Here is a 55,920-nt window from a genome sequence, read left to right on the forward strand (position 1 = left end):
CCCACGTGCCGATCCGCGGCACGTGGGCGCGGGCCGCCGCGAAGGGGGGTCAGGCGAGCAGCGCCCGCAGGCCCGCCGCCGAGCGGGCCTGCCGCTCCAGCGTGTCGAGGGCCTCGGTGGCCCGCGCCGCCGCCTCCGGGTCCCGCTCCGCCAGGCCGCTGTCCGCGAACTCGTCCTCGTCCAGGCGGATCACCCGCGACCCGTCCGCCGAGACCCACAGGTCGAGGTCGAGGTCCTCCACCACGACCTCCCCGTCGCGGACCACCGCGGGCCGGGTGATGTCGCAGTACCAGCCCTTGAGGACGCCCGCCCCGCTGCGGACCTCCTTGACGGCGTACCAGCGGTCCCGCCAGAAGTGCTCCGTGAACACGTCGCCCGGCTCGAAGCGGACGAAGCCGAAGTCGCGGACGCCCGGGGCCGCCCACGGGGCGCGTACGGACACCCGGGTGCCGGTGTCGGCGAGCAGGTCGGCGGGATAGCGGATCTTGGTCACACCGGCCTTGACCAGGGTCACCGTGAGCGTCCTCGGCTGGACCCGCGCCCCGTCGGGCTCCGGCGCGGACAGCCGCTTCGCGTAGCGGACCTCGGAGGCGCAGATCTCGTAGCCGAAGCCCTTGTTGACCGCGAGCATCGGCGCGTTCTCGGTGTCGTTGCCCGTGAACGCCCGGGTGTAGCCCGCCGCCCGGGCCCGGTGCAGGGAAGCGGCCTTGGCCAGCTTGGCCAGCCCCCGGCCGCGGAAGGCGCGCCGGGTGCCGGTCATCGCCGAGGCGTAGCGGGTGGCTCCGTCGGTGTGGGCCGCGGTGAAGGCCGCCACCGCGCCGTCGACGAGGACGACCGTGCTCAGCTCCCGGTCCAGGGCGGGCGCGCGCCAGATGTGCCGCAGCCAGTCCTCGTAGTCGTCCATGTCCGTGGGCACGTCCCCCGGTTCGTCCGACGAGGCCTCGGCGTCGGCCTCGAACAGCGGTCGCGGATCGGCCTCGAAGGCTGAGGCCGGGCGCAGCTCGACCCCGGCGGGCAGGGTGGCGGGCAGCTCGGGCAGGGCGGCGGTGGTGAGGTCCAGGCGCAGGAAGTGGGCGGAGCGACTGGCCCGGTACCCGCGCCGCTCGGCGAAGGACCGGTGGGCGGGCTCGTCCAGGACCCATGCGAACACGTCGGTGGCGCCCAGCTCCGCGAGGTGCCGCTCCGCCGCGCGCACGAGCGGGCCGCCCGCTCCCAGACCCCGGTGCGCGGGGTCGACGTACGCGTTCAAGAAGGCCTGACCCGGCTCGGGGCTGTCGTGCGCGATCCCCACCTGGGCGCTGCCCACCACCGTGCCGTCGGGCGTCTCGGCGACCAGCAGGCGGTAGTGCCGGTCGGGGTGGGAGGAGGCGAGTTCGAAGGCGACGCCCTCGGCAGTCGTGATCATGTAGGGGAGCGCGGCCCGGCGGACGCGGACGACGGCTTCGGCATCCGCAGCGTCGCCGGGGCGCAGGTCACGAATCAGAACGGTCATGCTCCGACGCTACGTTCGCCCGCGCGGCGCCCGCCTCCGAATTTCCCGCCGATGGCCCGGGAACGGCCGGGGGATGGGCGACAATCGGGCCCGTGACCTCGACGAACCTGAAGCTCGCCCTTGACGGCTCGGCCGGTGCGGCCGCCCCCTACGAACAGTTGCGCGCGCAGATCTCCGGGCAGGCGCGCTCGGGACGGCTGCCGGCCGGCTTCAAGCTGCCGACGGTGCGCGGGCTGGCGGAGGAGCTGGGCCTGGCCGCGAACACGGTGGCCAAGGCCTACCGGGCGCTGGAGGCGGACGGGGTGATCGAGACCCGCGGCCGCAACGGCACCTTCATCGCCGCCGAGGGCGGCGCGGCCGACCGCGAGGCCGCGACGGCCGCCCAGGCCTACGCGGAGCGCGCCCACCGGCTGGGCCTGACCCGCGAGGCGGCCGAAGCCGCCGCCGCGGCGGCCCTGCGGGCGCGCTACGGAGCCTGACCGACCGGGGGCCCCTTCTTCAGAGGTACAGCCCCGCGTCCGCCCCGTGGCCCTGGGGCGGCAGCAGGGACGCCGGGCCCGTGCCGCGACGGAGCGCGAACAGCTCGGCCAGGGTCGCCCCCTCGCGCGGCACCCCCTCGTCGGTGCCGAGCCACTCCACGGCCTCGCGGTGGGTCAGCCGGTCGACCTCGATCCGGGCCAGGCACCGCCCGGGCCGGACCACGGCGGGGTGCAGCCGCTCCAGGTCCTCGTTGGTGGTGACGCCGACCAGGACGTTGCGGCCCTGGCCCAGCAGACCGTCCGTCAGGTTGAGCAGCCGTGACAGCGCCTGCCCGGCGGTGTGCCGGGCCTCGCCGCGGATCAGCTCGTCGCAGTCCTCCAGCAGCAGCAGCCGCCAGCGGCCCTTGGCCGTGCCCTCGTCCTCGCCGATGGCGATGTCCATCAGGTAGCCGACGTCGTTGAACAGCCGCTCGGGGTCGAGGACGCAGTCCACCTGGCACCAGTCGCGCCAGGACCGGGCGAGCGTGCGCAGCGCGGAGGTCTTGCCGGTCCCGGGCGGCCCGTGGAGCAGCAGCAGCCGCCCCGCGATGTCGTCCGGGGTCACCTTCATCAGCCGGTCGAGCGCACCGGCCACGGGCGCGGTGTAGTTGGGCCGCACCTCGGGCCAGGTGCCGGCGGCGATCTGGCGGGTCGTCCGGTACGGGCCGCGGCGCGGGGAGACGTACCAGAACCCCATGGTGACGTTCTCGGGCTGCGGCTCGGGCTCGTCCTGGACGCCCTCGGTGGCCTCGCCGAGCACGCTGGAGGCCAGTTCGTCGCTGACCGCCGTCACGGTGACGTCCGCGCCCCGGCTCCAGCGCGAGACGAGCATGGTCCACCCCTCGCCCTCGGCGAGGGTGGCGCTCCGGTCGGAGTCGCGGGCCGAGCGCAGCACGGTGGCGGCGGGCGGGACCAGGGTGGCCCCCGCCTTCACCCGCTCGATGGAAACGCTGTGCGAGTACGGCTGCTCGCCCGACGCGAACCGGCCGAGGAACAGTGCGTCGACGACGTCCGACGGGGAGTCGCTGTCGTCGACGTTGAGCCGGATCGGCAGCGCGTCATGAGGGTTGGCTGGCATGGCGCCCATGATCCGGCACGAAGTGGCCCCGTGCACCCGTGTTTCGCCGGAACGGGTGCGCGGGTTCCCTCTTCAAACGCACCCGGAGTGAAGATTCAGGCCGGAACTCCACCCCGAACATTCTTGGCATGAACACTTCCAGACAGGCCCCGCTCCTTGTACCACGGAACCGAGACGAAACCCCCACAAGGAGCCGTACATGAGATTGTCACGGTTTGCCGCATTAACCTCCTCGCTCCTCCTCGCCGCGGGCGCCGCGCTGTTCGGCGCCGGACAGGCCTCCGCCGCCCAGGCGGACTTCGGCTACGTCGCCCTCGGCGACTCGTACTCCTCCGGCGTCGGATCCGGGAACTACGACAGCTCCAGCGGCGATTGCAAGCGCACCAGCCGGGCCTACCCAGCCCTCTGGGCCGCCGCGCACGCACCCCAGACCTTCTCCTTCACCGCCTGCTCGGGCGCCCGGACGGACGACGTCCGCGCCAACCAGCTCGCCCCGCTCAACACCGGGACCGACCTCGTCAGCCTCACCGTCGGGGGCAATGACGCCGGCTTCTCCGACGTCATGACCACCTGCGTGCTCCAGTCCGAGTCCAGTTGCGTCAACCGCGTCAACCAGGCCAAGGCGTACGTCGACTCCACCCTGCCCGGCAAACTCGACGCCGTGTACGACGCGGTGGCCTCGCGCGCGCCGAACGCGCGCGTGGTGATCCTCGGCTACCCCCGCTTCTACAAGCTGGGCGGCAGCTGCATCGCGGGCCTGTCCGAGGGCAAGCGCGCCGCGATCGACGGCGCGGCCGACTACCTCAACGCCGCGCTCGCCAAGCGCGCCGCCAACCACGGCTTCCGCTTCGCCTCGGTGACCAGCGCCTTCACCGGGCACGAGATCTGCTCGGGCAGCGAGTGGCTGCACAGCCTCAACTGGGCCAACATCGGCGAGTCCTACCATCCGACCGCGGCCGGACAGTCCGGCGGCTACCTGCCCGTCTTCACCAGCGCGGCCTGAGGACCCGCCGTCATCACGGCGTCGGGCCCGGGCTGGACGACGGGCTCGGCGCTCCGGACGTGGGGCCGCCGGAGGCGCCGGGGGAGGAGGCCCCGCCCGAGGGGCTCTGCGCATCGCACCTGACGGAGAAGTTCACCCAATCGGAGGCGAGCGTGCCCGGGCGCCGCACCTCCAGCCGCACCGCGTCGTCCAGCGTCGCGCCGGGGTGGTGGCTCAACTCGGTGAAGGACAGCTCCCGGACGGTGGGCCCGCCCGCCCCGAAGGTGACGGCCTGCCAGTCCGGCGCGGAACTCACCCCGCTGCGGGTGGTCCAGCGGTACTCCACGACCACCGGCGTACGGACCACCTCCAGGGACGCGGTGAAGGCGGGCGCGGACTCCTCGGGCGGCGGGCAGGAGCCCCGGTACCCGTCGCGCACCGCGCGCACCGACACCGTGACCTTCTGGTCCGGCGTGGCCGAGCCGCTGGGCGACGGGCTGGGCGACGGGGTGGCCGAGGGCGTCGGGGCGGAGCCGTCGGGGGAGGCGCTCAGCGAGCTGCCCGGTCCGCCCGTCGCGCCGCCGGCGCCCGCGGCCCCGTTCGTCCGGTCCTTGAGCAGCAGCCAGCCCAGCACGGCCAGCGCCAGCAGCAGGACCACGATCCCGGCGGTGAGGACCAGACCGGCCCGACCGGTGCGGGGCGAGTCCGCGGCGGGCCCGTAGCCCTGCTGCGGCGCGGTCCCGTAGCCGGAGCCCGGCCGGGGCGGCGTAGGCGCGGGCGCTCCGTACGGCCCCGCGCCCCGGTCGCGGTCCGGGGACCGTCCCGGCCGCCCCTGTCCCGGGCCGTCGCCGTGGTGCGCGATCGTGGTCGGCGCGTCGGGGCCCGACAGCGGTCCGCCCTCCGCCCGTACGACGCCGCCCGCACCCACCACCCGCAGCATTCGCGCCGCCTCCGGTGCGGAGAGGCGCAGGGCCGGATCCTTGCGCAGTAGCCCCTCCAGTACGGGCGCCAACGCCCCGGCGCGGCGCGGCGGCGGCAGTTCCCGGTCCACCACGGCCTGCAGCGTGGCGACCGGGGTGTCCTGGCGGAAGGGGGTGTGCCCCTCGACCGCCGCGTAGAGCATCACGCCCAGCGACCACAGGTCGGAGGCGGGCCCGGGCGCGGTGCCCAGCGCCGCCTCCGGCGCCAGGTACTCGGGGGAGCCGATCACCTCGCCGGTCATCGTGATCGCCGAGGAGCCCTCCAGCCGGGCGATCCCGAAGTCGCTGAGCAGCACCCGGCCGTCGTTGGCGATCAGCACGTTCCCCGGCTTCACGTCACGGTGCAGCACGCCCGCCTCGTGCGCGGAGCGCAGCGCCGACAGCACCTGCTCGCCGATGTGCGCCGCCCGCTGCGGGGGCAGCGGGCCGTCGGCCTCCAGCACCTCCGCGAGCGAGAGCCCGCGCACCAGCTCCATCACGATCCAGGGCCGCCCGCCGTCGGTGGCCACGTCGTAGACGGTGACCACCCCGCGGTGCGTGACCCGGGCCGAGGCCCACGCCTCGCGCTCCAGGCGCGCGTACATCCGCTGCACGTCGGCCTCGTCCAGACCGGCCGGGGCCCGGACCTCCTTCACGGCGACCTCGCGGCCCAGGACCTCGTCCCTGGCCCGCCAGACGATGCCCATGCCGCCCTGGCCCAGCGGGCCCAGCAGCCGGTACCGTCCCGCGACCACGCGTTCGTCGCCGCTCGGCTCTCCGCTCACGCGAGCCCCCTCATCCGGGTAACGGGGTGATCACTCCAAGTTAACCGATCGTCCGCGGTGTGACGCCCGTCGCGCTCCAACTCTCCACATCGCGCTCCCGCGCGGCCGTCGGCTCCGTCGAAGGGCCCCGCGGCAGCCCCGTGACGCCGGGTCACTTCGGAGAGTGACGGTCAACTGCGCTGAGTAATCGTCAACTACCCACCACTACAGGGGTAATTCACGCGACCGGGATACCCGACTGCCACGCGAGGGCGATAGGGTTACCCTGCCCGGGCCGGGTGCCTTCGTACGGGTGGGGAGAGACATGGAACAGATAGCTATGCGCAGCAGGCCGCCCCGCGTGCCTGCCATCACCTGCGGGAGCGGTGCGACCAGTTCGCGCCTCGACCGTCACCTCGCGGTGCTCGGCGGACCCGCCGTGCCGCACGGTGACGCCGCCGAGGCGACGCTGCTGATGCGTGAGCTGACGTCGCGCGACCACACGCACGTACAGCGGAGCCGGAGCGCGCGCGTCTCGCTCTTCGCGCCGCTGCGACGGCTGCGCCGCACGCTCTTCGGCAGCCGGCGCTCGTAACCGGTTCCGGATCCAGGGCCGTTGCGGCGGCACCCGGATCCGCTTCCGCTTCCCTGCCCGGCGTCCGTACCCGCGTCCGTCTCCGCTCCCGAGCGTCTCCCCGAACGCTCCCGTCCCCGGCCTCAGGCGATCACACCGTCCCGGCGCAGTGCCGTGATCTGCGCGTCCGTCATCCCCAGGGCGTGCAGCAAGGCGTCGGTGTGCTCGCCGAGCGCGGGAACCGCACCCATCCGCGGTTCCGCGCCACCCGGCAGCCCGATCGGCGGCAGCAGCGCCCGCAGCGGACCCGCCGGTGAAGCGATCTCCCGCCAGCGGTCCCGCGCCGCCAGTTGGGGGTGCCCGGCCAGCCGGGCCACCGAGTTCAGCCGTGCGCAGGCGATCCCGGCCGCCTCCAGCCGCGCGAGCGCCTCGGTCGCCCCGCACCGGCCCAGCGCCTCGGCGACCAGCGCATCGGTCTTCTCCCGGTTCGCGGTCCGCGCGGCATTCGTCGCGTACGCCGGATCGTCGGCCAACTCGGGCCGTTCCAGCACCTGTTCGGCGAGCCGTCGCCACTCGCGGTCGTTCTGCACCGACAGCAGCACCCGGTCCCCGTCGGCCGTGGCGTAGGCGTCGTACGGCGCGATCACGGCGTGCGCCAGACCGGTCCGGACCGGCTCCTCGCCACCGTGCATGGTCAGGTTCAGGGGATGGCCCATCCACTCGGCGAGCGCGTCCAGCATCGAGACCTCCACCGGGCCGCCGCGCCCGGTCGTGCCGCGCCGCAGCAGGGCCGCGAGGACCCCGGAGAAGGCGTACATGGCCGCCGCGATGTCGGCCGCCGGGATGCCCGCCTTGACCGGCCGGTCGGGGGTGCCGGTGACCGAGACCAGCCCCGCCTCGCACTGCACGAGCATGTCGTACGCCCGCTTGTGCGCGTACGGTCCCCGCGCGCCGTAGCCCGAGACGTCCACGGCGACCAGCCGCGGGTAGCGCGCGCACAGGGCGGCGGCGTCCAGGCCGAGCCGGGCGGCGGCCCCCTGGGCGAGGTTCTGTACGAAGACGTCCGCGTCGGCGAGCAGCCCGTGCAGGGCGTCCAGGCCGCGCGGGTCCTTCAGGTCCAGCGCGATCGACTCCTTGCCGCGGTTGGCCCACACGAAGTGCGAGGCCAGCCCGTGCGCGGCGGTGTCGTAACCGCGGGCGAAGTCCCCGCCGTCGGGCCGCTCCACCTTGATCACGCGGGCCCCGAGGTCGGCGAGCTGCCGGGTGGCGAAGGGGGCGGAGACGGCCTGTTCGACGGCGACGACGGTGATCCCGTCGAGGGGGAGTGGCTGCGGGCTCGAGTTCATTCCCCGGTCCTACCGTCCCGCTCCCGGTCTGTCACCCCCCGAGATCGTCCCGGGCCGGTTCCCGATCTCCGGCCCGGTCTAGAACGGGAGCGCGAACTGGCCGTCCGGCCCCTCCTCCTGGTGGCTCAGGACCGAGGCCGGGCGGCGCGTCCAGCGGGGCGGTGGCAGCACCCCGGCCGCGCGCAGCCGCTCCGCCGGGAGCGCGGGGCCCGGCTCGAAGGCGGCCCGCTCCGGGGCCAGCCCGGCCAGCAGGCTCACGGTGGTCACCAGGGCCAGCAGCTCCGAGGTCCAGGCCTGCGGCCACTCGGCGGGGCCCAGCGCGGCCAGGCCCTGCGCCTGCGGCGCCCGGTGCGCGCAGCGGGCGGCGAACCACCGCTCCAGCACGCGCACGCCGCCCGCCTCGTACGTCCACGCCGCGGCCGGGACGGGCGCGATGCTCCCGGTGCCCAGCAGCAGGCTCTCGCCCTCCTCGTCGTACGCCAGTTCGCCGGGCCACCCCGTCACCGCCGAGCGGACGTACGGGCGGCGCCCGCCCGGCAGCCGGGGCGGCTCGCCCGCGCGGGCCCCGCGCAGCTGGACGGTCAGCAGCCGCTGCCCCAGCTCCAGCCCGGCCCGCCACCGCTGCGCATCGGCGGGGAGCGGGACCTCGTGCCCCCGCGGGCCCGGTCGGGCCGCCGCGAGGACCCAGCACAGGACGTCCTGCGGGGTCACCCAGCCGCGGTAGACCTCGCCCAGCAGCGGCAACAGCCCCGGCGCCAGATTGGGCTCGGCGCCCCCGGGGCGGCGGTGCAGCGGGCGGATCCGGCCGAGCCGCCCCGCCGGGAGGTGTGCGGTGACCAGCGGGGACGCCAGCCCGGGCGGCTCCACGAGGAAGAGCTGGTGCTCGTCCAGGACCCGCCACAGCTCGGGGCGGGCCAGGTCGATCAGCCGCTGGTCGGGCAGCAACCACTGCTCGTCGAAGGGTTCGTACAGCACCCGGACGGGGTCCGGGCAGGCGCCGGGCTCCCGCCCGAACCGTCCCGTGGCCGACCGCTGGCCGGGCAGCGCGGCCGCGCCGGAGGCGGGCCCGCGCGAGCGGCTCGGCCGGAACAGCCGCTCCCGCTCGGCGTCTTCGGCGCCGGTCACCGCCGCCCAACGGGCCCGCAGCGCGCCGGGATCGGGCGCGGCCACCCAGTCCCGCCCGAGCCGCATCGCGCCCACGGACCAGGGGAGCAGCTCGTCCAACAGGGGCGCGTCCTGGGGTGCGGGCGGTGGCGCGGTCGGCGGCGAGGTCGATGGCGCGGTCGGTGGCGCGTCCGACGGCGCGGTCGGTGGCACGGTCGACTGGGGTACGTCTTCGCTCACAGCACCCGATGCTAGGGGGTGTCGGCCCGCTCCACCGTGGGTGTACTCGCCCGGATGTGGGCGGAGTTTTCCCTTCTCGTCCTCTTGACGATATGAAGACGACCCCTTTATCGTCGGACTGACGAAATGAGGGAGTCCGTCATGGCCGACATCACCCGCCGCTTCGGTTGGCGTCATCTGCGCTCCGCGCCCACCGCCCACATCCGCCACCACAAGCGCGGCCGCCTCGCCCACGACGGGCGGGGGCTCAGCTTCTGGTACCGGTCGCTGTCCGCGGCGCTCTCCGAAGTGCCCGTCGACGACCGGGAGTTGGCGATGGCGTTCCACGCCCGGACGTCCGACTTCCAGGACGTCGCCGTGCAGGCCACCGTCACCTACCGGATCAGCGACCCGGCCGAGGCCGCGGACCGGCTCGACTTCTCCGTCGACCCGGACACCGGAAGCTGGCGCGGCGCCCCCCTGGAGCAGATCGCCACCCTCCTGACCGAGACCGCGCAGCAGCACGCGCTGGACGTACTGGCCCGGACCCCGCTGGCCCTCGCCCTGGTGGACGGCGTCGCCTCCGTTCGGGAGCGGGTCGCCACCGGTCTCGCCGCCGAGCCCAGGCTCCCGGCCACCGGCATCGAGGTGGTGGCCGTGCGGGTCGTGGCGATCCGCCCCGAGGCCGAGGTGGAGCGCGCCCTGCGCACCCCGGCCCGCGAGCAGATCCAGCAGGAGGCGGACCGGGCCACCTACGAACGGCGGGCCGTCGCCGTCGAACGCGAGCGGGCCATCGCCGAGAACGAGCTGGCCAGCCAGATCGAACTGGCCCGGCGCGAGGAGCAGCTGATCGACCAGCGCGGCACCAACGCCCGCCGCGAGGCCGAGGAGAAGGCGACGGCCGACGGCATCCGGACCGGAACCGAGGCGGACCGCAAGGTGCGCCTGGCCCGTGCGGAAGCCGAGGCGGCGCGGGAGACGGGCGCGGCGCGCGCCGACGCGCAGGCCGCCTGGCTGCACGTGCACGACGAGGTCAACCCGGGCACGCTGCACGCCCTGGCGGCGACCCGGCTCGCGGAGAACCTGCCGCGGATCGAGAACATCACCCTCTCTCCCGACGTCCTCACCGGGCTCCTCAGCAAGCTCGGACGTCCGGACGGCGGAGCCGAGGCGTGAGCCTGGCCCCGCGGGCGGTGCTCGTGCACCGCAGGACCGAGTACGAGGAGCTGCTCGCCCGGCACGGCACGCACGGCCAGGCCGCGTTCTTCCTCACCAGCCGGGGCCGGTCGATCGACGAGGTGGTCCGCCGCCACGACCGCAACCAGCGGGCGCTGCGGGAGGTGGCGGCGGCGGTGCCGCTCACGTGGCGCGGCTCGCGGGTGGAGCGGGCGGATCTGGACCGGTTCCTCTTCGCGCCGGAGGACGTGGTGGTCGTGGTCGGCCAGGACGGCCTGGTCGCGAACACCGCGAAGTACCTCGGCGGACAGCCGGTCGTGGGCATCGACACCGACCCCGGGCGCAACCCCGGGGTCCTGGTCCGCCACCGCAGCGCCGACACGGCCGCCCTGTTGCGCGCGGCGACCACCGGCGGCGGGCGGACGGACGAGCTGACCATGGTCGAGGCCGTCGCCGACGACACCCAGCGCCTGCGCGCGCTGAACGAGATCTACCTGGGCGCGCCCGGGCACCAGACGGCCCGCTACCGCCTGGGCTCCGGCGGCGGCGAGCCGGGAGCGGTTGAGGGGGAGGGGGAGGGGGAGGCGGAGTCCCAGGCGTCGTCCGGGGTGCTGGTGGGCACCGGCACGGGTGCCACCGGGTGGCTGCGTTCCCTCTGGCTGGACCGCGGCAGCCCGGGGGGATTGCCCGGTCCCGGCGACCCGCGGCTCCTGTGGTTCGTGCGCGAGGCCTGGCCCTCTCCCACGACCGGGACCACGAAGGTGGCCGGTGAGCTGGGGCGGGGGCAGGAGCTCCGGCTGACCGTGGAGTCGGACCGGATCGTGGTCTTCGGCGACGGGATGGAGGCCGACGCCCTGGAGCTGACCTGGGGCCAGAGCGTACGGGTGGGCATCGCGGCAACGTCACTGCACCTGGTGACGTGAGGCCCGGGCACTGAGCCCGGGCCCTGGGCGCTGGGCCCTCGACCATCGGGCATCGGGCATCGGGCATCCACCATCGGCCCCCGAGCGTCGCGGCCGGGATCAGGCTTCGGGATCAGGCTTCGGGATCGGGGAGCCGGCGGAGTTCGAGCAGGACCAGGGCGACCTTCACCGCGGTCGAGATCGTCAGGGCCTGGAGGAACGGCATGCCCGCCAGCCACAGCGCCACCATCATGACCGTGAGCACCAGGAAGGCGGGCAGCAGGTTCGTCCGCCGGATCACGGCCCGCAGCTGCCCGGCCCCGCGGCGCGGCTCCGGCCGAGCGGTGCCCATCAGGCCCACGGTGACGCCGTCCCGCTCGTGCCGCTCCTGCCGCTCGTCCTGCTCTCCCTGCCGCATCGACTGCCGCCCTTCCCGTCGCTCGGGGTCGCCTCCCACCCGATCCTGAGCGCCGTCCCGGCGGACGGCCACCGCTGCCTCCGGCCCCGCCGCCATCCGCCGCACAGGTTCACCCGCCGGTGCCGCCAGTGCCGCCCGTGCCGCTCGCGCCGACCGCCGGGGAGGCGGCCTAGTGCGCGTCCATCGTCACCGTGAACGAGAAGCGGTCACCGCGGTAGCGGATCCGGGCCACGTCCACCACCTGCCCGTCCTCGTCGTAGGTCACCCCGGTGTAGTGCAGGATCGGGCTGAGCAGCGGCACCTGGAGCAGCTCGGCTGTGGCCGGATCCGCGAGCCGGGCCTCGACGGTGTCCGTGATCCGGCTGATCCGCACGCCCACCTGGTCGCGCAGCACCTTGGTCATCGGCCACCGCTCCAGATCGGCCAGGTCCACCGCCTCGGCCAGCTCCGGACGCACCGCGTTCTCGGCCCAGTTCGTCGGCTCGCCGCTCTCCCCGTCGTGCCGCAGCCGGCGGTACGTCACCACTTCCGCGAGGTCGGGGAAGTACTCCCGCAGCTCCCCGGGCACCGGCGTCCGGGTGTGGTCGAGGATCGTCGTGCGCTCGCCCGACTGCTGGGCCACGATCGCGTCGACCGAGCCCAGCAGCCGCACCGGAGCGCTGCGCCGCGCCCCCGGCTCGATGAACGTGCCGCGCCGCCGGTGCCGACTGATCAGGCCTTCCTGCTCCAGCTCCTTGAGGGCCTGGCGCATGGTCAGCACGCTCACCCCGTAGTGCTCGGCGAGCTGCTCCTCGGTGGGCAGGCGCAGGGTCGCCTCCGGGGTGCGGCCGAGTATCGAGGCGCGCAGTGACTGCGACACCTGGTACCAGAGCGGGAGTTTCCGGTTCAGTACCAGGGAGTCGGGTGCGAAGGCGGTCACGGGCGGTTCTCCGAACGGGTGGGCAAGGCGGTGTGCTGCGATGTTAGGCGCGGAAGTGGCGTTCCAGCCCCTGCCATACATCGTCGTAGCCGCGCTGGAGGTGATCGGCCTCGGCCGCCTGCGCGGTGGCGGTGACCGGCCAGCGGGTCTCGAACATGAAGGCCAGGCCGTCCTCGATCTTCTGCGGCTTCAGCTCGGCGGCGCTCGCGCGGTCGAAGGTCTCCCGGTCCGGACCGTGTGCGGACATCATGTTGTGCAGGGACCCGCCGCCCGGGACGAAGCCTTCCGCCTTGGCGTCGTAGGCCCCTTCGATCAGGCCCATGTACTCGCTCATCACGTTCCGGTGGAAGTAGGGCGGCCGGAAGGTGTCCTCGCCGACCAGCCAGCGCGGTGCGAAGACCACGAAGTCGACGCCCGCCAGGCCCGGGGTGTCGGAGGGGGCGGTGAGGACGGTGAAGATCGAGGGGTCGGGGTGGTCGTAGCTGATGCTGCCCAGGACGTTGAAGCGGTGCAGGTCGTAGACGTACGGGACGTGCGAGCCGTGCCAGGCGACCACGTCGAGCGGGGAGTGGTCGTAGGTGGCGGACCAGAGGTTGCCGCAGAACTTGTTGACCACCTCGACCGGGCGGTCCTCGTCCTCGTACGCCGCCACCGGGGCCTGGAAATCGCGGGCCGCGGCGAGGCCGTTGGCCCCGATCGGGCCGAGGTAGGGCAGCTCGAAGGGGCGGCCGTAGTTCTCGCAGACGTAGCCGCGCGCGGTGGCGTCGAGCAGCTCCACGCGGAAGCGGACCCCGCGCGGGATCAGCGCGATCTCGCCGGGGCGGGCGCGGAGCAGGCCGAACTCGGTGCGCAGCAGCAGCCCGCCCTGCTCCGGAACGATCAGCAGCTCGCCGTCGGAGTCGCTGAAGACCCGGTCCGTCATCGAGGTGTCGGCGGCGTAGAGGTGGATGGCCATGCCGGTGCGCTGCGTGGCGTCGCCGTTGCCCCCGAGGGTCCACAGCCCGGACACGAAGTCGGTGCCGGGGGCCGGGGCGGGCAGCGGGTTCCAGCGCAGTCGGTTGGGGTCCGGGACGGCCTCGGTGAAGGGGGCGCTGCGCAGGGCGCCGTTGTCGATGCGGGTGAAGGGCGGGTGCGCGGCCGAGGGGCGGATCCGGTAGAGCCAGGAGCGGTGGTTGTGGGGGCGCGGCTCGGTGAAGGCGCTGCCGCTCAGCTGCTCGGCGTAGAGGCCGAGCCCGGCCCGCTGGGGCGAGTTCCGGCCGATTGGCAAGGCGCCGGGAACCGCCTCCGAGCTGTGCTCGTTGCCGAAGCCGGTGAGGTACTCCAACCCCTCCGCCGTCTTCCTGGCCTGCTCGCTCATGGCTGCTCCCGCTCCGTAGAAGGAATCCTATGGTCGACAGTAGGATTCCGCGGCCCCGACGTCAACGGGCACCCGCCGGTCGCTCGCCGCGCCTTCGCTCGCCGGATTCGTGCGGACGCGGGGGATCCAAAAACATGAACATTGCTCTACTCTCACGCGCATGTCGTGGATCCGCAGGCTCCCTGCCGTTCCGGCGGCTCTCCTCGCCGCCCTCACCGCCCTCCTCTCGCTCCTGGCCCTCTTCGCGGCCGCGCCCGCCGCGCAGGCCCACGAGGAGCGCCCGGTCACCCTGCCCGACGGCTCCGGAAGCGTGCCGCGGTACCGCACGGGCGAACCCGACCTCCTCGTCTGCAAGACCGGCCGCCCCGACTTCGAACGCCGGACCGCCGGGTTCCCCGAACCGCTCAGGCAGCGCAACCTCGCCCTGTACGACCGGTGCGAGAAGAACGGCTACCGCGACCTCCAGGCGGCCGTGGACGCCGTGGACCGTCCCGGGATGAACATCGCGATCCTGCCCGGCCTGTACGAGGAAGAGCCCTCCCTGCCCAAGCCGACCGGCGCGTGCGCGGCGCTGAAGGCCCCCAACTCGGCCCTCGGCTACCAGATCCTGTCCTACGAGCAGCAGGTGCAGTGCCGCCACAACCAGAACCTCGTGGCCATACTCGGCAAGAAGGACCTGCAGATCGAGGGCACCGGGGCGTCCCGGCAGGACGTCGTCATCGACGCCAAGTACCAGAAGCTGAACGCCATCCGGGCCGACAAGTCCGACGGGATCTACTTCCGGAACTTCACCGCGCAGCGCACCACCTTCAACTCGCTGTACGTACTGGCGGGCGACGGCTTCGTCATCGACGACGTGCTGACCCGCTGGAACGACGAGTACGGCTTCCTCACCTTCGCCAGCGACCACGGCCTGTACAAGAACTGCGAGTCCTACGGCAACGGCGACTCCGGCATCTACCCCGGCAGCGCCTCCGACATCAACGACGGCCGCGGCTACGACGTCCCGCGCCACTCCATCGAGATCACCGGCTGCCGCAGCCACCACAACATGGTCGGGTACTCCGGCACCGCCGGGGACTCGGTGTGGGTGCACGACAACGAGTTCGACGGCAACATGGGCGGCGCCTCGATGGACAGCGCCTTCCCCGGCCACCCCGGACTCCCGCAGAACCACGCCCTGTTCGAGCGGAACCTGATCCACGACAACAACGAGGACTTCTACCCCTACGTCGCCGACGGCACCTGCGCCAAAGCACCCGTCGACCGCGGCTACGAGCGGGGCGTGGTCTGCCCGCAGATCTCCATGCCGCCGGGCACCGGCATCATCACCGCGGGCGGCAACTGGAACGTGTACGAGAGCAACTGGGTGTACGGACACCGGCGCGCCGGATTCTTCCTGAGCGCGGTCCCCGCCTTCATCCGGGGCGAGTCGGCCTGGAGCAAGCAGGCCGACACCTCGCACCACAACCGCTACGCCGGAAACGTCCTGGGCAAGGACAAGTCCGGAGCCTCCCGACCCAACGGCGCGGACGTGTGGTGGGACGGCCAGGGCACGGGCAACTGCTGGCAGGACGGACCCGACGGCTCCACCCCCGGCACCCTCCCGCAGTGCGGCGACGCGCGCGGAGCCGTGTCGGGCGGCTCGGCCCGGTTGGCGGGCGAACCGGTCAAGCTGGCCCAACTGCTCGTGTGCGCCGACTACAACGTCCAGGCGCGCAAGCTCCCGGCCGGGTGCGACTGGTACGGCGCCCGGGGCCTGGAGCGGGTGGAGACCCAGATCGCGCTGGCCGTCGCGGTCGTACTGGCCCTGGTCGGCGGGGTGTTGTGGTGGCGGCGACTGCGCGGAACGCGGCTGGGTACGCTCTGCGCGCTGCTCGGCCTGGCCGGGCTCGCCCTGGACGTCGCCGGGTCGACGATGGCGCTGACCGCCACCTTCGTCCCGGCCTTCGCACTGCTCCTCCTCGGGTTGTGGTGGACGGGTACCGGGGTCGCACTGCGGCCCGACCGCCCCTGGCTGGCGCGGCTGACACTGCTGCTCGGCGCACTGACCCTGCTGGACGCCTTCGACAAGGCCGTGCTGATGATTCCGTGGATCCCGCTCAGCCCCGCGTGGATCCGCGCCCTGGTGGCGCTCGTATGGGTGCTGTGGGCCGTGATCGCCTCCGCCCGCCCCGGACCGAACCCCGACCCCGCCATCCCCGCTCCCACCGCCGCCGGCGACGGCGGGAGGGGCGGTGACGGCGCCGCTGGCGGTCCGGGCGGCGACGACCGCGAACCCGCCCCGGAGGCCGGGCCGGCATCCGCCCCGGCCGGTACGGCGGCCCCCACCTCGGACGGCGCCGCGTGAGTGCGGGGGAGCGGCCGACGCCGCCCGGGCCGCCGAGCTCCCGCCCCCGTCCCCGCCCCCGGACCGGGCGGGTCCGAGGGGCCGTGGCCTGCGCGGCGCTGCTCCTGCTCGCCGCAGCAGGTGCGGCCGGGTGCGGTGGGCGGGCCACGACCCACCACAAACCCGGCACCACCCACCAGCAGGCCTCCGGCAGCGTCGGCACCCTGCTGGCGGCCCAGGACGAGGCGGGCCACCACCTGCGCCAAGTCCCGGCGCAGGGAGCACCGGAGGTGAAGCTCTCCCTCCGCCCCGACAGCGAGGACGGCTGGAACCTCCAGCTGGAGGTGGGCAACTTCCGCTTCACCCCCGACAGCGTGGGCGGCGCCGCCCTCGCCGGTGGCGGCCATGCCCACCTGCTGCTCGACGGGCACAAACTGGCCCGGTTGTACGGCCCCTGGTACCACCTGTCCGCCACCCAGGTGCCCCAGGGCGCCCACACCCTGACCGTCCGGCTCTACGCGGACGACCACACGGCCTGGGCGGTCGAGGGCAAGGCCGTGGAGGCCGCGGTCCCGCTCACCGCGTCCGCGCCCGGCCCGGCGGGCCACGACCACTCCGCTCCCGCCACCGCGGCCCCGTCCGCGCCGTCGACCAAGGAGCCGGCCCCTGACCCGGCCGCCGCGGCCGACCGAACGGTCACCATCGCCGTCCGCGGCGGCAAGGTGACCCCCGCCCCCGGTCGCACGGAGTTGAAGCGGGGCGAGCGGGTCGCCCTGCGCGTCACCAGCGACCGGGCGGACACCTTGCACGTCCACGGCTACGACAAGGAACTGCCGTTGCCCGCCGGTCAGGAAGCCGTCCTGGTCCTGACGGTCGACCGCACGGGTCTCTTCGAGGTCGAGACCCACGAGTCCGACCTCGTCCTGACCCAGCTCCTTGTCCGATGAGTTCGACGACTCTGATGACTTTGGCGACTCCGATGAGTCCGATGAGTCCGGCACTCTCCGCACTACCGGCACTCTCCGCACTGCCGGCACCTCCCGTGCCGCCGGTACTGCCCTCCGGTGCGACATCGGTGCCGGGCCCGGCACCGATCTCCGCTCCGAACGGACTACGGAGTGCTCTCGCCGATCACCTCCCCCATCAACCCGCCGATCCGCTCACCACCCTCGCCCACGGCATCGGATCGCAGCACGACCTGCCCATCTCGCCGTTCTACGCCTTCGCCGGCGCCTTCACCGCACTCTTCGTCTCCTTCCTCGCACTGGGCCTCCTCTGGTCTACCTCCCGCTTCCAGGGATCGCGCTCAGGCCGCCCGCTGCCCGCCGCCGTCCAGCGGGTGGCCGACGCGCCGGCCACCCGGACCGCGCTGCGCGTCCTCGGACTCGCCGCCGCCCTCTTCGTCCTGCTGCACCTCCTCCTCGGTCCCGACGACCCCGCCCGCAATCCCGCTCCCGGCGCCGTCTACGTCCTGTTGTGGGTCGGGCTCGTCCCCGCCTCCCTCCTCCTCGGCCCCGTGTGGAGCCTGCTGAATCCGCTGCGCACCCTGCACCGGCTGTCGCACCGGCTGTCGCACCGGGCGTCGCACCGGAACCCGACCGTTCGCCGCGGTCCGGCCGCCCACGACACCCCGCCGCGCCGCGCCATCCCGACCGCCGACCGCACCGCGGCCTCCCGTCACGGCCCCGGGCAGACTCCTCACCCCCTTCCTCCCTGGCTCGGCCTCTGGCCCGCCGCCATAGGCCTCTTCGGTTTCACCTGGCTCGAACTCGTCTCCCCGGACCCCGCCTCGCGCACCACCCTTCTGACCGCGCTCGTCGTCTTCGTCACCGTCCAACTCGGCCTCGCGGCCCGCTTCGGCGAATCGTGGTTCGCCGAGGGCGACCCCTTCGAGGCCTACTCCACCCTCCTGGCCCGCTTCTCCCCCCTCGGCCGTCGTGACGACGGCCGCCTCGTCCTGCGCAACCCCTTCCACGGGCTCGACGCGACGCCCGAGCGGCCCGGACTCGTCGCCACCGTCTGCGTCCTGCTCGGTTCGACCGCCTACGACGGCTTCTCCGACAACCCCTCGTGGATCAACACCATTCAGACCTCCCCCCTCGGCCGCACCCCGGCGGCCACGCTCGGACTCCTCGGCTCCGTCGCCCTCGTCGCCACGCTCTACTGCCTCTGTGCGGCGGCCACCCGCCTGGTCTCCGGCCCGCTGCCGCGCCCCCTGACCGCCTTCGCCCACTCCCTCCTTCCCATCGCTCTCGGTTACCTCATGGCCCACTATTTCTCCCTGTTCGTCACCGAAGCGTCACGCACCGTAATCATCGCGGGGGGTGCCGACCCGGCTCCCGCTCCGGCCCCACCTCTGGACCCGGGCGGTCTCGCCGCCCTCCAGGTCATCGCCGTCGTCACCGGACACGTCCTCGGGGTCGTCGCCGCGCACGACCGGTCCGTGCGGCTCTTCCCGCCGGCCCGGGCCGTGGCCGGACAACTTCCCCTGCTCGCGCTGATGATCACGTACACCGTCGGAGGGCTGAGCCTCCTGCTGAACTGAGAACCGAGGACCGGCATGATGGACCCCGTGCCTCCAGCCCACCCCCTGCGCCGCGCCCCGATCCAGCAGCGCAGCGCCGACCGGCTCGCCCGGATCCTCGACGCCTGCGCCGAACTCCTCGACGAGACCGGTTACGAGAACCTGAGCACCCGGGCCGTCGCCGTCCGCGCGGGCGTGCCGATCGGCTCGGTCTACCGCTTCTTCGGCAACAAGCGGGCCATGGCCTACGCCCTCGCCGAACGCAACCTGGACCGCTACGCCGAAGGCATCACCGCGCGGCTCGCCGAACTCCCGGCCGTGCACTGGCGCCCCGCCGTCGACGCGGTCCTCGACGAGTACCTCGCGATGAAGCGCACCGTTCCGGGCTTCGCCCTGGTCGACTTCGGCGTGCCCCCGCCGCCCTCGACCGAGGCGGCCGACCCCGCCGACCCCAACGACCTGGTCGCCGCCCGCCTCACCGAACTGCTCTGCCTGCACCTGGGCCGTACGCCCGACGCGACCCTGCGGCGGGTGGTGCTGGTCGCCGTCGAGGCCACCGACGCCCTCGTGCAGCTCGCCTTCCGCGCCGCCCCGTCCGGAGATGCCGACATCATCGACGAGATCCGCGCGATGATGCACGCCTATCTCGCCAGGGTCCTGGACTGACGGACCCTTCCGCGCCCGGCCGGCCTCCCGCGCACAAGCAGACGCCGACGGTTCGCGGCGGCAGGGGACTCCCCAGCGTCCGTACCGGTCGGTATGCTCGGGCCGCCCGCGTGTCGCCGCAGCCCGCTGTCCTCAGGAGGGCCCATGCCCCGTACCGCCCTGCGCATCTGCCCCCTGTGCGAGGCCACCTGCGGCCTCACCCTCACCATCGAGGGAACCGAGGTCACCGGCGCCCGCGGCGACCGCGAGGACATCTTCAGTCGCGGGTTCATCTGCCCCAAGGGCGCTGCCTTCGGCGCCCTCGACGCCGACCCCGATCGGCTGCGCACCCCACTGGTCCGACGCGACGGCAAGCTCCAGGAAGCCACGTGGGACGAGGCCTTCGACGCCATCGCCGCCGCCGTTCCCGCGCTCATCGGGAACTACGGTCCCCCATGCGCCGGTGTGGTCCTGGGCAACCCCAATACGCACACCATGGCCGGCGCCCTCTATCCGCCCGTGCTCCTCAAGGCGCTCGCCACCCGGAACCTCTTCACCGCCAGCACCCTCGACCAGATGCCCAAGCACGTCTCCAGCGGCCTGCTCTTCGGCGACCCCTTCGCGATCCCGGTGCCGGACCTCGACCGCACCGACTTCCTGCTGCTCATCGGGGCCAACCCGGTCGAGTCCAACGGCTCCCTGTGCACCGCTCCCGACTTCCCCGGCCGGCTCAAGGCCCTGCGCGCCCGCGGCGGCACCCTCGTCGTCGTCGACCCGCGCCGCACCCGCACCGCGCGCCTCGCGGACCGCCACCTCGCCCCGCGCCCCGGAAGCGACGCCCTGCTGCTCGCGGCCCTCGCGCACACGCTGCTCGCCGAGAAGCTCACCGACCCCGGAGCGCTCGCGGAACACCTCGAAGGGATCGGGGAACTCTCCGAGGCCCTCCGCCCGTTCACCCCGCAAGAGGTCGCACCCGCCTGCGACCTGGCCCCGGAAGACATCCGACTCCTCGCCCGCGAGCTGGCCGCCGCACCGACCGCCGCCGTCTACGCACGCATCGGCAGCTGCACGGTCGCCCACGGCACTCTGGCCAGCTGGTTGGTCGACGTACTGAACGTCCTCACGGGCAATCTCGACCGTCCCGGCGGCGCGCTGTTCCCGCTCTCCGCGACCGCCTCGGCGCCCCGAGCCGCCGCGCCCGGCCGGGGGTTCGCGCTGGGCCGCTGGGCGAGCCGGGTCTCCGGCCACCCCGAGGTCAAGGGCGAGCTGCCCATGGCCGCCCTCGCCGAGGAGATCGAGACGCCGGGGGAGGGGCAGGTCCGGGTGGTGATCTCCGTCGCCGCCAACCCGGTGCTGTCCGCTCCCGACGGGGACCGGCTCGACCGGGCGCTGTCCGGACTCGACTTCATGGTCTCGGTGGACCCGTACCTCAACGAGACCTCGCGTCACGCCCATGTCGTCCTGCCCCCGCCGCCGCCCGCGCAGAGCGCCCACTTCGACTTCGCCTTCAACGGCTTCGCCGTACACAACCAGGCCCGCTACTCGCCCCCCGCCATCCCGCTGGAGGAGGGGCGGATGGACGAGTGCGAGATCCACGCCCGGCTGATCCTCGCCGTCACCGGGCGGCACGGGACCGATCCCGCGAGCGTGGACGAAGCCGTCATCGCCGACACCCTGGCGCGGGCCGCCGCTGACCCCCACTCCCCGCTCTCCGGTACCGACCCGGCGGTACAGGCCCGCATGTTGGCGGGGCGCAACGGTCCCGAGCGACGTCTCGACATGATGCTGCGCCTGGGTCCCTACGACCTCGCCCTGGAGGACCTCCGCGCCGCACCGCACGGCGTGGACCTGGGCCCGCTCGCCTCGCGCCTGCCGGGCCTGCTCAAGACCCGCAGCGGCCGGATCGAACTCCTGCCGGGCCCGATCGCCGCCGAGCTGCCCCGGCTGCGAGAGGCCCTTGCCGAACGGCCCGACACCCTCGTGCTCGTGGGCCGCCGCCACCTGCGGTCCAACAACAGCTGGCTGCACAACGTCCCGTCGCTGACGGGCGGTTCCAACCGCTGCACCCTCCAGGTCCACCCGCAGGACGCCGGACGCCTGGGGCTCGCCGACGGCGGCCGGGCCAGGATCACCGCCGACGGCGGCAGCCTGGAGGTTCCGGTCGAGGTCACCGACGCGATCCGCGCCGGCGTGGTCAGCCTTCCGCACGGCTGGGGCCACGACCGTCCCGGCACGCGCCTGGGCGCGGCCGCGGTGGCGCCCGGAGTCAATGTCAATCAGCTCCTGGACGGCTCCCGGCTCGACCCGCTGTCGGGCACCGCCGTGCTCAACGGTTTCCCCGTGGAGCTGGCACCCCTGCCCTGAGCTGGGGTTTTGCTCGTATTGCTCACGCGTCGACGTCTTGTTGGCGTTACCGGCGGACACCTACCTTCCCAGCATGCTGACCTTCCTCGGCTTCGCCATGATCGCGACCTTCCTGGTTCTGATCATGATGAAGAAAATGTCGCCGATCGCGGCGCTCGTCCTCATCCCCGCGCTCTTCTGCGTGTTCGCCGGCAAGGGCGCGCACTTGGGCGACTACGTCATCGACGGCGTCGGAAAACTCGCGCCGACCGCAGCCATGCTCATGTTCGCCATCGTCTACTTCGGCGTGATGATCGACGTGGGCCTCTTCGACCCGATCGTCCGCGGCATCCTGCGCTTCTGCAAGGCCGATCCGATGCGCGTGGTGGTCGGCACGGCGGTGCTGGCCGCGATCGTCTCGCTCGATGGGGACGGGTCGACCACCTTCATGATCACGGTGTCGGCGATGTACCCGCTCTACAAGCGGCTCGGCCTCAGCCTCGTGGTCATGACCGGGGTCGCCGCCACGGCCAACGGCGTCATGAACACGCTCCCGTGGGGCGGCCCGACCGCCCGCGCCGCGACCGCGCTCAAGCTGGACGCGGGCGACATCTTCGTGCCGATGATCCCGGCCCTGGCCGCCGGTCTGGTGTGCGTCTTCGTCCTGGCCTACGTGCTCGGGCTGCGCGAGCGCCGCCGCGTGGGCGCGCTCTCCCTGCCGGGTGAGGCGGACGGAGGAAAGGCCGCCGGCAGCATGGAAACCGTGGCCGACGCCGAGGCCACGGCCGAGGCCGAGCTCCTGGTCGCGGCCGGTACGGGCGCCACCGCGTCCAATGCCACTGCGTCCAATGCCACTGCGCCTGGTGCCACCGCGCCCGTTGCCACCGGGTCCGGGTCCGGGTCCGGTGCCGGCACCGGTGGTGCGGGTGCTGCGGCGTCCGCCGCACCCGTCGCGGAGGAGGACGGGTTCCAGGGGCTGGATCCGCACCGGGCCACGTTGCGGCCGCGGCTCTACTGGTTCAACGCCGCCCTCACCGTCGCGCTGCTCACCGCCATGATCATGGAACTGCTCCCCATCCCGGTGCTCTTCCTCCTCGGCGCCGCCCTCGCGCTCACCGTCAACTACCCCAACATGGCGGACCAGAAGGCCCGGATCGCCGCGCACGCCGACAACGTCCTCAACGTCGCGGGCATGGTCTTCGCCGCCGCCGTCTTCACCGGCGTCCTCTCCGGGACCGGCATGGTCAAGGACATGGCGGGCTGGCTGGTCGGCGCCATCCCCGACGGCATGGGTCCGCACATGGCGCTGGTCACGGGGCTGCTGAGCCTGCCCCTCACCTACTTCATGTCCAACGACGGCTTCTACTTCGGTGTCCTGCCCGTCCTCGCCGAGGCCGGCGCCGCGCACGGCGTCTCCCCGCTCGAGATCGCCCGGGCCTCGCTGGTGGGCCAGGCCCTGCACATGTCCAGCCCGCTCGTCCCGGCGGTCTACGTCCTCGTCGGCATGGCCAAGGTCGAATTCGGTGACCACACCCGCTTCACGGTGAAGTGGGCCGCCCTGACCTCGCTCGTGGTCCTGGGGGCGGGGATGCTTTTCGGCATCATCTGACCCTGGCGCCCACAAAACTACCGACGCTAGTTTGTAGGGTGACCGCGAGGTCCATGCGGTCCATGCGGTTCACGCTCGCGCTCGGGAGGAATGCGATGAAGGCCCACGACGGGATGTACATCGGCGGGGAATGGCGGCCCGCCGTCGGACGGGACCGGATCGACGTCGTCAACCCGGCCGACGAGCAGGTCATCGGCAGCGTTCCGGCCGGGACCGAAGAGGACGTGGACGCGGGTGTCCGGGCCGCCCGCGCCGCGCTGCCCGGCTGGGCGGCGACCCCGCCCGCCGAACGGGCCGCGCGGATAGCCGCCCTGCGGGACGTCCTGGTCGCCCGCAAGGGCGAGATCGCGCAGACCATCACCGCGGAACTCGGTTCCCCGCTCGGATTCTCCGAGATGGTCCACGTCGGGGCGCCCATCGCCGTGGCCGACTCCTTCGCCGAACTGGGCGCGACGTACGCCTTCGAGGAGCGGCTGGGCAACTCCACCGTCCTCCTCGAACCGATCGGTGTCGTCGGCGCCATCACCCCCTGGAACTATCCCCTGCACCAGGTCGTTGCCAAGGTGGCACCCGCTCTCGCCGCAGGCTGCACCGTCGTCCTCAAGCCCGCCGAGGACACCCCGCTGACCGCGCAGCTCTTCGCCGAAGCCGTGCACGAGGCGGGCATCCCCGCCGGCGTGTTCAACCTGGTGACCGGCACCGGACCGGTCGCCGGACAGGCACTGGCCGCCCACCCCGGGGTGGACCTCGTCTCCTTCACCGGGTCGACCGCCGTCGGCAAGCAGATCGGCGCCACCGCGGGCGCCGCCGTGAAGCGCGTCGCCCTCGAACTGGGCGGCAAATCGGCCAATGTCATCCTGCCGGGGGCCGACCTCGCCAAGGCGGTCGCGGCCGGCGTCGGACACGTCATGAACAACACGGGCCAGAGCTGCAACGCGCTGACCCGGATGCTCGTCCACCGCGACGACTACGAGGAAGCCGTCACCCTCGCCGCCGCCGCGGTCGCCAAGTACCCCACCGGCGACCCGTGCGACCCGGCCACCCGCCTCGGCCCGGTCGTCAACGCCAAGCAGCACGACCGCGTCCGCGGCTACATCGCCAAGGGCGTGGAGGAAGGCGCCCGCCTGGTCACCGGCGGCTCCGACGCTCCCGCGGAGCGCGGCTACTTCGTCGCGCCCACCGTCTTCGCGGACGTCACCCCCGACATGACCATCGCCCAGGAAGAGATCTTCGGCCCCGTCCTGTCGATCCTCGCCTACGACGACGAGGACGAGGCCCTGCGCATCGCCAACGGCACCGTCTACGGTCTGGGCGGCGCGGTGTGGGCGGCGGACGAGGCGACCGCCGTCGCCTTCGCGCGCCGCATGGACACCGGCCAGGTGGACATCAACGGAGGCCGCTTCAATCCGCTCGCCCCCTTCGGCGGCTACAAGCAGTCCGGCGTGGGCCGCGAGCTGGGCCCGCACGGCCTGGCCGAGTACCTCCAGACCAAGTCCCTGCAGTTCTGAGCCCCGGAAACACGGAGACGACGACCATGGTCCGCGCCGCCATCCTGCCCGCCATCGGAGCGCCCCTGGAGATCCGGGACATCGTGCTCCCCGATCCCGGACCCGGGCAGGTCCGGGTGAGGCTCACCGCCGCCGGGGTCTGCCACTCGGACCTCTCCCTCACCGACGGCACCATGAGGGTGCCCGTACCCGCCGTCCTCGGCCACGAGGGCTCCGGCATCGTGCTCGCCGTCGGCGAGGGCGTCACCCACGTCGCCCCCGGGGACGGGGTGGTCCTCAACTGGGCCCCGTCCTGCGGGCAGTGCCACCACTGCTCCATCGGCGAGGTGTGGCTCTGCGTCAACGCCCTCGCGGGGGTCGGCGCGGTCTACGCCCACGACGCCCAGGGCACCGAGCTGCACCCGGGGCTCAATGTGGCCGCCTTCGCCGAGGAGACCGTCGTCGCGGCGAACTGCGTGCTGCCCGCACCGGACGGGGTCCCGCTCGCGGAGGCGGCGCTGCTCGGCTGCGCCGTCCTGACCGGTTACGGCGCCGTCCACCACAGCGCCAAGGTGCGCCCCGGCGAGTCCGTCGCGGTCTTCGGCGTCGGCGGGGTCGGCCTGGCCGCGCTCCAGGCGGCGCGGATCGCGATGGCCGGTCCGATCGTGGCCGTGGACGTCTCACCGGCCAAGGAGGAACTGGCCCGGGCGGCCGGTGCCACCGAGTTCGTGCTCGCCTCCGACACCACCGCCAAGGAGATCCGCGCGCTCACCGGTGGCCGGGGCGTGGACGTCGCCGTCGAGTGCGTCGGCCGGGCCGAGACCATCCGCGGCGCCTGGGAGTCCACCCGCCGCGGTGGCCGTACGACGGTCGTCGGGATCGGGGGCAAGGAACAGCAGGTCAGCTTCCACGCCCTGGAGATCTTCCACTTCGCCCGTACCCTCACCGGCTGCGTCTACGGCAACAGCGACCCGGCGCGGGACCTGCCGGTGCTGGCCGCGCACGTTCGGGCCGGGCGCCTCGACCTCGGGGCGCTGGTGACCGACCGGATCGGGCTCGACGGCATTCCTGCGGCCTTCGACGCGATGCTTGCGGGCAAGGGGGGTCGGTCCCTGGTCGTGTTCTAGGCCGTCCCGCCGCCCCCGCCGCCCTCGCCGCCCCCCGCCCCCGCCGTCCCGCCGAACCCGCGCCCGGGCCGGGCCCCCGCCTCGCCCCCGTCGGTGTGCGCCTCAAGCACCGACGGGGCTGGTGGGGCAGGTGGGGCTGGTGGGGGCTGGGCTCGGCCCGCGCCCCCGGGCGGCATGCACCCGGTGGCCGTGCGCCCGCCGCGTCGGCTACGCGGTCCGCAGGGCCTCGTACTGGAGGGTGAGGCCGTCCAGTAGGGCCGTCAGGCCCGTTTCGAAGGCGGACTGGTCGACCTCGCGCTGGCGCTCGGCCAGGAGGTGGGCCTGGCCCAGGTGCGGGTAGTCCGCGGGGTCGTACGCCGCCTCGTCGTCCACGAAGCCCCCGGCGAACGAGGCCACCGCCGAACCCAGGATGAAGTACCGCATCAGCGCGCCGATCCGCGTCGCCTGCGCGGGCGGCCACCCCGCCGCCGTCATCGCGCCGAACACCGCGTCGGCCACCCGCAGTCCGGCCGGTCGGCGCCCCGGCCCCCGGGCCAGTACCGGCACGATGTGCGGATGGTCGGCCAGCGCGTCCCGGTAGGAGTGCGCCCAGTCGGCCAGGGCCGTGCGCCAGTCGCGCGGATCGCCCTCCTCGAACATCGACAGGTCCACCCGGGCGCTCACCGCGTCCGCGACCGCTTCCAGGATCTGGTCCTTGGTGCGGAAGTGGTTGTAGAGGGACGGCCCGCTGACCCCCAGGGCCGCCGCCAGCCGCCGGGTCGAGACCGCCTCCAGCCCCTCCGCGTCCACGAGCGCCCCGGCTGCCGTGACGATGCGTTCTCTGCTGAGGAGGGGCTTGCGCGGTCTGGCCATGCGGCACATAGTAGGGCCTGCCCCGCTTAAACTACCGGTGCTAATTTAATGGTCCGTCGTCGAGGAGTGGCCGTGAACCTGGAACTCAGCGAGGAGCAGACCGCGGTCCGCCGCCTCGCCCGCGACTTCGCGGACCGTGAGATCACGCCGTACGCCGCCGAATGGGACCGCGCCGAGAGCGTGGACCGGGCCATCGTCAAGAAGCTCGGCGCCGTCGGCTTCCTCGGCCTGACCGTCCCCGAGGAGTACGGCGGCTCCGGCGGCGACCACCTCGCCTACGTCCTGGTCACCGAGGAGCTGGGCCGCGCCGACTCCGCCGTGCGCGGCATCGTCTCCGTCTCGCTCGGCCTGGTCGCCAAGACCGTCGCCGCCTGGGGGAGCGAGGAGCAGAAGCGGGCCTGGCTGCCGCGCCTGTGCTCCGGTGACGCCCTCGGCTGCTTCGGCCTCACCGAGCCCGGCACCGGATCGGACGCGGGCAACCTCACCACCCGCGCCGCACACGACCCCGCCACCGACACCTACACCGTCAACGGCGCCAAGACCTTCATCACCAACGGCACCTGGGCGGACGTCGTCCTCGTCTTCGCCCGCACCAACGACGAGCCCGGCCACCGCGGGATCTCCGCCTTCCTCGTCCCCACCGACAGCCCCGGCCTGACCCGCCGCGAGATCCACGGCAAGCTCGGCCTGCGCGGCCAGGCCACCGCCGAACTCGTCTTCGCCGACGTGCGCGTTCCGGGCGCCGCGATGCTCGGCCCCGAGGGCAAGGGGTTCTCGGTCGCGATGTCCGCGCTGGCCAAGGGCCGGATGTCGGTCGCCGCGGGCTGCGTCGGCATCGCCCAGGCGGCGCTGGACGCGGCGCTCGCGTACGCCGCCCAGCGCGAGCAGTTCGGCAAGTCGATCGCCGGCCACCAGCTCGTCCAGGAGCTGATCGCCGACATCAGCGTGGACGTGGACGCGGCCCGACTGCTCACCTGGCGGGTCGCCGACCTCATCGACCGCGGACTGCCCTTCGCGGCCGAATCCTCGACCGCGAAGCTCTTCGCCTCCGAGGCCGCGGTGCGCGCGGCGAGCAACGCCCTCCAGGTGCACGGGGGTTACGGCTACATCGACGAGTACCCGGCGGGGAAGCTGCTGCGCGACGCCCGCGTCATGACCCTCTACGAAGGCACCAGTCAGATCCAGAAGCTGCTCATCGGCCGCGCCCTGACCGGGGTTTCGGCCTTCTGACCGGTCCGGCGGGCCCCCGCGCCTGAGTACCGGGGTGAACGCACCTGAGTACGTGCGCGGATTACCCCGGCCGCACCCGCTCGCGATGCTGGACCCATGAACGAGACACCGGTCAAGCAGCAGAACACGGGGGCCTATTACGGCCAGGCCGTCGCCTCCTTCGGCGTCGCCATGGGGGCCGTCGCCCTGGGGATCTACAACCTGGAGGCGAACGCGTGGGTGCGGGCCTTCCTCGGCATCGCGGTGCTCTACCTCGTCACCTCCGCCTTCACCCTCGCCAAGGTGGTCCGTGACCGCCAGGAGGTGACGCAGATCGTCACCCGGGTCGACCAGGCCCGGATGGAGAAGATCATGACGGAGTACGACCCCTTCTCGCCGCGGTCGGCGCCGAAGCCCGCGCAGGACCGCTAAGCGCTTGCTCACCCTCCGGTAAGGTGTTCACTTCCACACGGGGACGAGCACGGCGAAGAGGGTGAGCGGGCGATGGACATCGCGGACGAGGCGACGACCGGCGGCTACCAGCCGTGGTCGGAGGTCACCCCCGACGCCGCGCGCCGGCTGCTGCTCGCCGCCGTCGAGGCCTTCGCCGAGCGCGGTTACCACGCCACGACCACGCGCGACATCGCGGGGCGGGCCGGGATGAGCCCGGCCGCGCTCTACATCCACTACAAGACGAAGGAAGAGCTGCTCCACCGGATCAGCCGGATCGGCCACGACAAGGCCCTGGAGATCCTGGAGACCGCCGCGGACGGGCCCGGCACCGCCGCCCAGCGGCTCGAAGCCGCCGTCCGGTCCTTCGTGCTCTGGCACGCCGCGCACCACACCACCGCGCGGGTGGTCCAGTACGAGCTCGATGCTCTCGCTCCGGAGCACCGCTCCGAAATCGTGGCGCTGCGCCGACGCAGCGACGCCGCCGTCCGCCGGATCCTCGCGGACGGGGTCGGTGCGGGGGAGTTCGACGTGCCGGACGTGCCGGGCACCACCCTCGCCGTGCTGTCGCTGTGCATCGACGTGGCCCGCTGGTTCAGCACGGCCGGTCAGCGCACGCCCGACGAGGTCGGCGCCCTCTACGCCGGCCTCGTGCTCCGCATGGTCGGCGCGCACCCGTAGCACCACGGCCGCGCGCCCCCACCGCCCCGACCCACCAAGTCGGTTCAGAAGTAGTAGCGGGACACCGTCTGCGCCACGCACACCGGCTTGTCGCCGCCCTCGCGCTCGATGGTGACCGTCGCCGCGACCTGCACCCCGCCGCCCGCCTCCGTGACCTCGGTGATCACGGCGGTGGACCGCAGGCGCGAGCCGACGGGCACGGGAGCGGGGAAACGGACCTTGTCGACCCCGTAGTTGATGCCCATCTTCATGCCCTCGACCCGCATCGTCTGCGGCACCAGGCTCGGCAGCAGCGACAGCGTCAGGTACCCGTGGGCGATGGTCGTCCCGAAGGGTCCGGACGCCGCGCGCTCGGGGTCCACGTGGATCCACTGGTGGTCACCGGTGGCGTCCGCGAAGAGGTCGACCCGCTTCTGGTCGATCTCCAGCCACTCGCTCGGCCCGAGCGGCTCACCGATCCCCCCGCGCAGTTCCTCGGCGGACGTGAAGATCCTCGGCTCGGCCATGTGCGTGTCCCTGCCCCTCGGTCAACGAATAAGCGCTTGCTCAGCATGCTGGGACCGCCCGCCCCTGTCAACGGACGACCCCGGGCATCCGTGGCCCGGCCACCGACTACGCTCGGCCCGGTGCCGCAGATTCCCGAAAAAGTCCACGAACTCACCGTCGGCCAGCTGTCCGCGCGCAGCGGCGCGGCGGTCTCCGCGCTCCACTTCTACGAGACCAAGGGCCTGATCAGCAGCCGCCGCACCGCGGGGAACCAGCGCCGCTACACCCGTGACGCGCTGCGCCGGGTCGCCTTCGTGCGCGCCGCCCAACGCGTCGGCATCCCGCTGCTCACGATCCGCGAGGCGCTGGCGCAGCTCCCCGAGGAGCGCACCCCCACCCACGAGGACTGGGCCCGGCTGTCCGAGAACTGGCGCGCCGAGCTCGATCAGCGCATCAAGCAACTCGGGCGCCTGCGCGACCACTTGAGCGACTGCATCGGCTGCGGCTGCCTCTCGCTGGAGACCTGCGTGCTGTCCAACCCGGACGACGTCTTCGGTGACCGCATCACCGGTTCCCGCCTCTACGTCACACCCCAGTAGCGGGGCGTCCCGGTGGCGAGCAGGCCCAGCGCCGCAGCCACCAGTTCTTCGTTGGAACGGGCCGGGCGACCGTCCGGCAAGAGGAGTACGTCGCCCAGCCCGGTCCGGACCCATCGGTGCGGCCCCACCCCCGCGCCGCGGAGCAAGGCTCCCCAGGCGGCGCCGTCACGGCCGTACACCAGCACCTCGCGCACCCCACCAGCGCCACTCCCGTCCACCCCGCCCCCCGCACCTCCGCCCCCCGCACCGGCGCCCCCCACCTCCACCACCAGCCGCGCCGCTCCGGCCACCGCGACCACCCGCGGCCCGGCCCCCGCGCCGCCCCCGACGCCCGCCGGCACCACCGCGTCCACGGCCACCCCCCGCTCCGCCAGCGCGGCCGCCAGGTCCACCGCCCCCGGCTCGGCGCAGTGCACCTCGGCCCGGTCGGGCAGCACCTCCCAGGAGCGCACCCGGGCCACCCGCGCCCCGGGGTCCGGTTCCGCGCCCACGCTCGCGCACACCACCAGCGGCACCGCGACCCCGCCCTCCCGCAGCGCCCGGAGCACCGGCCCGACCACCCGCGGCGACAGGCTCTCGCGCCCGCACGGGGTCCGCGGGCGCACCAGCACCTCCGCGGCCCCGGCGGCCACCGACCGCAGCGCCGACTCCACCAGTGCCCGCGGGGACATCGGCACCGCGGCCCCGTCGGCCGCGGTCCGCGACCCGTTCAGCGACACCTGCAAGCGGACCCGGTCGGGCCGCACGCCTCCGGCCCCCCGCACCGCCCGCGCATCCGTGCCCGCACCCGTACCCGCGCCCGTCACGCCGAATCCGCGAGCGCGGGTCTGGGCACCACGATCCCGCAGCCCGCGCACACCGGTCCCACCCAGTGGCCGGGCCCGGCCGGGGCGTTCCAGCGCAGCTCCTGGTCCCCGCACACCGGGCACGCCGTGCCCGGCTCCGACTCCAGTGCCTTCACCAGCCGCCGCAGCACCTCGCCCAGCGCGCCCTCCGGGCGGACGTCCGGGTCGGCGCACCGCACGACCGCCTCGCCGCTCCACGCCCACTCCGGGCGCCGCAGCCCGTCGTGCTTCTCCCGGCGCCGACGCTCGGCGAAGTGGCGCTCGTACTCCAGCCACACCGCCCGCGCGTCCTCCAGCTCCTCCAGGGCCGCGACCAGCCTGAGCGGGTCCGCGCCCCGGTCGTCGGGGCCTATCCCGTGCCGGTCGCACAGGTGCCACCAGGTCGCCCGGTGCCCGTACGGGGCGAAACGCTCCAGACAGCGGCGCAGTGAATGGCGCCGCAGGGCCCGGTCGTTGCCCGCGTCGCGCACCTGGTACGCCAGACTACGGAAACCCGCCATCACACCTGCACCTCCGTCGCGCTCGTGCCCGCACACGGCATCGAGTGACGTCACATGTCCTTGATGTGCCCAACATGCCCGCCCGGGCGCGGGCGCATGCGGGGGCGGTCGAGGCGTGCGGGTGGCACATGGCCGGAAGTCAGCGCCCCACGCGCCCCGCCAGTGTGACCAGACGGGCCAGTTCCTCGTGGCAGACGTCGCTGTGCGCCCCGGAAGGCGCCCCTCCGCGACGCACCACGGACGCCGCGTCCACGCTCACGCACCCACCGGTCGGCAGCCCGCCGCGCAGCGCCGCGTCCAAGGTCAGCCGTGCCGAGCCGGGCACCTCCTGGATGCCGTCGTGCCCGAGCGCACCCCACCGGGCGTCGAAACCCGCGAATCCGGTCGCGTCCCCGGCCATCCGGGAGGCCAGCGGGTAGAACACCTTCAGCGCCGTGTCGAAGCTCGAATGGCAGGCGACCACCGGTCCGTCCACCCTCGCCTGGAGACCGTGCAGGTCGCCGGAGCCCGCCCCGGACGGCAGTCGGGAGGCGAACGCGTAGTGGGAGAAGGCCCCCTGGAGCAGGGTCACCGAGCGTACGGGGCGCGGTCCGGCCGCCGGCAGCCCGCGCAGCGCGAAGGAGACCACCCGCGCCCCGAAGCTGTGCCCGATCAGGTGGATCCGCGGGCCGGTCCCGCCGCCCGGCGTCCGTCCCAGCCCCGCCAGCACCGGGCCGAGCCCGTGCTCGCCGACGACCCCGGCGCGGTGCTTCATCCGGTAGTAGGCGGCCTGCCGCAGCAGTTCCTTGGCGCCGTTCCAGAGGGAGTGCGCGGCGGATCCCGCCGAGAGGCCCCGCGCCCCCGCCGCCGGGGGTGCGCCGTCCAGCGCCCCGGTCTGCGCCAGTGCCTCCGTGAAGGCCCGGCACACCACCAGCACGTCCTCGGTGAACATCAGCGGCACCGGGCCGGGCGCGCTCGCCCCCGGGCCCGCCGGAGCATCCGTACCGCTCAACTCCCGTATCAAGGCGCCGAATTCGATGAGGGAGGCGGCCGACTCCGGCTGTTCCTCGAGAAGCTGCGCCAGTCGGTCCAACTCGGCCTCCCGGCCCGGCCAGAACTCCCCGAGCGCCGACCGCGTCCGCGGATCCAACCGCACCGCGTACCCGGGGTCCGCGACCGCGCCCAGGTGTCCGAAGTCCGGCTGCGGATCGTCGGCGAAGGCCGTCGACGGCCAGAACACCCCCACGTACCCGGGCCGCACCCCCGCCCCCAGCAGTCCGGGGAACGGCGCGAAGAAGTGGTCGTAGAGCCGGGTGGAGGTGCTCCGGTCGCTGTTCCACCCGTGCGCGAAGACGAACAGGTCCGTCGCGTCCAGCCGGGCCACCGCGTCCCGGGACGCCGGATCCACGTCCCCGTCGGCGTCGAAGACCAGCTCCGCGTACGGGCGTACGCCCACACCAGAGGCCCCAGCAGCCGCGCCCGGCCCTTCCGCACCCGCCATGACGTCCCCCTCCGCGTCGCACCGCCGGGCCGCGGCGCGGCCGGTGCCGACAGCATCCTGCGGGCGCCCCCGACCGGCCAGCCCCGCGACCGCACGGACCGCAGCGGCAGGTCCCCGGGGCAGATCCCACGGGCAGGTCCCCCCGGCACGCGCCTCAGGGATAGAGCAGGTACTTCTCGCGGACCGCGGCGAACCGCGCCAGCCCCGCCTCCCAGTCCGCCGCGATCTCCGCGACCCCCGCCCCGGCGTCCACCATCAGCCGGACCCGGTCCGAGCCGGTCAGCCGGTCGATCCAGTGGTCCGCGCGCCACGCGAAGCCGCTCCAACTGCTGCGCGCGCTCACCAGCAGCCCGATCCCGGTCCGCACCGGGTCGAAGGCCTCCGGGTCGTGCACCAGCAGCCGCACCCCGCCGCACACCCGCCCGGCGTGCTTGGAGAAGGACGGGGTGAAGTACGCCTCCCGGAACCACACCCCCGGCAGCCCCAACGCGTCCGCCTCCCGCGCCCACCGCCGGTCGACGCCCTCCGCGCCCAGCACCTGGAAGGGGGTGGTGGTGCCCCGCCCCTCCGACAGGTTCGTCCCCTCGAACAGGCAGGTCCCGGCGTAGGCGAGCGCCGATTCCGGGGTCGGCACGTTCGGGCTCGGCGGCACCCACGGCAACCCCGTCGCCCCGAACCGGTCCCGACGCCGCCATCCGGACATCGCGACCGTGCGCAACCGCACCGGCCGCGCCGCCAGGAACTCGCCGTTGAACAGCAGCGCCAGCTCGGCCGCCGTCATCCCGTGCGCGAGCGCGATCGGCTCCCGGCCCACGCCGCTGGCGTACGCCCGCTCCAGCACCGGACCCGCGGCCCGGGCCCCGCCCACCGGATTGGGCCGGTCCAGGACCACCAGGGCCTTGTCCGCCAGCGCGGCCGCCCGCATGCAGTCGTACAGCGTCCAGATGTAGGTGTAGAACCGCGCGCCCACGTCCTGGACGTCGAAGACCACGGTGTCCACGCCGGCCGCCGTGAAGACGTCCGCGAGCGCCTGCCCGCTCTTGCCGTAGATGTCGTGGACGGGCAGTCCCGTCGCCGGGTCCCGGGAGGTCCCCTCCGACCCGCCCGCCTGGGCGGTCCCGCGGAAACCGTGCTCCGGCCCGAACACCGCCACCAGGCGCACCCGTTCGTCCGCGTGCAGCACGTCGACCAGGTGGCGCGCGTCGGCGGTGATCCCGGTGGGGTTGGTCACCACCCCGACCCGCTGCCCGGCGAGCTGCCCGTACCCCTCGGCCATCAGCCGCTCCAGCCCGGTCACCACCCGCCCCGGCGTCCGGCCCCGCCCCGGCCCCGGCGCCGCGGCGCCCACCGCGCCCGCGGCCCCCAGTGCCCCGGCCACTCCCAGCAGTCCCCGTCGCGACAGATCCATCGGCCCACGCTAGGCGTCGGCACCCTTCCACCCCGGCATACCGACTGGTTAGTCTGCCGTCGACCGGCGCGATCCGGCGCGGGCGACGGCAGGCGACGAGGGGCGGATCCAGTGGGCACGGAGCAGCACGGCCGGCAGGAACGGCGCGAACCCGACCGGGGCCCGGACGGCGGCACGCCCGACGACCGGCGCGGGTACGAGGGCGCGCGCGTCGTCGTCACCGGCGCGGGCGGCGGGATCGGCGCCGCCCTCGCGCACCGGTTCGCCGCCGAGGGCGCGACCGTCGTGGTCAACGACCTCGACCCCGCGAAGGCCGAGGGCGTGGCCGGGGAGATCGGCCCGTCGGCGATCGCGCTGCCCGGCGACGCCTCGGCCGTCGTGGCCGAGGCCCGCGAGGCACTGGGCGGCACGGTGGACGTCTACTGCGCCAACGCCGGGCTCGCCTCGGGCGGCGACGCCTTCGCCGACGAGGCCGTCTGGGACGCCGCCTGGCAGACGAACGTGATGGCCCACGTCCGGGCGGCCCGCGCGCTGCTGCCGCACTGGCTGGAGCGGGGCGGCGGCCGGTTCGTCTCCACCGTCTCGGCCGCCGGGCTCCTCACCATGATCGGAGCCGCGCCGTACAGTGTCACCAAGCACGGTGCACTCGCCTTCGCCGAATGGCTGTCGCTGACCTACCGCCACCGCGGGATCCGGGTCCACGCCATCTGCCCGCAGGGAGTGCGCACCGACATGCTGACGGCCGCTGGTTCCGCCGGCGAGCTGGTGCTCGCGCCGACCGCCATCGAACCCGCGGCGGTCGTGGACGCCCTCTTCGACGGCATGGCCCAGGACCGGTTCCTGATCCTCCCGCACCCCGAGGTCGCCGGATACGCCGCGGCCCGCGCCGCCGACCCCGACCGCTGGCTCAGCGGGATGAACCACCTCCAGCAGAAGTGGGAGACCCGGTGACCCGCCCCGCGCACCAGGACCCCCGGCCCCACGGGGAAGGGCCCGCGCGGGCCCCGCACCCGACGCCGCCCGGCTCGCCCTACGCCGCGCGCCCCTGGCTCGGCCGGCTCACCGCCGCCCAGCGGGCGCCGGTGAGCCCGCCGCCCACGGTGCTGCACGCCTTCCGCGACGCCGTGGCCCGGGCCCCGGGCCGGACCGCGCTCGCCTACTTCGACGCGCGGATCGACTACGCCGGGGCGGACGCGCTCTCCGACTCCGTCGCCGGGTACCTCGCCGGGCGCGGGGTGCGGGCGGGGGACCGGGTCGCGGTCATGCTCCAGAACACCCCCCACTTCGCGCTCGCCGTCCTCGCCGCCTGGAAGGTCGGGGCCGTCGTGGTCCCGCTCAACCCCATGTACAAGTCGGCCGAGGTGGCGCACGTCCTGCGCGACTCCGGGGCCGCCGCGCTGGTCTGCGACCGCCGCGCCTGGGCGGCGTACCTGGCGGGGACCGTCGGGGGCACGGACGTGCGCACCGTGCTCACCGCCCGCGACCTGGACTTCCAGACCCGCGGCGACACCCGCGTCCTGGACCCGGACCAGGACCGGGACCCGGATCCGGACCCGGCGCTGCCGGACGGCACCGCCGAGGACTTCCTCGCGGTGGCCGGCCGCGGCCACCGCGCCCCCGCCGCCCCGGACACCGGCCCCGCCGACACCGCGCTCATCAGCTACACCTCCGGCACCAGCGGCACCCCCAAGGGCGCCCTGAACCCGCACGGTGCGATCACCCACAACGCGGAGCGCCAGGTGAGCGCCCACCCGGTCCCCGAGGGCGCCACCTACTTCGCCCTCGCCCCGCTCTTCCACATCACCGGCCTGGTCTGCGAACTCGCGGCCTGCTTCCGCAACGCGGGCACCCTCGCCCTCGCCCACCGCTTCGACGCCGGCGTGGTCCTGGACGCCTTCCTCGAACACCGCCCGGCCTACACCGTCGGCCCGGCCACCGCCTTCATGGCGCTCGCCGCCCACCCGGGCGCCACCCGGGACCACTTCGCCTCGTTCGAGGTGATCTCCTCGGGCGGGGCCCCGCTGCCGCCCGCGCTGGTCGAGCGGTTGCGCGCCGCCTTCGGCTTCTACCTGCGCAACGGCTACGGGCTCACCGAATGCACCGCCCCCTGCGCCTCGGTGCCCCCGCACCTCGAAGCGCCGGTCGACCCGGCCTCCGGCACCCTCTCCGTCGGGGTCCCGGGCGCGGACACGGTCGTGCGCATCCTCGACGAGCGCGGCGCCGAGGTGCCGCTCGGCGAGAGCGGGGAGATCGCCGTCCGCGGGCCCCAGGTGGTGCCCGGCTACTGGCGGTTGCCCGCCGACACGGCCGAGGCCTTCCCGGACGGCGAACTGCGCACGGGGGACATCGGCTTCATGGACGCGGATGGCTGGCTCTATGTGGTCGACCGCAAGAAGGACATGATCAACGCGTCCGGTTTCAAGGTCTGGCCGCGCGAGGTCGAGGACCTCCTCTACACGCACCCGGCCGTCCGCGAAGCCGCCGTCGTGGGCGTTCCGGACCCGTATCGGGGGGAGAGTGTGAAGGCGTACGTCAGCCTTCGCCCCGGTATGTCCGTGGAGCCCGCCGAACTGTCCGCGTACTGCGCCGAGCGCATCGCCGCGTACAAGTACCCGCGCCAGGTCGAGATACTGCCTGTTCTCCCGAAGACGACCAGTGGCAAGATCCTGCGACGGGAACTGCGCGAGCGCGGCTGAAAACCAGCGGTGGGCGCGTCGCGTTCGAAGGTGAAGGCGAAGGGAAGGCGAAGGCCATGGAAACCAGGGAGCCGGCGCGGCAGCAGGAGTCCACGCGCCCGCAGGAGTCCACGCGCCCGCCGGGCGGGTCCGCGCGGCCCAAGGACGGCGCCGCGGCGCCGGACGCGCCGGTCCCGCAGCGGCTGCTGGCCGTCGCGACCCGGCTCTTCGCCGAGCGCGGCTACGACCGCACCTCCGTGCAGGAGATCGTCGAGGCGGCAGGGGTCACCAAGGGCGCCCTCTACCACTACTTCGGATCCAAGGACGACCTGCTGCACGAGGTGTACGCGCGGATGCTGCGCCTGCAGCAGCAGCGGCTCGACGCGATCGCCGACTCCGCGGCGCCCGTCGAGGAGCGGCTGCGGGCGGCCGCGGCCGACGTGGTGGTCACCACGATCGAGAACCTCGACGACGCGATGATCTTCTTCCGGTCGATGCACCAGCTCAGCCCGGAGAAGTACAAGCAGGTGCGGGCCGAGCGGCGGCGCTACCACGAGCGCTTCCGGGCCCTGGTCGAAGAGGGCCAGCTGAGCGGGGTCTTCGCCGCCGTCACCCCCGCCGACCTGATCGTGGACTACCACTTCGGGTCCGTCCACCACCTGTCCACCTGGTACCGCGAGGACGGTCCGCTCACGCCGCAGCAGGTCGCCGATCACCTCGCCGACCTGCTGCTGCGCTCGCTGCGTCCGTAGACCGTCGAGCCGTGGCACCCGCCGCCGGGATCAGCCCAGCGGGAGGACCTTGCGGCCCCACGTGTCCTCGGCCACCACGGCGAAGGAGATGTACCAGGCGATGCCGGCGGTCAGCAGGCCGAGGAAGCCGCCGGTGTGGCCGAGCGCGGTGACCTCGGTCAGGTCGCCCAGCGCGAGGAAGAGGAAGGTGAGCGCCAGCGAGACGAACAGCAGGCGGTGCGCCACGTCCAGCTTCAGCGCGGCGACGGACATGTAGGCGGTGAAGACGAACCAGGCCACGAGGAACCAGCCGGTGGCGACGTGCGCCTGGTCGGCCGGCAGGGTCGGGACGACGAACTTCACGTAGCCCGCGAAGGACATCCAGAAGGCGCCGTACGAGACGAACGCCGTGGTCCCGAAGGTGTTGCCGCGGCGGAACTCCATGATGCCCGCGACGAACTGCGCCAGACCGCCGTAGAACAGCGCCAACGGGAGCACGACGGCGCTGAGCGCCGCGTTCGAGATCAGGCCCGAGTTGAAGAGGCTGAGCACGAAGGTGGTCAGTGCGAAGGCGGCCAGACCGAGCGGTCCGGGGTTGGCGACCCGGGCCGCCGGGGCGGCGGGCGCGGTGGCGGGCGCGGCGACCGGGGCGGCGGTCACCGGCGCCGGGGCCAGAGTGGAGCTAGGCATGACGAGAGGCACTTTCGATGGGGGATCTATCGAATATATCGGACCTTCGTGATGGTCCAGACCAGTCGAACGTCCCCCTCGCGGCCCGAACGGCCGCCGGGGCGCGGGCCGGAAGGCCCCGCAGGCCCCGCCCGCCCCGTGCCCCCGGCCGCCGCCCGCGCGTCAGCGGTACCGCTTCAGCTCCCGCCGCGCCAGCGACCGCTGGTGCACCTCGTCGGGGCCGTCCGCCAGCCGCAGCGTCCGCGCGGCCGCCCACAGCTCCGCGAGCGGGAAGTCCTGGCTGACCCCGCCGGCTCCGTGCAGCTGCACCGCCTGGTCCAGGATCCCGACCACCGCGCGCGGGGTCGCGATCTTGATGGCCTGGATCTCGGTGTGCGCCCCCCGGTTGCCCACCGTGTCCATCAGCCAGGCCGTCTTCAGCACCAGCAGCCGCAGCTGCTCCACGGTCACCCGGGCGTCCGCGATCCAGTTCTGCACCACGCCCTGCGCGGCCAGCTCCTTGCCGAAGGCGGTACGGGACAGGGCGCGCCGGCACATCAGCTCGATGGCCCGCTCCGCCATCCCGATCAGCCGCATGCAGTGGTGGATGCGACCGGGACCGAGCCGGGCCTGGGCGATGGCGAAGCCGCTGCCCTCGTCCCCGATCAGGTGGGAGGCCGGGACCCGCACGCCGTCGAAGACCACCTCGGCGTGACCGCCGTGGTCGTGGTCCTGGTAGCCGTACACGCTCATGGCGCGCCGGACCTCGACGCCCGGAGCGTCCCGCGGCACGAGGATCATCGACTGCTGGCGGCGCGGATCGGCGTGGTCCGGGTCCGTCTTGCCCATCACGATGAAGACCTTGCAGTCCGGGTTCATCGCCCCGGAGATGTACCACTTGCGCCCGGTGACCACGTAGCTCCCGCCGTCCGCGGAGCGCTCGATGCGGGTCTCGACGTTCGTGGCGTCCGAGGAGGCCACCTCGGGCTCGGTCATGGCGAACGCGGACCGGATCTCCCCGGCCAGCAGCGGCTCCAGCCACCGCTTCTTCTGCTCGTCGTCCCCGAACTGGGCCAGCAGCTCCATGTTCCCGGTGTCCGGGGCCGCGCAGTTGGTGGCCATCGGGGCCAGGTGCGGACTGCGGCCGGTGATCTCGGCGAGCGGCGCGTACTGGAGGTTGGTCAGCCCGGCGCCGTACCGCTCGCCCGGCGCGCCGTGCCCGTCCTGCCCCTCCACGAAGAAGAGGTTCCACAGGCCCTGGCGGCGGGCCTCGGCCTTGAGCTCGCCGAAGACCGCCGGGGTGTCCCAGGGCGAGGCGAGGCGGGCCCGCTGCTCGGCCGCCACCGACTCCGCGGGGTAGACGTACTCGTGCATGAACGCGAGCAACCGCTCGCGGAGTTCCTCGGTCCGGGCGTCGAATGCGAAGTCCATGGGCGCGTGCCTCAGCCTTCCTGGAGGGTGGTCAGACCGTGTGCGATGAAGACCGGGACCAGCTCGCCGATCCGGTCGAAACCCGCTCCCACGGTCTGGCCGAGGGTGTAGCGGTAGTGGATGCCTTCGAGGATGACCGCGAGCTTGAACCAGGCGAAGGCCGTGTACCAGGAGATCGCCCCGGTGTCCCGGCCCGAACGGGCGGCGTACCGCTCGATCAGCTCGGCCGGCGCCGGATGGCCCGGAGCCCCGCTCGTCGTGCTCACCGGCGATTCGGTCAGCCCCAGGTCGGAGCTGTACATCACCAGCAGCCCGAGGTCGGTCAGCGGATCGCCGAGGGTGGACATCTCCCAGTCCAGCACCGCCCGGATGGTGTCGTCCGGCCCGCCGATCAACACGTTGTCGAGCCGGAAGTCCCCGTGGACCACGGTGGCGGCGGGGGAGTCGGGCAGGGCCCGGCCGAGCGCGCCGTGCAGCTCGTCGATGCCGGCCAGCTCGCGCCCCCGGGAGGCGGCCAGCTGCTTGCCCCAGCGCCGCAGCTGCCGGTCGAGGAAGCCCTCGGGGCGGCCGAAGTCCTCCAGGCCCACCGCCCGCGGATCCACCGCGTGCAGCTCGACCAGGGTGTCCACCAGGCCGAGCACCGCCCGGCGGGTCCTCTCGGGGCCGAGGGCGGCCAGCTGGCCCGCCGTGCGGTAGGGCACCCCCTCCACGTACTCCATGACGTAGAAGGGCGCGCCGAGCACCGACTCGTCCTCGCAGAGCAGCAGCGCCCCGGGCACCGGTACCGCCGTGCCGTGCAGCGCCGCGATCACCCGGTGCTCGCGGCGCATGTCGTGCGCGGTGGCCAGGACGTGCCCGAGCGGCGGCCGCCGGACCACCCAGCGCGCGGCGCCGTCGGTGAGCTCGTAGGTGAGGTTCGACCGGCCGCCCTCGATCAGCCGGCCGCTCAGCGGCCCGGACACCAGGCCGGGGCGCTCGCGGTCGAGGTGGGCGCGCAGCCGCTCCAGGTCGAGGCCCCGGGGGTCGGCGGCCGGTGGTGTGGTCATGGTGCGGACCTCCGTACGGAAGGGGCGGGAGGTGCCCGGTCGGGTGCGCGGTCGGGTGCGCGCTCAGGTGGCGCGCATGTCTCGCAGCCATCATGCCGACCGGTCGGTATGCCGTCCAGAGTGCGGACCGAAACTTCGCCCCGCGGCCGTGGCCGCCGCGCCCCCGCCGTCAGGCGTGGCAGGCGATCGGAACCCCGCCGTTCATCACCGTCATGTCCCGCAGCACCGCCATGATGTCCAGCGGCTCCCCGAGGACGCCGCCGTCCAGCTCCGCGTAGGCCCGGTGCAGGTTGGCCACCAGTCGCTCGCTCTCCCTCCACAGCGCGAACTCCCCGAGGTCCGCCCGCCGCGCGACCTCCAGCGGGGTGTCCCCCCGCTCCTGGCCCTCCCGGGCGAGCTGGTCGACGTAGCGCAGGTAGCGCTCGGTGGCCTCGTAGGCCGACGGGTCCGTCAGCGGCCCGTGGCCCGGTACGACGGTCTCCGCGTCCAGGGCGCGCAGCAGCTCCAGCGCCCGCAGCGAGCCGGCCAGCGAACCCATGGCCAGGAAGGGCGTGCCCTCGGCGAAGACCAGGTCCCCGGTGAAGACGGTCCGCTGCCGCGGCAGCCACACCACCGAGTCGCCGACGGTGTGCGCGACGCCCGGGTGGATCACCTCCACCTCGGTGTCGCCCACGTGCACCGTGGCGCGCTCGCTGTAGGTGAGGTCGGGCGCGGTGATGGGCAGGGTGCCGAAGTCGGTCTCCGGCCAGATCAGTTCGAGCTGGCGTCCCGCGTCCAACTGCTCGGAGCGGCAGCGGTCGTGGCCGAGGACGAGCGCCTCGGGGGTGAACACGGCGTTGCCGTAGGTGTGGTCGCCGTGGTGGTGGGTGTTGACCACGGTGCGCGGCAGCGGCGACCCGGTCGAGGTGATGGCGTCCCGCAGGGCCAGGGCCCGGCGTTCGGTCGCCGCGGTGTCGACGAGCAGGCTCCGCCCGCCGCCGGTCACGAAGCCGGCGTTGTTCAGGCACCAGCCGCCGTCGGGCTGTATGTAGGCGAAGACGCCGGGCGCCGGCTGGACGAGGTAGGGCTTCTCTGAGGTCATCTGCGCTCTCCCCGGGTCGCTTTGACGGGCGGGCAGCATCCTGCCAGCCCGCGCGGACCCGGGGGAGGGCGGGGTCACCGCGGAACGGGAGCCCCGGCGGTCGTCGACGGACGTCGGCAACCGGCAGCAGTCGGCAGCGGTCGTCCGCGGTCGTCAGCGCTCGTCAGTGGTCGTCGTAGTGGCCGTCGTGCTCCGCGTGCCGGTGGCCGTCGTGCACGTAGTCCACGTGGTCGCCGTGCGCGACCGACTCGTGGCCGCAGTCCGCGCCGTGCCGGTGGTCGTGCCCGGTGTGCGGCACGTGACCCGCCGGTTCGCACTCGTCCCAGTGCCCGGAGTGCTCCCGGTGCAGGTGGCCGTCGTGCGCGTAGTCGACGTGGTCGCCGTGTTCGACCGGCGCGTGCCCGCAGCCGGGGCCGTGGGAGTGGTCGTGCGTCGCGTGCTCGTGGTGCAGGGTCATCATGGCGCCGAGGCTAGTGGGGATCGGGTGGTATCTCCCGTTCCGTCACCCCTGTGTCACCGCGCCGCGGAGAAGCCGGATCATCGCACCGGCGGGTGCCCGCCCCCGGTCGAGGCCCCTCAGACGATCAGGGCCATCGCGAAGACCGCCAGGGCCACCGTCCACAGGGTGACGGCGAGCGCGGCCCGCGGCGCCAGTCCCGGCGGCCGCCCGGTCGCCAGCTCCGCCATCCTGCGGTGCGCCCCCCGCAGGAACGCCAGCCAGACCAGCACGATCAGCACGGTCGCGGCGACCGCGACCGGCGTCCCCGGCCCGTGCAGCACCTGCCGCACCCCCAGCACCGCGGCCACCGACGCGCTGAGCGTCGTGCGCCGCCACGCCATCCGGGTGCGCTCGGGCTGCAACCCGGGATCCCGCACGGGCGCGGCGGCCCCGGCCCCGCTCACCGCCCGGTCGTCCAACCCAGCAGCATGACCACCACCATCGCCACCGCGACCAGCCCCACCCCCAGGCTCAGCACCACCGGGAACGGCGACAGCGGCAGGTCCTCGCCGCGCCGCATCGCCCGCTCGCAGCGCACCCAGTGGTTCACCGCCCGCAGCGCACAGGCCGCGCCCACCGCCAGCAGCGCGAAGGCCACCCCGACGCGCACCGCCCAGCGCAGGTCCGGCAGGAACTGGTCCACCGCGAACCCGCCGCCCACCAGGGCCAGCGCGGTGCGGATCCAGGCGAGGAAGGTCCGCTCGTTGGCGAGGGAGAACCGGTAGTCGGGCGTCGCACCCTCGTCCCGGAGCCGCCGCGGCGCGAACCAGAGGCGCACGTCCCTCACGAAGTCGATCATCCGACCAATCTACTGTCCGACCTCCGGTGATCGGGGGAGCGCCCCGGCGGATCCGCTACCCCCGCGCCCGATCCCGGTGGTGCTCCTCCAGCCGCCGGTACGCCTCCAACCCGTCGGGCACCCACGGCCAGGACCCGTCGGCGGCCCGCCGCGCCACCTCCGCCGCGTCCACGAAGGCGTACCAGTCCACCTCGGAGACCTGCGGGCGCACCGGCAGGTCGCACCGGACCTCGTGCACGTACGACCACCAGGCCCCGCCCTCGCCCTCGTACAGGAACTTCAGCACCGGCGTCGGCCGCGCCAACCCGCTCACCCCCAGCTCCTCCTCGGCCTCCCGCAGCGCGGCCCCCGCGTAGTCCTCGCCCGCGCCCAGCACCCCGCCCACGAACATGTCGTAGCGGGACGGGAACACCAGCTTCGACGCGGTCCGCCGGTGCACGAAGATCCGCCCCTCGGCGTCCCTGACCCGCACGAACACGCAGCGGTGCAGCAGCCCCCGGGCGTACACCTCGCCCCGCCGCGCCCGCCCGGTGACCCGGTCCTCGCGGTCCACCACGTCCAGTACCTCGTCCGCCGGATCCATCGCGTTCATGCATCCCATCCAAGCACCGGTGTTGACTGGTTACCGCGAGGTAGCCAAGGATCTGTCCCATCCACCGAGGTCAGGACGGAAAACGCATGGGGTACGACGCAGACGTCATCGTGATCGGCGCCGGACTGGCGGGCCTCGTGGCCACCGCCGAGCTGGTGGACGCGGGCCGCAAGGTCATCCTGCTCGACCAGGAGCCCGAGCGGTCGATCGGCGGCCAGGCCCACTGGTCCTTCGGCGGCCTGTTCTTCGTGGACTCCCCCGAGCAGCGCCGCATGCGCATCAAGGACAACCACGCCCTGGCCCTCCAGGACTGGTTCGGCACCGCCGGCTTCGACCGCCCCGAGGACGCCTGGCCGCGCCGCTGGGCCGAGGCCTACGTCGACTTCGCGGCGGGGGAGAAGCGCCCCTGGCTGCACCGGCTCGGCGTCCGCTTCTTCCCCGTGGTCGGCTGGGCCGAGCGCGGCGGCTACGACGCCACCGGCCACGGCAACTCCGTACCCCGCTTCCACATCACCTGGGGCACCGGCCCCGGGCTGGTCGAACCCTTCGAGCGGCGGGTCCGGGCCGGGGTGGCCCGCGGGCTGGTCCAGCTGCGGTTCCGCCACCGCGTCACCGGCCTCTCCCGCACCGCCGGGACCCTCGACACCGTCACCGGCGAGGTCCTGGAGCCCTCCGACGCCGAGCGCGGCACCGCGAGCAGCCGCGAGGCCACCGGTTCCTTCTCACTGCGCGCCCAGGCGGTCATCGTCACCTCCGGCGGCATCGGCGGCAACCACGACCTGGTCCGCGCCCAGTGGCCCGAGCGGCTCGGCACCCCGCCCGAGCGACTGCTGTCCGGGGTCCCCGCCCACGTGGACGGCCTGATGCTGGGCATCGCGGAGCGGGCCGGCGCCAGCCACATCAACAAGGACCGCATGTGGCACTACACCGAGGGCATCGAGAACTGGAACCCGATCTGGGCCCGGCACGGCATCCGGATCCTGCCCGGCCCCTCCTCGCTCTGGCTCGACGCCACCGGCAAGCGGCTGCCCGTACCGCTCTTCCCCGGCTTCGACACCCTCGGCACCCTCGACCACATCATGAAGACCGGCCACGACCACACCTGGTTCGTGCTCAACCAGCGCATCATCGGCAAGGAGTTCGGGCTCTCCGGCTCCGAGCAGAACCCCGACCTCACCGGAAAGTCCGTCCGCGAGGTGATCAACCGGGCCCGCCAGGACGTCCCCGGGCCGGTCAAGGCCTTCATGGACAACGGCGCCGACTTCGTCGTCGAACGCGACCTCGGCGCCCTGGTCCGCGGCATGAACGCGATCACCAAGGAGGGCCTGATCGAGGAGGAAGCGCTGCGCCGCGAGATCACCGCCCGCGACCGCGAGATCGCCAACCCCTTCACCAAGGACCTCCAGGTCATGTCCATCCACGGGGCCCGCAAGTACCTCGGCGACAAGCTGATCCGTACCGCCGCCCCGCACCGGATCCTGGACCCCAAGGCGGGTCCGCTGATCGCGGTGCGGCTCTCCGTCCTGACCCGCAAGTCCCTCGGCGGCCTGGAGACCGACCTCTCCTCGCGCGTGCTCGGCGCGGACGGCGAACCGCTGCCCGGGGTCTACGCGGCGGGCGAGGCCGCGGGCTTCGGCGGCGGCGGGGTGCACGGCTACCGCGCGCTGGAGGGCACCTTCCTCGGCGGCTGCATCTTCTCGGGCCGGGCGGCGGGCCGCGCGGCGGCGAAGGCGGTGGCCTGACCCGCGGGCCGCCGGCCCCGGGGCCCCGCCACCGGGCCACCGGGGCGCCGCACTCGCCCGCTGCTCCATATCCGGCCAACAAACCGGCCGCCGCGGTCCTCGCGCCCCTCGCGACCGCGGCGACCGGGCGGTCGCGTGAGGTCCGGGGAAAGCCCAGCACGGACGGCGGCATGTCGTCGGAGTTCGCCATGCGGACGCCCCGCGTGCCCGCGCGCACCGGCGCGCGCGGGCACCGAATCGGCACAACCGCCCCAACTCCGCCACGTTGCTGACCAGTTGAAACTCGCCACCCAGTGGACTGGACCTTGACGCGGAGCTGTGCCTACCGGTTTGCTGTGCGTGATCATCCACCGCTCGTCGACCCGCGCTCGCGTTCTGGAGGGAAACCGCGGATGTCTCCGCCTCCGCCGCCCCTCGGCCGCTCGCGCAAACGCGCCGCCCAGCTCTTCGATCCGGCCCTGTGCGACACGGAACTGGTCGACGTGCGCACCCAGTTCACCCAGGGTCGGTGGGCCACCGCCCGGAGCCTGCTCGCGGCCACCGCCGACGACTGGGACCGCCGCGGCCACCGCGTCGTCGTCCTCGCCGAGACCCCGGCCGCCACCGCCTGGGCCCGGGAGTGGCTGCTCGCCGAACCGGAGAGCGCCGACGCCGCCACCCTGCTCGCCTGCGCCGCCGTCTTCACCGCCCTGCGCCGCAAGGGCACCCCCGAAGCGGCGGACGAGGCCTGCCGCCGGGCCGCCGCCCTGTTCCCCGCCGACCCCACCCCCTGGCTCGGCCTGCTGCTGCTCTCCCGCGCCTTCGGCACCGAGGAGGAGTTCAGCCGCCACTTCGACCAGGTCCGCGCCCGGCACCGGGAACACCACCACGCGCACCACGTCATGGTCGCCCGGCTCGCCGAACGCCTCCCCGGCACCGGCCACGACCCGCTCCACGAGGTCTACGACTTCGCCGCCTGGGCGGCGGAGGAGTCACCGGCCGATTCGCCGCTCGCCGTCCTCCCCGTCATCGCCCACGCCGAGCGCTACCGCGTCCTGGCCGCCGGCCACGGCGGCGGCCCGGCGGCGGCCGCGGCCGCGGAACACTGGTCCGGCCGCCGGGCCCGCCAGGTCCTGCGCTCCGCCTTCGACTGGTGGCTCGAATGGGAACGCGAGGACCACCCGCGCAACCGCGTCGACCTCAACTTCCTGGCCCACGCCAAGCTCTGCGAGGGCCGCCCCGCCGAGGCCGCCGCGCTCTTCCAACGGATCGGGAGCCACGCGACCAGGGCCCCCTGGTCCTACCCGGACCTGGACCCGCACAAGGCCTTCCTCGCCGCGCGCAGTGCCGCGCTCGGCTCCGCCTGAACCCTCCGCTCCGCGCACGTCCCCCGAACTTCCCTCTCCGAAAGGACCCCCGCCATGGCGACGGGCAGTTCCACCACGTCCCCGCGCAGCAGCGCGGCCGAGATCCGCACGTACAAGGGCCAGGACCGGGCCCTGCGCGCGGACCGCCTCGGCACCGCGGGACTGCTGCTCTCCGTACTGGCGGCCAGCGCCCCCCTGATGGTGGTGGCCGGCGTGATGCCGACCACCTTCGGCGTCATGGGGATCGTCGGCCAGCCGCTGCTGTTCGTCATCCTCGGCGTCGTCCTCGCGCTGTTCAGCATCGGCTACGCCGAGATGAGCCGGCACGTCCACAACGCCGGAGCCTTCTACGCCTACATCGCGCGCGGCCTCGGGGCCACCGCGGGCGCCGGTGCCTCCATGGTCGCCCTCGTCGCCTACAGCGCGATGCAGGTCGGCGTGTACGGGATCCTCGGCTTCGAGGTCTCCGGGCTCCTCACCACCTACCTCGACCTCCAGGTGGCCTGGTGGATACCGGCCCTCCTCGCGGTCGCCGCCACCGGCGCGCTCGGCTGGCTCAAGATCGACCTCAACGCCCGGGTGATCGGCGTCCTCATCCTCATCGAGTGCGCCCTCGTCGTCATCTTCGACCTCGCCGCCCTCGGCAAGCCCGGCGCCGAGGGCCTCTCGCTGCACGCCTTCGACCCGGCCACCCTCAGCGGCCCGGGCCTGGGCACCGCCCTGTGCTTCTGCATCGCCGCCTTCGTCGGCTTCGAGCAGGCCCCGGTCTACGCGGAGGAGACCAGCAAGCCGCACATCATCGTCTCCCGCGTCATGTTCCTCGCCGTCGGCTTCGTCGCCCTCTTCTTCGCGCTGAGCGCCTGGGCCCTCACCGTCGCCACCGGCCCCTCCGCGGTCGTCAAGAGCGCCGCCGACGCCGGCCCCGGCCTGCTCTTCCAGCTCACCGAGGCCCGCCTCGGCACCGCCTTCACCGACGTCGTGCACGTGCTCTTCGTCACCGGCATGTTCGCGGCCATGCTCAGCTTCCACAACGTCGTCGCCCGCTACGCCTTCGCCATGGGCCGCGAGGGCCTGCTCCCGGCCGCCTTCGGCCGCACCAACGCGGGCACCGGCGCTCCCGGCACCGGGTCCCTGCTGCAGACCGGCATCTCGGCCGTGGTCGTCCTCGGCTTCGCCCTCACCGACGACGCCCCGGTGGGCGACCCCACCGCCCCCGTCCTGCACCTGTTCACCTGGATGGGCAGCGTCGGCGCCCTCGGCATCACCCTCCTGATGGCCACCGCCTCCTTCGCCGTCATCGCCTTCTTCGTCCGCCGCGGAACCGCCTCCGCCCAGGTCTGGCGCCTGGTCGCGGCGGGCGCCGCCGGCCTCGCCCTGCTCGGCATCGCCGGCTACACCGTCAAGGACTTCGGCGTCCTGGTCAGCGCGGGCGAGGGCTCCGCGCTCAGCTGGGCACTGCCCGCGATCATCGGGATCGCCGCCGTGGGCGGCCTGGCGTACGGAGCGCTCCTGCGCTCCCGGCGCCCCGAGGTGCACGCCCGGATCGGCCTGGGCAACGAGGCCTTCCGCCTCGACCAGGCCGCGGAGGCCACCCCGCACGCCTGACCCGCCCGACCCGGCGACGTACGCCCGACACGCCCCGCCAAGGCCCCCGGTACCCCTTTCGAGGGGAGCCGGGGGCCTTGGCAGGTAAAGCGGTGGTTTTGGCCGGAGCACGACGGACATGGTCTCCTGGGGCGATCAAATCCGGACCGCGGGCACAGGCGAGACCACCCAGCCCTCCTGCGCGGCGGCCCGGACCTGCCTGTCCACCCCACGAAGGCGAAGTCATAGATGAGTGACCGCACCCTGGAAGAGGCCGCGTCCCGCGCCCCTGCCGCACCGAAGGCGTCCGCCCAGCCCGTTCACGTGGACGCCGGTGACGAGGGTTACAGCAAGGACCTGAAGTCCCGCCACATCAACATGATCGCGATCGGCGGAGCGATAGGCACCGGCCTGTTCCTCGGTGCGGGAGGCCGCCTCGCGAACGCCGGGCCCTCGCTCGCGATCGCCTACGCCGTGTGCGGCGTCTTCGCCTTCTTCGTCGTCCGCGCCCTGGGCGAGCTGGTCCTCTACCGACCGTCCTCGGGAGCCTTCGTCTCCTACGCGCGCGAGTTCATGGGTGAGAAGGGCGCGTACACCGCGGGCTGGCTGTACTTCCTGAACTGGTCCACCACCACCGTGGCCGACATCACCGCGGCCGCCACCTACGCCCACTTCTGGTCGATGTTCAGCGACATCCCGTCGTGGATCCTCGCGCTCATCGCCCTCTCCGTGGTCCTCACCGTGAACCTGATCTCGGTGAAGTACTTCGGCGAGATGGAGTTCTGGTTCTCGATCGTCAAGGTCGGCGCCCTCGTCGCGTTCCTCCTGGTCGGCATCTACCTCGTCGCCACGAGCCACCCCATCGACGGGCACACCCCCGGCCTCGGCTCCATCACCGACAACGGCGGGATCTTCCCCGCGGGCATGCTCCCCATGCTCCTGGTGATCCAGGGCGTCGTCTTCGCGTACGCCTCCGTCGAGCTGTGCGGCGTCGCGGCGGGCGAGACCGAGAACCCCGAGAAGATCATGCCGAAGGCGATCAACTCGATCATGTGGCGCGTCGGCGTCTTCTACGTCGGCTCCGTGGTCCTGCTGGCGCTCCTCCTGCCGTACACCGAGTACTCCGCGGACCAGAGCCCCTTCGTCACGGTCTTCGACAAGCTCGGCATCCCCGGCGCCGCGGGCATCATGAACCTGGTCGTCCTGACCGCGGCCCTCTCCAGCCTGAACTCCGGCCTGTACTCCACCGGCCGCATCCTGCGCTCGATGGCCATGTCCGGCTCCGCGCCGAAGTTCACCGCCCGGATGAACCGGGGCAAGGTCCCCTACGGCGGGGTGCTGTTCACCGCGGCCTTCGGCGTCATGGGCGTGGGCCTGAACTACTTCATGCCCGACGACGCCTTCGAGATCGTCCTGAACTTCGCCTCCATCGGCATCCTGGGCACCTGGGCGATGGTCATGCTCTGCTCGCTGCACTTCTGGCGCCGGGCCCGCGAGGGCCGCGTGGAGCGCCCGTCCTACCGGCTGCCCTGGGCCCCGTACACGCAGATCGTGACCCTGGTCTTCCTGGTCGTCGTCCTGGTCCTGATGTGGAGCGACGGCGGCGTGGGCCGCCGCACCATCCTCTTCCTCCCGCTCATCGCCGCGGCCCTGGTCGGAGGCTGGTTCATGGTCCGCCGCCGGGTCGCCGAGATCGCCACGGACCGGGAACGGGCCGCCGCGGAGCAGCGCGACTGACCGCACCCGCGGCGCACGAGCGCGCAGGGCCCCGCCGACCACGGCGGGGCCCTGCGCGCGTCCCCACCGCTTCGGCGGACTCGGTGGACTCGGTGGACAACGAAAAAGGACCCCGCCGGAGCGGGGTCCTTCACTTGTGTCCGAGGGGGGACTTGAACCCCCACGCCCGATAAAGGGCACTAGCACCTCAAGCTAGCGCGTCTGCCATTCCGCCACCCGGACAAGGTGTCTGTCTCGCGGCCCTCGCGGGCCGTTCCGACAGGGAAAACATTACCAAACATTCCGCGGCCCCGATCACACCCCCCGGTGACCGGAGAGCGCCCTTGGGCGGAGCCGTCCGGGGCGCGAGGATGGGGGCAGTGCGGTACCGATCATTGGGAGGAAGCAGCGTGAGCCAGTCGAGCGCGGGCAGGACCGTATCCGGCGAGGACGAGGTCGTCGACCTCTGCCGGGACCTCATCCGGATCGACACCAGCAACTACGGCGACCACTCGGGTCCCGGTGAGCGCAAGGCGGCCGAGTGGGTCGCCGAGCAGCTCGCCGAGGTGGGCCTGGAGCCGCAGATCTTCGAGTCGCACAAGGGCCGGGCCTCCACCGTGGCCCGGATCGAGGGCGAGGACCCCTCACGGCCCGCGCTGCTGATCCACGGCCACACCGACGTCGTCCCGGCCAACGCCGCGGACTGGACGTACGACCCCTTCGCGGGCGAGATCGCCGACGGTTGCCTGTGGGGTCGCGGGGCGGTCGACATGAAGGACATGGACGCGATGACCCTCGCGGTCGTGCGCGACCGGATGCGCAGCGGTCGCAAGCCCCCCCGGGACATCGTCCTGGCCTTCCTCGCCGACGAGGAGGCGGGCGGCACCTACGGGGCCCGGCACCTCGTCGACAAGCACCCGGAGCTCTTCGAGGGGGTCACCGAGGCGATCGGCGAGGTCGGCGGCTTCTCCTTCACCGTCAACGAGAACCTGCGGCTGTACCTGGTGGAGACCGCCCAGAAGGGCATGCACTGGATGCGCCTGACGGTGGACGGCACCGCCGGCCACGGGTCCATGACGAACAACGACAACGCCATCACCGAACTGTGCGAGGCCGTGGGCCGCCTCGGCCGCCACCAGTGGCCGGTGCGCGTGACCAAGACCGTACGGTCCTTCCTGGACGAGCTCTCGGACGCGCTCGGCACCCCGCTGGACCCCGAGGACATGGACGCGACGCTCGCCAAGCTCGGCGGCATCGCCAAGATGGTCGGCGCCACCCTGCGCAACTCCGCGGCCCCGACCATGCTCGGCGCGGGCTACAAGGTCAACGTCATCCCCGGCCAGGCCACCGCGCACGTCGACGGCCGCTTCCTGCCGGGGTACGAGGACGAGTTCTTCGCCGACCTCGACCGGATCCTCGGCCCGCGCGTCAAGCGGGAGGACGTCCACGGGGACAAGGCGCTGGAGACCGACTTCGACGGCAAGCTCGTCGACGCCATGCAGGGCGCCCTGCGGGCCGAGGACCCGATCGCGCGCGCCGTCCCGTACATGCTCTCCGGCGGTACGGACGCCAAGTCCTTCGACGACCTGGGCATCCGCTGCTTCGGCTTCGCGCCGCTCCAGCTGCCGCCCGAGCTCGACTTCGCCGGGATGTTCCACGGGGTGGACGAGCGGGTGCCGGTCGACGGCCTCAAGTTCGGCGTGCGCGTCCTGGACCGCTTCATCGACAACGCCTGAGCGACAACGCCCGGACCCGCCGGGGGAATCGGGAGGATGTGCGGATTCCACTGAGAAGAGTGAATGCGCTCATACGCTCGTAGCCCCGGTGGGAACTCCTCGTTACAGGTGGTGCGGTCCGCGGCTGGTACCGCATTGCCTACTAGGAGGAACAATGATCAAGAAGGTTGTCGCCGCTGCGGCTGCCACGGGTGGCCTCGTACTCGCTGGTGCGGGTCTGGCCGTCGCCGACGCCGGTGCCCAGGGTGCGGCCATCGGTTCCCCCGGTGTTGCCTCGGGCAACGTCATCCAGGTCCCCGTCCACGTTCCGGTGAACGTGTGCGGCAACACGATCTCCGTGATCGGCCTGCTGAACCCGGCCTTCGGCACCACCTGCGTCAACAACTGACGCTCTGAAGTCCTCAGCCCCGGAGCGCATTCCAGCGCTCCGGGGCGCAGGGCTTTCCGGGCGCTTTCTCGACGTACGAGGCGGGGGAGCCGGTACGGCCGAAGTACGTCGATCCGTAACGAACGTACAGGGCTGCGCACAGCAGACCAGGGTTGGGGACACGTCACACATGCGACACGCACGACACATCCGAGGCAGGCGGACCGCCACCAGCAAGACGCTGATCACCATGGCGGCCGCGGGCGGCCTGTTCGCCCTGGGCGGCGGATACGCCCACGCGGACGCCGGGGCCTCCGGCCGCGCCGCGAACTCGCCGGGACTGCTGTCCGGGAACGCCCTCCAGGCTCCCGTCGACGCACCGGTGAACCTCTGCGGGAACACCGTCACGGTGGTGGGGGCGCTGAACCCCGCCTTCGGCGCCGCCTGCGCGAACACCTCCGGCAAGCCGAGCGGCCACCAGGGCCACGAGCACCCGGGCCAGGACCACCCGGACGAGCCGTGCGAGCCGGACGGGCCGGGCGGCCACGGGGGCCACGGCGGCAACCCGGGCACGCCCGGCGGCCACGGCGGCCACGGCGGCAACCCCGGTACGCCGGGAGGCCACGGGGGCCACGGCGGCAACCCGGGTACGCCGGGAGGTCACGGCGGCCACGGCGGTCACGACGGGCACGGTGGCGACAACCCCGGTACGCCCGGCGGGAATCCGGGTACCCCCGGTGGCAACCCCGGTACCCCCGGCGGCAATCCGGGCACGCCCGGCGGTAACCCCGGTACCCCGGGCGGCCACACGGGCACCCCGGGCGGCACCCCGGGTACGAGCACTCCCGGTACGAGCACCCCCGGTACGGGAACCCCCGGTACCGGGAGCGGGTACGGGGCGGGCCCGGTGACCGGGACGCCGGTCAACCTGCCCGGAACCCCGAGCGGGAGCGGAACCGATGTGCTCGCCGCCACCGGGACCGGCGGCGCCGTCGGCGCGGCCGTACCGCTCGCCGGGGGCCTGCTGCTGGCCGGCGCCCTGCTCTACCGCCGGGCCCGCAACGCCGCCTGACGGGACATCACGGCGCGGGTCCCGCAGCGGGGCCCGCGCCGCACGTCACCAGGTCGCGCGTATCTGACGGATGATCCGGCGCCGCAGTCTCACCCGGCGACTCCCGTCCCGGTGCAGCGTGAGCCGGTCGAGCTCCCAGTTCCCGTACTCGGCATGGTCGGTCAGCAACCGGGTCGCCTCCTTGCGTGGCACCCCGCGCGGTACGTACACGTCGACAAATTCGTATTCCGGCATCGCATCTATTGTGCAGACGGAGCCCCGCTACGGATAGCGTCTGCCCTATGTCTGATGCCGCTCTGCCCACCGTTGCCGAGGTTCGTGCCGCCGCCGAGGCCGTCAAGACCGCGCTGGACCGTCACCTCGCGGCGGTCGAGGGCAGGTCCGGGGACGACGATCCCGCCGTCTTCGCCGCTTTCAACGAACTCGCCGCCGCCGCCGAGGAGTACGACGAGCTCCTCTACGACCGCTACGACGAGGTCACTCCCTTCGAGATCCCTTCCACCGAGGACGGCGTCCCGTACACCGGCCCCGCCGACCCCACCGCGTTCAGCGTGCTGATCCGCCGCGACTACGTCGTCGCCGAACCGCAGCGGCTGATCGCCCAGGCCGGGCGCGTGGCCGCCCACGACCGGGACGCCGAGAGCGTCCACGACGGCGGGACCGGCGGCTCGCTCGGCGTCCTGTTCGGCGAGTACGAGCCGGACGAGATCGCCTCCCGCTACAAGGAGTTCGGGCTCGAAGAGGGCGACTCCACGCTCTGGCTGGTGCCCTCCGAGGAGGCCGCGGAACCGGGGGAGTGGCTCGGCTCGCCCTTCGACCACGCCGATCCGGAACACGTCCTGCACCGGTTCGACGTGAGCTCCGTCTTCGACGACGAATTCGACGAGGACGACGCCGACGCCGAACGCCCGGACCTGGAAGCGGCCGCGCGGGAAGCGGGCAAGGGCCACTAGCCGGTTCGCCGGTCCGGGCCCCGCCGCGCCGTGTGCGCGGCGGGGCCCGCGCTCACTCCCGTGCCTCCCCGGCCGCCGCCGCGGCCGTCAGGGCCCGCAGCAGGCCGGTCAGTCGCGTCGTACGGGGCTTCGGCAGGACCTCCGCCACCGCGCGCGGCAGCGCCTGGTCCACGCCGTGCACCACGGACAGGTGCCGCTCGGCCCGCCCGAAGGCCGTGTACACCCAGTCCCGCGACAGCGCGTCCGCCGCGTCACCGGGCAGGACGACGACCACACCGGCCCACCGCTCGCCGACGGCCTGGTGCGCCGTCACGGCCCAGCCGTGCCGCACCGCCGACTCCACGGCCTCCTTCGGTACGACGACCCGCCCGCCCGCGCCGGGGCAGTCCAGGTGCAGCCCCTCGGCGTCGGCCGTGACCACCCGGCCCGCCAGCGCGCGGCCCGGGGAGGGCACGTGGACGATCCGGTCGCCCGGGTCGAAACCGCCGAACCGGCCGGGGCCCGGGTTCAGCCGCTCCTTGAGCGCGGCGTTCAGCGCCCGGGTGCCCGCCGAACCGCCGTGGCCGGGCGTGATGACCTGCACCTCCTCGGCCGGGATCCCGAAGGCCCGCGGGACGGACTCGGCCACCAACTGGACCGTGCGGTGGACGGCCTCCCCGGCGTCGCGCACCGGGACGATGACGACCTCCTTGCCGGGGGCCCCGACGGCGAGCAGCTCACCGGCGCCGATCCCGGAGACCAGCTCGCCGAGCGGGCCGGGATCCGGGACGCGGGAGGCGAGCTGCGGGCAGGCGCGGGCGGCCAGCAGGTCCGCGAACACCCGCCCGGGACCCGCGGATCCGAGCACCCCGGGATCCCCGGACAGCACCAGCCGGGCCCCGTCGGGCACGGACTCCACGAGCGCGGCGGCGCCCTCCACGTCGAGCTGCGGGGCATCGGTGACGACGAGCAGGTCCAGGGCCAGCTGGCCGTCCTGGTCCCGGCCCGGTCCCTCGGTCCCGGCCAGCAGCCCCGCGACGGTCGCGGCGCCCTCGCCCGCGCGGTCACGGGTGGCCGGGGAGTGGCAGGCGAGCCAGGCGCGGAGCCCGAGCGCCCGGGCGGTCGCCAGCAGGGCCAGCGGCTCCGCGCGGGCCGCCTCGCCGCCCGTGTGGGTGACCAGGCCGTGGCCCGCGACGGCGCGGACCAGCTCGGCGCCGGTCGGACCGGGAGCGGCCTTCGCCCACTGCTGCGGATCGGCGGCCCCGGTGAAGGTGTTGATCAGGCGGGCCAGGCCGTCGGCGAGGCTCTCCTCGGCCAGGGCGCAGCCCTCCAGGCCGATCAGGACCTTGACGGGCTGCTCCTCGTCGTCGGCGACGGGCTCGCCCACCGGCTCCTGGAAGACGAGCACGGCGCCCTCGCCGATGGCCTGCTCCAGGGCCCCGGCGGGGTCGGGCACCGCGTACTGGCCGAGGGCGCCGGTCAGCACGGCGGCCTCCAGCGCGGTGTGGCCCTTCAGGGCC

At 73.6% G+C, this 55,920-nt stretch carries 52 protein-coding genes, 1 tRNA gene and 1 pseudogene (1 of these 54 only partly in view); 28 read left to right on the plus strand and 26 right to left on the minus strand.

Annotated elements, in window-relative coordinates:
* Positions 1–49: 49 nt before the first annotated feature.
* The gene (locus ACFWAR_RS27995; RefSeq protein ID WP_385782817.1) at positions 50–514 is read right to left on the minus strand and encodes a DUF402 domain-containing protein; all 465 of its coding nucleotides are present in this window, start codon (positions 512–514) and stop codon (positions 50–52) included.
* Between the two features lie 48 nt (positions 515–562).
* Positions 563–1,492 (minus strand): annotated as a pseudogene (locus tag ACFWAR_RS28000) (GNAT family N-acetyltransferase); the annotation flags it as partial.
* Positions 1,493–1,584: 92 nt separating this feature from the next.
* On the opposite strand from ACFWAR_RS28000, the gene ACFWAR_RS28005 reads away from it, so the two are divergent.
* Complete coding sequence (locus tag ACFWAR_RS28005; protein ID WP_385782701.1) at positions 1,585–1,971, plus strand: GntR family transcriptional regulator; 387 nt, start codon at positions 1,585–1,587, stop codon at positions 1,969–1,971.
* 19 nt (positions 1,972–1,990) lie between these two features.
* Here the strand turns inward: ACFWAR_RS28005 and ACFWAR_RS28010 are convergent, their stop codons facing one another.
* Positions 1,991–3,088, minus strand: a complete 1,098-nt coding sequence (locus ACFWAR_RS28010; RefSeq protein WP_385782704.1) for a DUF5925 domain-containing protein — start codon at positions 3,086–3,088, stop codon at positions 1,991–1,993.
* A gap of 199 nt (positions 3,089–3,287) precedes the next feature.
* Between ACFWAR_RS28010 and ACFWAR_RS28015 the strand changes: the two genes are divergently transcribed.
* Positions 3,288–4,091: an SGNH/GDSL hydrolase family protein gene (locus ACFWAR_RS28015; protein WP_385782707.1), complete on the plus strand. Its 804-nt coding sequence runs from the start codon at positions 3,288–3,290 to the stop codon at positions 4,089–4,091.
* 13 nt (positions 4,092–4,104) lie between these two features.
* Here ACFWAR_RS28015 and ACFWAR_RS28020 read toward each other — a convergent pair whose 3' ends face one another.
* Positions 4,105–5,814 (minus strand): serine/threonine-protein kinase, encoded by a 1,710-nt coding sequence (locus ACFWAR_RS28020; RefSeq protein WP_385782710.1) that lies wholly within the window; start codon positions 5,812–5,814, stop codon positions 4,105–4,107.
* 304 nt (positions 5,815–6,118) lie between these two features.
* Between ACFWAR_RS28020 and ACFWAR_RS28025 the strand changes: the two genes are divergently transcribed.
* On the plus strand, positions 6,119–6,388 hold the full coding sequence (locus ACFWAR_RS28025; RefSeq protein ID WP_354384390.1) for a hypothetical protein: 270 nt from the start codon (positions 6,119–6,121) through the stop codon (positions 6,386–6,388).
* Between the two features lie 122 nt (positions 6,389–6,510).
* On the opposite strand, the gene ACFWAR_RS28030 is transcribed toward ACFWAR_RS28025, so the two are convergent.
* The gene (locus ACFWAR_RS28030; RefSeq protein WP_385782713.1) at positions 6,511–7,713 is read right to left on the minus strand and encodes a CaiB/BaiF CoA transferase family protein; all 1,203 of its coding nucleotides are present in this window, start codon (positions 7,711–7,713) and stop codon (positions 6,511–6,513) included.
* A 78-nt stretch (positions 7,714–7,791) separates the two neighbouring features.
* Positions 7,792–8,940, minus strand: coding sequence for a type ISP restriction/modification enzyme (locus ACFWAR_RS28035; protein ID WP_385782820.1), 1,149 nt, complete (start codon positions 8,938–8,940; stop codon positions 7,792–7,794).
* Between the two features lie 258 nt (positions 8,941–9,198).
* Here ACFWAR_RS28035 and ACFWAR_RS28040 point away from each other — a divergent pair, with 258 nt between their 5' ends.
* Complete coding sequence (locus ACFWAR_RS28040) at positions 9,199–10,212, plus strand: SPFH domain-containing protein (RefSeq protein WP_385782716.1); 1,014 nt, start codon at positions 9,199–9,201, stop codon at positions 10,210–10,212.
* Positions 10,209–11,135, plus strand: a complete 927-nt coding sequence (locus ACFWAR_RS28045; protein ID WP_385782719.1) for a hypothetical protein — start codon at positions 10,209–10,211, stop codon at positions 11,133–11,135. The genes ACFWAR_RS28040 and ACFWAR_RS28045 overlap by 4 nt, the downstream gene beginning before the upstream one ends.
* A 112-nt stretch (positions 11,136–11,247) precedes the next feature.
* Here the strand turns inward: ACFWAR_RS28045 and ACFWAR_RS28050 are convergent, their stop codons facing one another.
* The 3 genes from ACFWAR_RS28050 to hmgA form a co-directional block, all read right to left on the minus strand.
* Positions 11,248–11,532, minus strand: a complete 285-nt coding sequence (locus ACFWAR_RS28050; RefSeq protein WP_385782721.1) for a hypothetical protein — start codon at positions 11,530–11,532, stop codon at positions 11,248–11,250.
* A gap of 169 nt (positions 11,533–11,701) precedes the next feature.
* A complete protein-coding gene (locus ACFWAR_RS28055; RefSeq protein WP_385782724.1) occupies positions 11,702–12,451 on the minus strand; it encodes a GntR family transcriptional regulator in 750 nt (249 codons plus the stop codon).
* Between the two features lie 43 nt (positions 12,452–12,494).
* Entirely contained in the window at positions 12,495–13,808 is a 1,314-nt protein-coding gene (gene hmgA, locus ACFWAR_RS28060) for a homogentisate 1,2-dioxygenase (protein ID WP_385782727.1), read from the minus strand.
* A 160-nt stretch (positions 13,809–13,968) separates the two neighbouring features.
* Between hmgA and ACFWAR_RS28065 the strand changes: the two genes are divergently transcribed.
* The 8 genes from ACFWAR_RS28065 (at position 13,969) to ACFWAR_RS28100 (ending at position 25,872) form a co-directional block, all read left to right on the plus strand.
* Entirely contained in the window at positions 13,969–16,158 is a 2,190-nt protein-coding gene (locus tag ACFWAR_RS28065; RefSeq protein ID WP_385782730.1) for a right-handed parallel beta-helix repeat-containing protein, read from the plus strand.
* A gap of 83 nt (positions 16,159–16,241) precedes the next feature.
* Positions 16,242–17,084 carry a hypothetical protein gene (locus ACFWAR_RS28070; RefSeq protein WP_385782733.1) on the plus strand — a complete coding sequence of 281 codons (843 nt, stop codon included), beginning with the start codon at positions 16,242–16,244 and terminating at the stop codon, positions 17,082–17,084.
* Positions 17,085–17,317: 233 nt separating this feature from the next.
* Positions 17,318–18,682 (plus strand): hypothetical protein, encoded by a 1,365-nt coding sequence (locus ACFWAR_RS28075; RefSeq protein ID WP_385782823.1) that lies wholly within the window; start codon positions 17,318–17,320, stop codon positions 18,680–18,682.
* A gap of 18 nt (positions 18,683–18,700) precedes the next feature.
* Positions 18,701–19,327 carry a TetR family transcriptional regulator gene (locus ACFWAR_RS28080; RefSeq protein ID WP_385782825.1) on the plus strand — a complete coding sequence of 209 codons (627 nt, stop codon included), beginning with the start codon at positions 18,701–18,703 and terminating at the stop codon, positions 19,325–19,327.
* A gap of 144 nt (positions 19,328–19,471) precedes the next feature.
* The gene (locus ACFWAR_RS28085; protein ID WP_385782735.1) at positions 19,472–21,670 is read left to right on the plus strand and encodes a molybdopterin oxidoreductase family protein; all 2,199 of its coding nucleotides are present in this window, start codon (positions 19,472–19,474) and stop codon (positions 21,668–21,670) included.
* Between the two features lie 73 nt (positions 21,671–21,743).
* Complete coding sequence (locus tag ACFWAR_RS28090; RefSeq protein ID WP_385782737.1) at positions 21,744–23,258, plus strand: CitMHS family transporter; 1,515 nt, start codon at positions 21,744–21,746, stop codon at positions 23,256–23,258.
* 95 nt (positions 23,259–23,353) lie between these two features.
* Positions 23,354–24,766 carry an aldehyde dehydrogenase family protein gene (locus tag ACFWAR_RS28095; protein WP_385782740.1) on the plus strand — a complete coding sequence of 471 codons (1,413 nt, stop codon included), beginning with the start codon at positions 23,354–23,356 and terminating at the stop codon, positions 24,764–24,766.
* A gap of 26 nt (positions 24,767–24,792) precedes the next feature.
* Positions 24,793–25,872 carry a Zn-dependent alcohol dehydrogenase gene (locus tag ACFWAR_RS28100; RefSeq protein WP_385782742.1) on the plus strand — a complete coding sequence of 360 codons (1,080 nt, stop codon included), beginning with the start codon at positions 24,793–24,795 and terminating at the stop codon, positions 25,870–25,872.
* A 207-nt stretch (positions 25,873–26,079) separates the two neighbouring features.
* On the opposite strand, the gene ACFWAR_RS28105 is transcribed toward ACFWAR_RS28100, so the two are convergent.
* A complete protein-coding gene (locus ACFWAR_RS28105) occupies positions 26,080–26,724 on the minus strand; it encodes a TetR/AcrR family transcriptional regulator (protein WP_385782744.1) in 645 nt (214 codons plus the stop codon).
* 72 nt (positions 26,725–26,796) lie between these two features.
* Between ACFWAR_RS28105 and ACFWAR_RS28110 the strand changes: the two genes are divergently transcribed.
* The 3 genes from ACFWAR_RS28110 to ACFWAR_RS28120 all read left to right on the plus strand — a co-directional run bounded on the left by ACFWAR_RS28110 (position 26,797) and on the right by ACFWAR_RS28120 (position 29,064).
* Complete coding sequence (locus tag ACFWAR_RS28110; RefSeq protein WP_385782747.1) at positions 26,797–27,954, plus strand: acyl-CoA dehydrogenase family protein; 1,158 nt, start codon at positions 26,797–26,799, stop codon at positions 27,952–27,954.
* 96 nt (positions 27,955–28,050) lie between these two features.
* On the plus strand, positions 28,051–28,365 hold the full coding sequence (locus ACFWAR_RS28115; protein WP_385782750.1) for a YiaA/YiaB family inner membrane protein: 315 nt from the start codon (positions 28,051–28,053) through the stop codon (positions 28,363–28,365).
* A gap of 72 nt (positions 28,366–28,437) precedes the next feature.
* On the plus strand, positions 28,438–29,064 hold the full coding sequence (locus tag ACFWAR_RS28120) for a TetR/AcrR family transcriptional regulator (protein WP_385782753.1): 627 nt from the start codon (positions 28,438–28,440) through the stop codon (positions 29,062–29,064).
* Positions 29,065–29,108: 44 nt separating this feature from the next.
* Here the strand turns inward: ACFWAR_RS28120 and ACFWAR_RS28125 are convergent, their stop codons facing one another.
* Positions 29,109–29,570, minus strand: coding sequence for a MaoC family dehydratase (locus ACFWAR_RS28125; RefSeq protein ID WP_354383576.1), 462 nt, complete (start codon positions 29,568–29,570; stop codon positions 29,109–29,111).
* Positions 29,571–29,690: 120 nt separating this feature from the next.
* Here ACFWAR_RS28125 and soxR point away from each other — a divergent pair, with 120 nt between their 5' ends.
* Entirely contained in the window at positions 29,691–30,149 is a 459-nt protein-coding gene (gene soxR, locus ACFWAR_RS28130) for a redox-sensitive transcriptional activator SoxR (protein ID WP_385782756.1), read from the plus strand.
* On the opposite strand, the gene ACFWAR_RS28135 is transcribed toward soxR, so the two are convergent.
* The 4 genes from ACFWAR_RS28135 to ACFWAR_RS28150 form a co-directional block, all read right to left on the minus strand.
* Positions 30,131–30,955, minus strand: coding sequence for a 3-keto-5-aminohexanoate cleavage protein (locus ACFWAR_RS28135; protein ID WP_385782759.1), 825 nt, complete (start codon positions 30,953–30,955; stop codon positions 30,131–30,133). The genes soxR and ACFWAR_RS28135 overlap by 19 nt on opposite strands.
* Positions 30,952–31,494: a hypothetical protein gene (locus ACFWAR_RS28140; RefSeq protein WP_385782762.1), complete on the minus strand. Its 543-nt coding sequence runs from the start codon at positions 31,492–31,494 to the stop codon at positions 30,952–30,954. Before ACFWAR_RS28140 ends, ACFWAR_RS28135 begins: the two co-directional genes overlap by 4 nt.
* Positions 31,495–31,633: 139 nt before the next feature.
* Positions 31,634–32,974 (minus strand): serine-threonine protein kinase, encoded by a 1,341-nt coding sequence (locus ACFWAR_RS28145; protein WP_385782765.1) that lies wholly within the window; start codon positions 32,972–32,974, stop codon positions 31,634–31,636.
* A gap of 154 nt (positions 32,975–33,128) precedes the next feature.
* The gene (locus tag ACFWAR_RS28150) at positions 33,129–34,382 is read right to left on the minus strand and encodes an exo-beta-N-acetylmuramidase NamZ domain-containing protein (RefSeq protein ID WP_385782767.1); all 1,254 of its coding nucleotides are present in this window, start codon (positions 34,380–34,382) and stop codon (positions 33,129–33,131) included.
* Positions 34,383–34,493: 111 nt separating this feature from the next.
* Here ACFWAR_RS28150 and ACFWAR_RS28155 point away from each other — a divergent pair, with 111 nt between their 5' ends.
* Genes ACFWAR_RS28155 through ACFWAR_RS28165 form a run of 3 tightly spaced genes read left to right on the plus strand, consistent with a single transcriptional unit; the run spans position 34,494 to position 37,809 of the window.
* Positions 34,494–35,333, plus strand: a complete 840-nt coding sequence (locus tag ACFWAR_RS28155; protein WP_385782770.1) for an SDR family oxidoreductase — start codon at positions 34,494–34,496, stop codon at positions 35,331–35,333.
* Entirely contained in the window at positions 35,330–37,078 is a 1,749-nt protein-coding gene (locus ACFWAR_RS28160) for a class I adenylate-forming enzyme family protein (protein ID WP_385782772.1), read from the plus strand. The genes ACFWAR_RS28155 and ACFWAR_RS28160 overlap by 4 nt, the downstream gene beginning before the upstream one ends.
* A 56-nt stretch (positions 37,079–37,134) precedes the next feature.
* Positions 37,135–37,809, plus strand: a complete 675-nt coding sequence (locus tag ACFWAR_RS28165; RefSeq protein WP_385782775.1) for a TetR/AcrR family transcriptional regulator — start codon at positions 37,135–37,137, stop codon at positions 37,807–37,809.
* A gap of 30 nt (positions 37,810–37,839) precedes the next feature.
* Here ACFWAR_RS28165 and ACFWAR_RS28170 read toward each other — a convergent pair whose 3' ends face one another.
* The 8 genes from ACFWAR_RS28170 to ACFWAR_RS28205 all read right to left on the minus strand — a co-directional run bounded on the left by ACFWAR_RS28170 (position 37,840) and on the right by ACFWAR_RS28205 (position 43,896).
* Complete coding sequence (locus ACFWAR_RS28170; protein WP_385782778.1) at positions 37,840–38,478, minus strand: acetate uptake transporter; 639 nt, start codon at positions 38,476–38,478, stop codon at positions 37,840–37,842.
* A 162-nt stretch (positions 38,479–38,640) separates the two neighbouring features.
* Positions 38,641–39,888, minus strand: coding sequence for an acyl-CoA dehydrogenase family protein (locus tag ACFWAR_RS28175; protein ID WP_385782780.1), 1,248 nt, complete (start codon positions 39,886–39,888; stop codon positions 38,641–38,643).
* 11 nt (positions 39,889–39,899) lie between these two features.
* Positions 39,900–40,934 (minus strand): phosphotransferase family protein, encoded by a 1,035-nt coding sequence (locus ACFWAR_RS28180; RefSeq protein ID WP_385782783.1) that lies wholly within the window; start codon positions 40,932–40,934, stop codon positions 39,900–39,902.
* Between the two features lie 169 nt (positions 40,935–41,103).
* Positions 41,104–42,015, minus strand: a complete 912-nt coding sequence (locus ACFWAR_RS28185) for an MBL fold metallo-hydrolase (protein ID WP_385782786.1) — start codon at positions 42,013–42,015, stop codon at positions 41,104–41,106.
* A gap of 163 nt (positions 42,016–42,178) precedes the next feature.
* The gene (locus ACFWAR_RS28190; protein WP_385782788.1) at positions 42,179–42,475 is read right to left on the minus strand and encodes a hypothetical protein; all 297 of its coding nucleotides are present in this window, start codon (positions 42,473–42,475) and stop codon (positions 42,179–42,181) included.
* A 116-nt stretch (positions 42,476–42,591) separates the two neighbouring features.
* A complete protein-coding gene (locus ACFWAR_RS28195) occupies positions 42,592–42,933 on the minus strand; it encodes a DUF202 domain-containing protein (protein WP_385782791.1) in 342 nt (113 codons plus the stop codon).
* Positions 42,915–43,313, minus strand: a complete 399-nt coding sequence (locus tag ACFWAR_RS28200; protein WP_385782794.1) for a YidH family protein — start codon at positions 43,311–43,313, stop codon at positions 42,915–42,917. The genes ACFWAR_RS28195 and ACFWAR_RS28200 overlap by 19 nt, the downstream gene beginning before the upstream one ends.
* 55 nt (positions 43,314–43,368) lie before the next feature.
* Positions 43,369–43,896, minus strand: coding sequence for an NUDIX hydrolase (locus tag ACFWAR_RS28205; RefSeq protein WP_385782828.1), 528 nt, complete (start codon positions 43,894–43,896; stop codon positions 43,369–43,371).
* Positions 43,897–43,991: 95 nt separating this feature from the next.
* Here ACFWAR_RS28205 and ACFWAR_RS28210 point away from each other — a divergent pair, with 95 nt between their 5' ends.
* From ACFWAR_RS28210 to ACFWAR_RS28225, 4 genes are all read left to right on the plus strand, one after another.
* The gene (locus ACFWAR_RS28210) at positions 43,992–45,647 is read left to right on the plus strand and encodes an FAD-binding dehydrogenase (protein ID WP_385782797.1); all 1,656 of its coding nucleotides are present in this window, start codon (positions 43,992–43,994) and stop codon (positions 45,645–45,647) included.
* Between the two features lie 392 nt (positions 45,648–46,039).
* Positions 46,040–46,993 (plus strand): hypothetical protein, encoded by a 954-nt coding sequence (locus tag ACFWAR_RS28215; protein WP_385782799.1) that lies wholly within the window; start codon positions 46,040–46,042, stop codon positions 46,991–46,993.
* A gap of 54 nt (positions 46,994–47,047) precedes the next feature.
* Entirely contained in the window at positions 47,048–48,598 is a 1,551-nt protein-coding gene (locus ACFWAR_RS28220; protein ID WP_385782802.1) for an APC family permease, read from the plus strand.
* A 228-nt stretch (positions 48,599–48,826) separates the two neighbouring features.
* Entirely contained in the window at positions 48,827–50,314 is a 1,488-nt protein-coding gene (locus ACFWAR_RS28225) for an amino acid permease (protein ID WP_385782804.1), read from the plus strand.
* Between the two features lie 137 nt (positions 50,315–50,451).
* Here the strand turns inward: ACFWAR_RS28225 and ACFWAR_RS28230 are convergent.
* A tRNA-Leu gene (locus tag ACFWAR_RS28230) sits at positions 50,452–50,536 on the minus strand.
* Positions 50,537–50,703: 167 nt separating this feature from the next.
* Between ACFWAR_RS28230 and ACFWAR_RS28235 the strand changes: the two genes are divergently transcribed.
* The 3 genes from ACFWAR_RS28235 to ACFWAR_RS28245 all read left to right on the plus strand — a co-directional run bounded on the left by ACFWAR_RS28235 (position 50,704) and on the right by ACFWAR_RS28245 (position 53,468).
* The gene (locus tag ACFWAR_RS28235) at positions 50,704–52,029 is read left to right on the plus strand and encodes a M20/M25/M40 family metallo-hydrolase (protein WP_385782807.1); all 1,326 of its coding nucleotides are present in this window, start codon (positions 50,704–50,706) and stop codon (positions 52,027–52,029) included.
* Positions 52,030–52,183: 154 nt separating this feature from the next.
* Entirely contained in the window at positions 52,184–52,417 is a 234-nt protein-coding gene (gene chpH / locus ACFWAR_RS28240; protein WP_354383597.1) for a chaplin ChpH, read from the plus strand.
* Between the two features lie 169 nt (positions 52,418–52,586).
* The gene (locus tag ACFWAR_RS28245; RefSeq protein WP_385782810.1) at positions 52,587–53,468 is read left to right on the plus strand and encodes a chaplin; all 882 of its coding nucleotides are present in this window, start codon (positions 52,587–52,589) and stop codon (positions 53,466–53,468) included.
* A gap of 45 nt (positions 53,469–53,513) precedes the next feature.
* Here the strand turns inward: ACFWAR_RS28245 and ACFWAR_RS28250 are convergent, their stop codons facing one another.
* On the minus strand, positions 53,514–53,702 hold the full coding sequence (locus ACFWAR_RS28250) for a DUF5703 family protein (protein WP_283452490.1): 189 nt from the start codon (positions 53,700–53,702) through the stop codon (positions 53,514–53,516).
* A gap of 47 nt (positions 53,703–53,749) precedes the next feature.
* Here ACFWAR_RS28250 and ACFWAR_RS28255 point away from each other — a divergent pair, with 47 nt between their 5' ends.
* Positions 53,750–54,421, plus strand: a complete 672-nt coding sequence (locus tag ACFWAR_RS28255) for a hypothetical protein (RefSeq protein WP_385782813.1) — start codon at positions 53,750–53,752, stop codon at positions 54,419–54,421.
* 52 nt (positions 54,422–54,473) lie between these two features.
* Here the strand turns inward: ACFWAR_RS28255 and ACFWAR_RS28260 are convergent.
* On the minus strand, positions 54,474–55,920 hold part of the coding region annotated (locus ACFWAR_RS28260; RefSeq protein ID WP_385782814.1) for a helix-hairpin-helix domain-containing protein (this coding region is incomplete at its 5' end). 665 nt of the annotated region lie beyond the right edge of the window; 1,447 of 2,112 annotated nt are visible.

The sequence above is a fragment of the Streptomyces sp. NPDC059917 genome (assembly GCF_042730635.1).
Taxonomy (GTDB): domain Bacteria; phylum Actinomycetota; class Actinomycetes; order Streptomycetales; family Streptomycetaceae; genus Streptomyces.

Coding starts and splice junctions, on each gene's coding strand:
- ACFWAR_RS28010 (WP_385782704.1), bottom strand. CDS start 3,088: ATGCCAGCCAACCCTCATGACGCGCTGCCGATCCGGCTCAACGTCGAC.
- ACFWAR_RS28015 (WP_385782707.1), top strand. CDS start 3,288: ATGAGATTGTCACGGTTTGCCGCATTAACCTCCTCGCTCCTCCTCGCC.
- ACFWAR_RS28025 (WP_354384390.1), top strand. CDS start 6,119: ATGGAACAGATAGCTATGCGCAGCAGGCCGCCCCGCGTGCCTGCCATC.
- ACFWAR_RS28030 (WP_385782713.1), bottom strand. CDS start 7,713: ATGAACTCGAGCCCGCAGCCACTCCCCCTCGACGGGATCACCGTCGTC.
- ACFWAR_RS28040 (WP_385782716.1), top strand. CDS start 9,199: ATGGCCGACATCACCCGCCGCTTCGGTTGGCGTCATCTGCGCTCCGCG.
- ACFWAR_RS28050 (WP_385782721.1), bottom strand. CDS start 11,532: ATGCGGCAGGGAGAGCAGGACGAGCGGCAGGAGCGGCACGAGCGGGAC.
- hmgA (WP_385782727.1), bottom strand. CDS start 13,808: ATGAGCGAGCAGGCCAGGAAGACGGCGGAGGGGTTGGAGTACCTCACC.
- ACFWAR_RS28065 (WP_385782730.1), top strand. CDS start 13,969: ATGTCGTGGATCCGCAGGCTCCCTGCCGTTCCGGCGGCTCTCCTCGCC.
- ACFWAR_RS28080 (WP_385782825.1), top strand. CDS start 18,701: ATGGACCCCGTGCCTCCAGCCCACCCCCTGCGCCGCGCCCCGATCCAG.
- ACFWAR_RS28085 (WP_385782735.1), top strand. CDS start 19,472: ATGCCCCGTACCGCCCTGCGCATCTGCCCCCTGTGCGAGGCCACCTGC.
- ACFWAR_RS28090 (WP_385782737.1), top strand. CDS start 21,744: ATGCTGACCTTCCTCGGCTTCGCCATGATCGCGACCTTCCTGGTTCTG.
- ACFWAR_RS28095 (WP_385782740.1), top strand. CDS start 23,354: ATGAAGGCCCACGACGGGATGTACATCGGCGGGGAATGGCGGCCCGCC.
- ACFWAR_RS28100 (WP_385782742.1), top strand. CDS start 24,793: ATGGTCCGCGCCGCCATCCTGCCCGCCATCGGAGCGCCCCTGGAGATC.
- ACFWAR_RS28105 (WP_385782744.1), bottom strand. CDS start 26,724: ATGGCCAGACCGCGCAAGCCCCTCCTCAGCAGAGAACGCATCGTCACG.
- ACFWAR_RS28115 (WP_385782750.1), top strand. CDS start 28,051: ATGAACGAGACACCGGTCAAGCAGCAGAACACGGGGGCCTATTACGGC.
- ACFWAR_RS28120 (WP_385782753.1), top strand. CDS start 28,438: ATGGACATCGCGGACGAGGCGACGACCGGCGGCTACCAGCCGTGGTCG.
- ACFWAR_RS28125 (WP_354383576.1), bottom strand. CDS start 29,570: ATGGCCGAGCCGAGGATCTTCACGTCCGCCGAGGAACTGCGCGGGGGG.
- ACFWAR_RS28140 (WP_385782762.1), bottom strand. CDS start 31,494: ATGGCGGGTTTCCGTAGTCTGGCGTACCAGGTGCGCGACGCGGGCAAC.
- ACFWAR_RS28145 (WP_385782765.1), bottom strand. CDS start 32,974: ATGGCGGGTGCGGAAGGGCCGGGCGCGGCTGCTGGGGCCTCTGGTGTG.
- ACFWAR_RS28150 (WP_385782767.1), bottom strand. CDS start 34,382: ATGGATCTGTCGCGACGGGGACTGCTGGGAGTGGCCGGGGCACTGGGG.
- ACFWAR_RS28165 (WP_385782775.1), top strand. CDS start 37,135: ATGGAAACCAGGGAGCCGGCGCGGCAGCAGGAGTCCACGCGCCCGCAG.
- ACFWAR_RS28170 (WP_385782778.1), bottom strand. CDS start 38,478: ATGCCTAGCTCCACTCTGGCCCCGGCGCCGGTGACCGCCGCCCCGGTC.
- ACFWAR_RS28175 (WP_385782780.1), bottom strand. CDS start 39,888: ATGGACTTCGCATTCGACGCCCGGACCGAGGAACTCCGCGAGCGGTTG.
- ACFWAR_RS28180 (WP_385782783.1), bottom strand. CDS start 40,934: ATGACCACACCACCGGCCGCCGACCCCCGGGGCCTCGACCTGGAGCGG.
- ACFWAR_RS28185 (WP_385782786.1), bottom strand. CDS start 42,015: ATGACCTCAGAGAAGCCCTACCTCGTCCAGCCGGCGCCCGGCGTCTTC.
- ACFWAR_RS28190 (WP_385782788.1), bottom strand. CDS start 42,475: ATGATGACCCTGCACCACGAGCACGCGACGCACGACCACTCCCACGGC.
- ACFWAR_RS28200 (WP_385782794.1), bottom strand. CDS start 43,313: ATGATCGACTTCGTGAGGGACGTGCGCCTCTGGTTCGCGCCGCGGCGG.
- ACFWAR_RS28205 (WP_385782828.1), bottom strand. CDS start 43,896: ATGGATCCGGCGGACGAGGTACTGGACGTGGTGGACCGCGAGGACCGG.
- ACFWAR_RS28210 (WP_385782797.1), top strand. CDS start 43,992: ATGGGGTACGACGCAGACGTCATCGTGATCGGCGCCGGACTGGCGGGC.
- ACFWAR_RS28215 (WP_385782799.1), top strand. CDS start 46,040: ATGTCTCCGCCTCCGCCGCCCCTCGGCCGCTCGCGCAAACGCGCCGCC.
- ACFWAR_RS28220 (WP_385782802.1), top strand. CDS start 47,048: ATGGCGACGGGCAGTTCCACCACGTCCCCGCGCAGCAGCGCGGCCGAG.
- ACFWAR_RS28225 (WP_385782804.1), top strand. CDS start 48,827: ATGAGTGACCGCACCCTGGAAGAGGCCGCGTCCCGCGCCCCTGCCGCA.
- chpH (WP_354383597.1), top strand. CDS start 52,184: ATGATCAAGAAGGTTGTCGCCGCTGCGGCTGCCACGGGTGGCCTCGTA.
- ACFWAR_RS28245 (WP_385782810.1), top strand. CDS start 52,587: ATGCGACACGCACGACACATCCGAGGCAGGCGGACCGCCACCAGCAAG.
- ACFWAR_RS28250 (WP_283452490.1), bottom strand. CDS start 53,702: ATGCCGGAATACGAATTTGTCGACGTGTACGTACCGCGCGGGGTGCCA.
- ACFWAR_RS28255 (WP_385782813.1), top strand. CDS start 53,750: ATGTCTGATGCCGCTCTGCCCACCGTTGCCGAGGTTCGTGCCGCCGCC.